At 38.0% G+C, this 57,671-nt stretch carries 37 protein-coding genes (2 of these 37 cut by a window edge); 18 read left to right on the plus strand and 19 right to left on the minus strand.

From position 1 onward, the window contains the following. From JL102_RS07015 to JL102_RS07025, 3 genes are all read left to right on the plus strand, one after another. Positions 1-1,422, plus strand: partial view of a GH92 family glycosyl hydrolase gene (locus tag JL102_RS07015; RefSeq protein ID WP_202243550.1) — the 3' portion only. It extends 867 nt beyond the left edge of the window; the window shows 1,422 of its 2,289 coding nt (coding positions 868-2,289); its start codon lies beyond the left edge, outside the window; it ends in the stop codon at positions 1,420-1,422. Positions 1,423-1,483: 61 nt separating this feature from the next. Next, positions 1,484-2,746, plus strand: coding sequence for a sugar MFS transporter (locus JL102_RS07020; RefSeq protein ID WP_202243551.1), 1,263 nt, complete (start codon positions 1,484-1,486; stop codon positions 2,744-2,746). A gap of 156 nt (positions 2,747-2,902) precedes the next feature. Further along, positions 2,903-3,793 carry an ROK family protein gene (locus JL102_RS07025; RefSeq protein ID WP_202243552.1) on the plus strand — a complete coding sequence of 297 codons (891 nt, stop codon included), beginning with the start codon at positions 2,903-2,905 and terminating at the stop codon, positions 3,791-3,793. 272 nt (positions 3,794-4,065) lie between these two features. Here the strand turns inward: JL102_RS07025 and JL102_RS07030 are convergent, their stop codons facing one another. The 4 genes from JL102_RS07030 to JL102_RS07045 all read right to left on the minus strand — a co-directional run bounded on the left by JL102_RS07030 (position 4,066) and on the right by JL102_RS07045 (position 10,553). Further along, a complete protein-coding gene (locus tag JL102_RS07030; RefSeq protein ID WP_202243553.1) occupies positions 4,066-5,019 on the minus strand; it encodes a hypothetical protein in 954 nt (317 codons plus the stop codon). A gap of 231 nt (positions 5,020-5,250) precedes the next feature. After that, positions 5,251-7,167 (minus strand): glucosamine-6-phosphate deaminase, encoded by a 1,917-nt coding sequence (gene nagB, locus JL102_RS07035; protein WP_202243554.1) that lies wholly within the window; start codon positions 7,165-7,167, stop codon positions 5,251-5,253. Between the two features lie 151 nt (positions 7,168-7,318). Further along, on the minus strand, positions 7,319-9,475 hold the full coding sequence (locus tag JL102_RS07040) for a glycoside hydrolase family 3 N-terminal domain-containing protein (protein WP_202243555.1): 2,157 nt from the start codon (positions 9,473-9,475) through the stop codon (positions 7,319-7,321). A 10-nt stretch (positions 9,476-9,485) separates the two neighbouring features. Further along, a complete protein-coding gene (locus tag JL102_RS07045; protein ID WP_202243556.1) occupies positions 9,486-10,553 on the minus strand; it encodes a LacI family DNA-binding transcriptional regulator in 1,068 nt (355 codons plus the stop codon). 368 nt (positions 10,554-10,921) lie between these two features. Here JL102_RS07045 and JL102_RS07050 point away from each other — a divergent pair, with 368 nt between their 5' ends. From JL102_RS07050 to JL102_RS07065, 4 genes are all read left to right on the plus strand, one after another. Further along, positions 10,922-14,092, plus strand: a complete 3,171-nt coding sequence (locus JL102_RS07050) for a SusC/RagA family TonB-linked outer membrane protein (RefSeq protein WP_202243557.1) — start codon at positions 10,922-10,924, stop codon at positions 14,090-14,092. A 10-nt stretch (positions 14,093-14,102) separates the two neighbouring features. After that, positions 14,103-15,674, plus strand: a complete 1,572-nt coding sequence (locus JL102_RS07055) for a SusD/RagB family nutrient-binding outer membrane lipoprotein (RefSeq protein WP_202243558.1) — start codon at positions 14,103-14,105, stop codon at positions 15,672-15,674. A 393-nt stretch (positions 15,675-16,067) separates the two neighbouring features. Then, positions 16,068-19,157 carry a SusC/RagA family TonB-linked outer membrane protein gene (locus JL102_RS07060; protein ID WP_202243559.1) on the plus strand — a complete coding sequence of 1,030 codons (3,090 nt, stop codon included), beginning with the start codon at positions 16,068-16,070 and terminating at the stop codon, positions 19,155-19,157. Positions 19,158-19,168: 11 nt separating this feature from the next. Then, a complete protein-coding gene (locus tag JL102_RS07065; RefSeq protein WP_202243560.1) occupies positions 19,169-20,752 on the plus strand; it encodes a RagB/SusD family nutrient uptake outer membrane protein in 1,584 nt (527 codons plus the stop codon). A 502-nt stretch (positions 20,753-21,254) separates the two neighbouring features. Here the strand turns inward: JL102_RS07065 and JL102_RS07070 are convergent. Genes JL102_RS07070 through JL102_RS07080 form a run of 3 tightly spaced genes read right to left on the minus strand, consistent with a single transcriptional unit; the run spans position 21,255 to position 26,048 of the window. Continuing rightward, complete coding sequence (locus tag JL102_RS07070) at positions 21,255-23,117, minus strand: glycoside hydrolase family 35 protein (protein WP_202243561.1); 1,863 nt, start codon at positions 23,115-23,117, stop codon at positions 21,255-21,257. Positions 23,118-23,173: 56 nt separating this feature from the next. Beyond that, positions 23,174-24,631, minus strand: coding sequence for an alpha-L-fucosidase (locus JL102_RS07075; protein WP_202243562.1), 1,458 nt, complete (start codon positions 24,629-24,631; stop codon positions 23,174-23,176). A 7-nt stretch (positions 24,632-24,638) separates the two neighbouring features. Continuing rightward, positions 24,639-26,048, minus strand: coding sequence for an alpha-L-fucosidase (locus JL102_RS07080; RefSeq protein ID WP_202243563.1), 1,410 nt, complete (start codon positions 26,046-26,048; stop codon positions 24,639-24,641). A 188-nt stretch (positions 26,049-26,236) separates the two neighbouring features. On the opposite strand from JL102_RS07080, the gene JL102_RS07085 reads away from it, so the two are divergent. Further along, positions 26,237-28,132: a beta-N-acetylhexosaminidase gene (locus tag JL102_RS07085; RefSeq protein WP_202243564.1), complete on the plus strand. Its 1,896-nt coding sequence runs from the start codon at positions 26,237-26,239 to the stop codon at positions 28,130-28,132. Between the two features lie 90 nt (positions 28,133-28,222). After that, entirely contained in the window at positions 28,223-29,242 is a 1,020-nt protein-coding gene (locus tag JL102_RS07090) for an isoaspartyl peptidase/L-asparaginase family protein (protein WP_237390465.1), read from the plus strand. Positions 29,243-29,305: 63 nt separating this feature from the next. Here the strand turns inward: JL102_RS07090 and JL102_RS07095 are convergent, their stop codons facing one another. Together JL102_RS07095 and JL102_RS07100 are read right to left on the minus strand one after the other, a co-directional pair. Continuing rightward, the gene (locus tag JL102_RS07095) at positions 29,306-30,670 is read right to left on the minus strand and encodes a hypothetical protein (protein WP_202243565.1); all 1,365 of its coding nucleotides are present in this window, start codon (positions 30,668-30,670) and stop codon (positions 29,306-29,308) included. Between the two features lie 179 nt (positions 30,671-30,849). Continuing rightward, positions 30,850-34,080, minus strand: coding sequence for a PAS domain S-box protein (locus JL102_RS07100; protein WP_202243566.1), 3,231 nt, complete (start codon positions 34,078-34,080; stop codon positions 30,850-30,852). A gap of 700 nt (positions 34,081-34,780) precedes the next feature. Here JL102_RS07100 and JL102_RS07105 point away from each other — a divergent pair. The 5 genes from JL102_RS07105 to JL102_RS07125 all read left to right on the plus strand — a co-directional run bounded on the left by JL102_RS07105 (position 34,781) and on the right by JL102_RS07125 (position 41,336). Continuing rightward, positions 34,781-35,458, plus strand: coding sequence for a TetR/AcrR family transcriptional regulator (locus JL102_RS07105; RefSeq protein ID WP_202243567.1), 678 nt, complete (start codon positions 34,781-34,783; stop codon positions 35,456-35,458). After that, the gene (locus JL102_RS07110) at positions 35,455-37,185 is read left to right on the plus strand and encodes a peptidase domain-containing ABC transporter (protein WP_202243568.1); all 1,731 of its coding nucleotides are present in this window, start codon (positions 35,455-35,457) and stop codon (positions 37,183-37,185) included. The genes JL102_RS07105 and JL102_RS07110 overlap by 4 nt, the downstream gene beginning before the upstream one ends. Then, on the plus strand, positions 37,178-38,539 hold the full coding sequence (locus JL102_RS07115) for an HlyD family secretion protein (RefSeq protein ID WP_202243569.1): 1,362 nt from the start codon (positions 37,178-37,180) through the stop codon (positions 38,537-38,539). The genes JL102_RS07110 and JL102_RS07115 overlap by 8 nt, the downstream gene beginning before the upstream one ends. A gap of 31 nt (positions 38,540-38,570) precedes the next feature. Continuing rightward, positions 38,571-40,007, plus strand: coding sequence for a TolC family protein (locus JL102_RS07120; protein WP_202243570.1), 1,437 nt, complete (start codon positions 38,571-38,573; stop codon positions 40,005-40,007). A gap of 258 nt (positions 40,008-40,265) precedes the next feature. Next, positions 40,266-41,336, plus strand: coding sequence for an RHS repeat domain-containing protein (locus tag JL102_RS07125; protein ID WP_202243571.1), 1,071 nt, complete (start codon positions 40,266-40,268; stop codon positions 41,334-41,336). A gap of 1,118 nt (positions 41,337-42,454) precedes the next feature. On the opposite strand, the gene JL102_RS07130 is transcribed toward JL102_RS07125, so the two are convergent. The 3 genes from JL102_RS07130 to JL102_RS07140 form a co-directional block, all read right to left on the minus strand. Next, positions 42,455-43,396, minus strand: a complete 942-nt coding sequence (locus tag JL102_RS07130; protein WP_202243572.1) for a hypothetical protein — start codon at positions 43,394-43,396, stop codon at positions 42,455-42,457. Continuing rightward, on the minus strand, positions 43,393-43,932 hold the full coding sequence (locus JL102_RS07135; protein WP_202243573.1) for an SdpA family antimicrobial peptide system protein: 540 nt from the start codon (positions 43,930-43,932) through the stop codon (positions 43,393-43,395). Before JL102_RS07135 ends, JL102_RS07130 begins: the two co-directional genes overlap by 4 nt. 179 nt (positions 43,933-44,111) lie before the next feature. Beyond that, positions 44,112-44,876 carry a hypothetical protein gene (locus JL102_RS07140; protein WP_202243574.1) on the minus strand — a complete coding sequence of 255 codons (765 nt, stop codon included), beginning with the start codon at positions 44,874-44,876 and terminating at the stop codon, positions 44,112-44,114. Positions 44,877-44,984: 108 nt separating this feature from the next. On the opposite strand from JL102_RS07140, the gene JL102_RS07145 reads away from it, so the two are divergent. After that, positions 44,985-45,176: a hypothetical protein gene (locus JL102_RS07145; RefSeq protein ID WP_202243575.1), complete on the plus strand. Its 192-nt coding sequence runs from the start codon at positions 44,985-44,987 to the stop codon at positions 45,174-45,176. Positions 45,177-45,319: 143 nt separating this feature from the next. Here JL102_RS07145 and JL102_RS07150 read toward each other — a convergent pair whose 3' ends face one another. From JL102_RS07150 to JL102_RS07170, 5 genes are all read right to left on the minus strand, one after another. Then, positions 45,320-47,542: a S9 family peptidase gene (locus tag JL102_RS07150; RefSeq protein WP_202243576.1), complete on the minus strand. Its 2,223-nt coding sequence runs from the start codon at positions 47,540-47,542 to the stop codon at positions 45,320-45,322. A gap of 29 nt (positions 47,543-47,571) precedes the next feature. Continuing rightward, positions 47,572-48,822 (minus strand): NAD(P)/FAD-dependent oxidoreductase, encoded by a 1,251-nt coding sequence (locus tag JL102_RS07155; protein WP_202243577.1) that lies wholly within the window; start codon positions 48,820-48,822, stop codon positions 47,572-47,574. A 10-nt stretch (positions 48,823-48,832) separates the two neighbouring features. Beyond that, complete coding sequence (locus tag JL102_RS07160; RefSeq protein ID WP_202243578.1) at positions 48,833-49,834, minus strand: 4-hydroxyproline epimerase; 1,002 nt, start codon at positions 49,832-49,834, stop codon at positions 48,833-48,835. Between the two features lie 116 nt (positions 49,835-49,950). Next, on the minus strand, positions 49,951-51,531 hold the full coding sequence (locus tag JL102_RS07165; RefSeq protein ID WP_202243579.1) for an aldehyde dehydrogenase (NADP(+)): 1,581 nt from the start codon (positions 51,529-51,531) through the stop codon (positions 49,951-49,953). Between the two features lie 14 nt (positions 51,532-51,545). Continuing rightward, on the minus strand, positions 51,546-52,472 hold the full coding sequence (locus tag JL102_RS07170; protein ID WP_202243580.1) for a dihydrodipicolinate synthase family protein: 927 nt from the start codon (positions 52,470-52,472) through the stop codon (positions 51,546-51,548). A gap of 152 nt (positions 52,473-52,624) precedes the next feature. On the opposite strand from JL102_RS07170, the gene JL102_RS07175 reads away from it, so the two are divergent. The 3 genes from JL102_RS07175 (at position 52,625) to JL102_RS07185 (ending at position 55,416) form a co-directional block, all read left to right on the plus strand. Beyond that, positions 52,625-53,494: an AraC family transcriptional regulator gene (locus JL102_RS07175; protein WP_202243581.1), complete on the plus strand. Its 870-nt coding sequence runs from the start codon at positions 52,625-52,627 to the stop codon at positions 53,492-53,494. A 146-nt stretch (positions 53,495-53,640) separates the two neighbouring features. Beyond that, positions 53,641-54,666, plus strand: a complete 1,026-nt coding sequence (locus JL102_RS07180) for a matrixin family metalloprotease (protein WP_202243582.1) — start codon at positions 53,641-53,643, stop codon at positions 54,664-54,666. A 396-nt stretch (positions 54,667-55,062) separates the two neighbouring features. Next, positions 55,063-55,416 (plus strand): hypothetical protein, encoded by a 354-nt coding sequence (locus JL102_RS07185; RefSeq protein ID WP_202243583.1) that lies wholly within the window; start codon positions 55,063-55,065, stop codon positions 55,414-55,416. A 44-nt stretch (positions 55,417-55,460) separates the two neighbouring features. Here JL102_RS07185 and JL102_RS07190 read toward each other — a convergent pair whose 3' ends face one another. Both JL102_RS07190 and JL102_RS07195 read right to left on the minus strand, forming a co-directional pair. Continuing rightward, positions 55,461-57,095: a M1 family metallopeptidase gene (locus tag JL102_RS07190; RefSeq protein ID WP_202243584.1), complete on the minus strand. Its 1,635-nt coding sequence runs from the start codon at positions 57,093-57,095 to the stop codon at positions 55,461-55,463. 10 nt (positions 57,096-57,105) lie between these two features. After that, positions 57,106-57,671: the 3' portion of a sodium-dependent transporter gene (locus tag JL102_RS07195; RefSeq protein ID WP_202243585.1), read on the minus strand. 916 nt of this gene lie beyond the right edge of the window; the window shows 566 of its 1,482 coding nt (coding positions 917-1,482); its start codon lies beyond the right edge, outside the window; it ends in the stop codon at positions 57,106-57,108.

The following is a 57,671-nucleotide window of genomic DNA, read 5'->3' on the forward strand; positions in this document are numbered from 1 at the left end:
CCTAACTGGGATTTTACTGAGATAGCCGCTGCTGCAGATCACGCTTGGAATAAGGAGCTGTCTAAAGTTAAAGTGAAACTACCTACCGAAGACCAGATGAAAGTCTTTTATACTTCTTTATATCATACCATGGTGGCACCATCCATTTTTAGTGATGTAAATGGTGAATATAGAGGTGCGGATGCTAAAACCTATAAGGATACTACTTTTACTAACTATACCACTTATTCTTTGTGGGATACTTATCGTGCGGCACACCCACTTTTTACACTTACACAAAAGGATAAGGTAGAAGATTTCGTAAAAAGCTTTCTGAAAATCTATGAGCAGCAAGGTAAGTTACCCATATGGCATCTTGTAGGTAATGAAACGAATTGTATGGTAGGCTACCCCGGGATACCTGTAGTGGCCGATGCCTATTTTAAAGGCTTTGACGTGGATGGTGAACTTGCATTAGAAGCCATGAAAGCCTCTTCTACCAGAGATGATTTTGGTATGAAATTCATTAAAGAAAGAGGTTATATACCTGCCGATTCTGTAAAGGAATCAGTAGCTAAGGCTCTTGAATATTGTCTGGCAGATAGAAGTATAGCACAGCTGGCCAAGGCATTAGGTAAAGATGAAGATTACGAGTACTACAATAAGCGAGCCCATGCTTATGAGCGCTATTTTGATAAAAAAACCGGTTTTATGAGAGCTGTTATGGCTGATGGAAGCTTTCGAACTCCTTTTAGTCCTTTTAAATCTACTCATATGTGGGGAGATTATACAGAAGGTAATGGCTGGCAGTATACCTGGCTGGTTCCTCATGACGTAGAAGGTCTTATAAAATTATTTGGAAGTGAAGAGGCATTTGAACAAAAACTTGATAGCCTTTTCGTAGTGGAAGGAGATTTAGGAGATGAAGCTTCACCGGATATTTCAGGCCTTATTGGCCAGTATGCACACGGCAATGAACCTAGCCATCACGTCACCTACCTATATAACTACGTAGGTAAGCCTTGGAAAACAGCAGATAAAGTTCGTTACATTATGGATAGCCTTTATACGACTAAGCCTGACGGCATCTGTGGTAATGAAGATGTAGGGCAAATGTCTGCCTGGTATATAATGTCTGCACTTGGTTTTTATCAGGTGAGCCCCTCTAATGGTCAGCTGATATTAGGAAGTCCGCTAATAGAAGAGGCTACTTTAGATATGGATGGAACAATATTGCATATTGAAGTGAAAAATAACAGTACCGAGAATAAATATATTCAGAAAGTATCATTAAACGGTAAAGTATATTTAAACTCATTTATAGCCTATTCAGACTTGGCAAAGGGCGGAGAATTATTGATCGAAATGGGAAGTACACCTTCTAGTGATTGGGGTGTGGCACCGGAGAATAGGCCTGTTTCTATTCCTGCACAGTTTCAATAATATGTTAGGACTTTAGTCCCTGTTATCCATATTAAGAATAATGAAAGTTAAATAGTTAATTATGTCGAAGAGCAAAGGAAACTTTTTCATGTCCATGTGCATCATTGGGACCTTATTTTTTACCATAGGGTTTGCTACATGGGTAAACGGAACATTAATTCCTTATTTACAGATTGCCTGTCAGTTAGAGACAGAAATTCAAGCATATTTGGTGGCTACGGCCTTTTACATAGCTTATACCTTAATGGCTTTGCCTTCCTCTTATGTGCTGGGAAAGGTTGGGTATAAAAAAGGAATGTCTCTATCATTGTTTGTAATGGCTATAGGGGCCATTATATTTGTTCCCGCAGCTACAGTGAGGAGTTTTAACTTATTTTTGGTAGGGCTTTTTATCATTGGTACCGGGTTGGCATTACTTCAAACTGCCGTTAATCCTTATGTTTCAATCATAGGCCCATCGGAGAGTGCCGCCACCAGAATGAGTATCATGGGTATCTCTAATAAAATAGCAGGTATATTAGCCGGGCTCATTTTTGGATATATTACTTTAAGTGATGTAGATGCATTAGAGGCCTCTTTAGCTTCGATGAACGCCCTAGAGAAAGCAGCTACTCTAGATGAATTGGCTTCTAGAGTGATAATACCTTACTATATTATTGCAGCTGTTTTAGCGGTGCTGGCAGTAGTAATTTGGATGTCATCATTACCTGAAATACAAGGAGAAGAAGATGAGGAGGTGCCAGATAATTCAGGCGATACTTCCAGAAGCAGCATATTACAGTTTCCTCATTTATTACTGGGTGTGCTGGCATTGTTTTTATATGTTGGGGTGGAGGTAGTAGCCGGAGATACTATAATAGGCTATGGTAAGTCATTAGATATATCACTCTCAGTGGCACGTTATTTTACGCAAATTACACTAGCTTGTATGCTACTCGGCTATGTCATAGGGATATTCGCTATTCCGAAGTATATTTCTCAAGCTAAGGCTTTAGCTGTTTGTGCTATACTCGGTTTAATATTTTCTGTGGGTGCATTAGTAACTACGGGGTATGTTTCAGTGGCATGCATTGCATTGTTAGGCTTAGCAAACTCATTAATGTGGCCTGCAATATTTCCTTTAGCTATACATAATTTAGGAAAGTTTACTGCACGTGGTTCAGCACTATTAGTGATGGCCATTTCTGGAGGTGCAATTTTGCCTTTAATCTACGGTACCTTGTCTGATATGTATAATGGGCAGCTAGCTTATCTTGTGTTACTGCCATGCTATGCTTATATCTGCTTTTTTGCAGTTAAAGGTCACAAGATAGGATTAAAATAATTCGGTCGATATTTAGCTTATTTTTGAAAATTTCGGTGTGTGCGCACACAAAAAATATTTGCTTTTTAGAGAATTGAAATATATCTTCAAAACACAATTTAAAGAGAATTCAGCAGTATATTAGTTTTTTGAATTTTACTGGTAAAAAATAAAAATATGTCAAATAGGACAATTGTAGGGGTTGATATAGGGGGGACTAGCATCAATATTGGTTTGGTAGAAGCCGGACAATTAGTTAAGAAATTAAAAGTTGCCACGCCAGCGCAAGAAGCTAAGGATGTGGTGATTAAGGCTCTGCTAGATGGAATTGAAAGCATAAAGTCCGGACATGAGGTGCAGGGGATAGGAATTGGGGTTCCTGGCTTATTAGACACTGAAAGAGGTATTGTATATGATTTGGTAAATATTCCTTCTTGGAAAGAATTACATTTGGCAAAAGAGGTGAGTAAATACTTTAATACAGAAGTTTTTATTGGGAATGATGCTAACTGCTTTGTTGTAGGTGAAAAGATGTATGGCAGAGGAGATAGATACAACAGCATAGCAGGAGTGACATTAGGTACGGGCCTAGGAATGGGCTTTGTTTTTAATGAACAACTACATAGTGGGATTATGTCTGCAGCGGGTGAGGTAGGTGCCATTCCTTATATGTTGCACAATTACGAGCATTACTGTAGTGGAAAGTTTTTTTCCAGAGAATTTGGTCTTGATGGCGATGTGGTGTTTCAGGAAGCTCTGGCTGGACATGCTGTTTCTAAAGGAATTTTCAGGCAATTTGGTCTTCATTTAGGCCATTTGTTTAAACATTTGCTGCACATAGTTGCTCCGGAGGCTATTTTTATAGGAGGCTCTATTAAAGATGCTTATCCGTTTTTCTCAGATGCTATGTGGGAGGTGCTTCATACTTTCCCTTACAAAAGAGTGATTGATAACCTGATAGTGGAAAAGTCTGAAATGAATGATGTGGCCATTATGGGAGCAGCAGCGGTTTGTGATATGAATCTTAATTTAAAAGAGAAATCCGATGTTTCCGGAATTGTAATTTAATTAGCGTGATCTATTAAGATCAAAATTGATAGGTGAAAGGCCGTTCTGTACAAGGACGGCTTTTTTTATAGATTTTGAAATGAGGAATTGTATGGTTGTAATTTGTACTCATCTTATATGATTTACAGCCTAGACGGGTATTTAGATATAGGCAAAACTATAATGTCAACGAAGCTGAGTAAAGAAGGAGGAAGCCTATGAAAGGAAGATTTGATTTCTTCTTAGGTGTGATTAAACTTTTTCACGGTACTGTAATAAGGTTTTGAGTAATATTAGGGTTCTATTCGATCAATCATGTCCTGAATATTAGAAGAATTTAGGTTATTAGCTAATGCCTTAACTTCTGAAATCCATTTTTTATCAAAATTTGCTCTTGCTTTTGCTCTCGTAATAGAGTAACAATAAGGCCGAGTGTCAAATGCGGAGATAAGTAGTTTATTAATTTCATCTACGGTCATTTTTGATTTAGTTTGACGTTTTTGCCGCTGTTGAATACCAAATAAAATGTTTTGCTGCACTTTAGGATCTTTGTTTATTTGCTCCTCTCTTATGGAACTCAGTACTAAGAATTTAGTTGGACTGGATTCACTCTGAAAAGCTTTTAATCTGTCATGGCCATCAATAATAATGTAAGCACTAAGACAGGTTAAATACCATACTAATACCGGAGGGCAACAGTTTTCTCGTATTAGCTTACGATACCATTTCACTCTACCACTCTCAGTATAGGGTTCATTTTTTAGTGCTATAATATTACCGCTTTCACCCTCCCAACCTATCCACCGTGGGTTTTCTGAAGAATAGGCATTATCAATATCATAGATGATAACAGAAGTGTTTAAGGATCTGCTTTTATAAGAAGAACCAATAGTAATGGTCCAAAGGCCTTTTGATAGATAAGGGGCCTTTTTATTTCCTAATTGTTTAGCGAAGAATCTGGACCAAAATCTATAATAATCTTCATTCCTGGATTTTTCAATAGTAGCAGAGTTGATGGGGGCTACAGGCATATCTGTTGATTCCCAACGCACAGGGTTTATTAATACCCAAACACCCCAATATTGTTTTCCTAATGTGCCCCATAAGACCGGATGAGACTTGATGCATAATTTGAATCGGCAGTTATGACCTGATTCTAGTAGAGAATTTGAATTACTGTTTTCATTCAGTTCTAGTTTTAACCCCATCCATACTTCAGAGTTGTTGGTAATATCTTTCCAGATCATGGTCCCCTATTAGAGTCTATGTTAAAAGTTTGGTTAGTAACTTCATACAAGGCTACACAATGAACCAATTATTCGCAAGACATAATCGGGTATTGGCAGGCATACCACAAAGCGTAGGTTTGAAGGGGAGGGGCTTAAATGAGAAAAGTTAGGAGGGGTAAAAAACAAAGGCTGCTTCATTTCTCACCCTGAAGCAGCCTAAGACTAACATAACATTACCACTTAACAAAACTAAAAATGGTATCTTACAAAGGCCTCCATGGCCTCATACTCAGTTAAGCCGAGCTTGTCATATAACTGAGCTGTGGTTCTATTGCGATCTTCTGCGCGTTGCCAGAATTCTCGTTTATCATTACCTGGAAATACAGGTGAATCTTTTTGTGATTGGTGTTTGAAAATGGCCTTCCTTTTTCTCATCAATTGCTCAGGGCTAATAGGTATTGCCATTTCAATATCCTCGATATCCCATTCTTGCCATGCACCTCTGTAGAGCCACACATAGCAGTCTTCTAGCCATGCTTCCCCTTGTTCTTTTAATTGAGCGAGTGCCTTAAATATGGCATCAAGACAAACAGCATGCGTGCCATGCGGATCTTGCAAGTCACCTGCTGCAAAAATTTGATGAGGTTTAACCTCTTGTAATAGGTCTACGATTATTTTGATATCAGCCTCGCCAATAGGCTTCTTTTTAACCTGACCAGTTTCATAAAAAGGAAGGTTCAAGAAATGCACATTTTGTTCTTTTACTCCACAGAATCTGCAACCTGCTTCTGCTTCTCCTTTTCTGATAAGGCCTTTAATACTTTTCACTAATGGCTGATCTTGCTCTCCTAGTTTCTTTTCAGCTAGGAATTGCTTTAAGTCTTCAAACTTTTCAGGAAAATCTGATTTAATACCCATAGAATCCATGAATTCTTTGGCAAAAGAAGCGAATCTATAGGCGTCGTCATCAAAAACAGCGATGTTACCTGAGGTTTGATAGGCCACATGTACATCATGTCCCTGATCTACTAAGCGAAGTAGTGTGCCTCCCATAGAGATTACATCATCATCTGGGTGTGGGCTAAATATAATTGATCTCTTTATGGCTGGTGTACTTCTTTCAGGTCTGTTTTTATCATCAGATTCTGGCTTGCCTCCAGGCCATCCGGTAATAGTTTTCTGAATTTCTGCGAATACTTGAATGTTCAAATCATAAGCACTGCCAGACTGTACCAAAAGATCCATAAGCCCAGCTTCTTTGTAATCTTCATCAGTAAGCTTTAAAATAGGCTTATTTATTTTTTGGCTCAACCATGTTACTGCTCTGCGAGTCATTTTCTTATCCCAGTCTACCAAGCTTACTACCCATGGTGTTTTGTACCTGGCTAAGTTGGCAGCTGCCCTTTCGTCTAATACTACGCTAGCATTAGGGTGAGTTTGTAGGAAGGAGGCAGGTACTTCATCTGTGATTTTACCCTCTACCATTTCTTGTACAATTGGGGCCTTTCCTTGTCCCCAGGCTACAAGAATAATCTTTTTAGCTTGCATAATAGTGCCTACACCCATGGTGATAGCACGCAGTGGAACAAACTCTTCTTTAATAAAATCTTTAGCAGCATCAGATACAGTCAGCGGATCTAGTTTCACCATACGGGTAGGAGAGGACAGTGATGAACCAGGTTCGTTAAAACCAATGTGGCCTGTACGTCCTATTCCAAGAAGCTGTAGGTCAAGCCCTCCTAACTTCTCTATTTGTTCGTCATATTCTCTACAATAAGTCTTTACAGCATCTAAAGATAAAGTGCCATCAGGAATATGGATATTCTCTTTTTTAATATCGATATGGTTAAACAGGTTCTCATACATGAAGCGTACATAGCTTTGAAGAGAATCTGGTTCCATCGGGTAATACTCATCTAGGTTGAAAGTAATTACATTACTAAAACTAAGACCTTCTTCCTTATGCATGCGGATTAGCTCTTTGTATATGTTCAAAGGCGAGGCACCGGTAGCTAAACCCAGAACGGCAGGTTTGCCTTCTTGCTGCTTTTCTTTTATGATATCCGCAATTTCTGTAGCTACCACCTGAGAACCTGTAGTATCATCAGGAAATACGGTTACCGGTATTTTTTCTAAGCTCGTTTCGGAATAATTGAGTGCTGACATATTAAAGATTTTAATTAAAGAACCTGTCTTGTTATACAAATATAATGTGTGCGCACACAAATTAAAAATTTAATTGCGTGTGCGCACACAATTTTATTCAATATTTTTTGATTTCGGTCTGATACAAATACAATAAATCTGTTGATTTCGTTTATTTAACACTAAACGAAGCAACAAGTTTTTCATCTTTTGAATCACTACCTAAAATCACTTTATAAGTACCTGAATATACTTTCCATTTACCTTTTTTCAAATCCCATTTACGCAATTCACTTGCAGGAATACTTAATGATACTGTTTCTTCACCATTAGCATTTATTTTAATCTTTTTAAAGGCCCTTAATTCTTTTATTGGCATACGATCCATTTCAGGGTACTGAATATAAGCTTGCACTACTTCTTTAGCTTCATGTTCTGAGCTGTTGCTTACCTTTAAAGAGAATTCTATGGTTTCATCAGCTTTATATTTTTTGGCAGGTTGTTTTTTCCACTCATAGGTAAACTTACCGTAAGTGAGTCCGTAGCCGAAAGGATATTGAACATCACCCTCAAAATAACGATACGTTCTTCCTTTCATGTCATAGCTGGCATAGGGAGGGAGATCGTCAAATGATTTATAAAATGTAATAGGTAATTTTCCAGAAGGAGAGGTCTCACCAAAAATAATATCAGCAAGCGCATTTCCACCTTGCTCACCTGAGTACCATGCGAAAATGATAGCATCAGAGTAAGTCTCTATGGCAGAAATATCCACAGCACTTCCTGCTGTTACTACAGTAATAATAGGTTTATTATGCTTTGCCCTAAGCGCCTTTAGATAGGCAATGTGTGCAGCAGGAATGCTTAAATCTTTTTTATCACCACCATTGGCTGCTAAAAAAGCATCACCTTCTTCACCTTCTAAAACGGGAGTAAGGCCAATAACAGCAATAGTTAGATCACTATTTTCAGCTGCCCATTCGCCTCCAAAATGCGTGGTATCAGTGTAGTTAGAGCCAAGGTCGTACTGTACTGCTGTTTCAGGACCTGCCGCGGCGGTAATACCTTCAGCGTACGTAACTATGTTGCTAGATATTCCATGATAGTTGCCCAGCATGGCATCTAGTGAGCCGGAATTAGAACCAACTACTACCATACTACCATATTCTTCTTTATTTAGAGGCAATAGGTTATCAGCATTTTTTAATAAAACCATACTTTCTTCTGCTGCTTGCTTGCTGAGCGTTATGTTTTGAGTATTGTGAACATCGTCTCTGCCTAATTTTGAAAAAGGTACTAGGCTAGCATCGTCAAAAAATCCAAGTTTGAATAATGTGATAAGATTAGGAGCTAAGGCTTTATCTAAGTCTTCTTCAGTAAGTAAACCTTGCTCTATGGCAGGCATAAGCTCTGCTTGCATCAGGTTAGAACAGTCTAGGTTAACGCCAGCTTTTACCGCGGCTACGGCCACTTCTGTAGCAGTGCCCATTACTTTATGGCGGGCATAAATGTCTTCTAGTGCCCAGCAATCTGTAACGATGTGCCCCTGGAAGTTCCATTCGCCTTTTAATATATCTTCAAGCAAGGTTTCACTGGTGCAGCAAGGCTCACCATTCACTCTGTTATAAGCACACATGATGGATTCTACGCCACCATCTACTAATTTTTCAAAAGCATATAAATAGGTCTCTCTTAAGTCTTTTTCATCAACTATGGCATTGAACTTATGCCTATCAGCTTCAGGTCCACTGTGTACGGCCAAGTGCTTGGCGGCAGATGATACTTTTAAATAATTGGGATCATCTCCTTGCAGGCCATTCATAAAAGCCAGGCCCATTTGAGATGTTAGAAAGGGATCTTCTCCGTAGGTTTCTTGTCCTCGGCCCCACCTAGGGTCTCTGAATAAGTTAATATTAGGAGACCAGAAAGACAGTCCCATGTATTGAAGGTGTCTGTTTTTAGCCACAGCCAGATTATATTTTGCTCTGGCCTCCGTAGAAATGACATCAGCTACTTCATGGACGAGCTCATCATTAAATGTGGCAGCCATAGCTATAGCCTGAGGAAAAACAGTAGCATTACCAGCTCTTGCTACACCATGTAAGCCTTCATTCCACCAATTGTATTTAGGTATTCCCAAGCGTTCTACACCGTTATTGTTATATCCCATGAGGGATATTTTCTCTTCTACAGTAAGCTCAGTGAGTAGTTTAGTAACCCTGGTCTGAGTAGAGAGATTGGGGTTTCGGAAGTCCTCCTGAGCAATGCAAAAGGAGGAGGAAAAGAAAAGAAAGATTAAGAAACATTTTTTGATTGTGTTTAAAGTCATTTTAAAAAGTTTAATGAATTTTAGATCTTACATAAGAGTCCAGATTCTGTCTGGTTATTATCTCTAAAGGAAAAAGCTCCTCATGTGGAGGCTCCTTCTTAAATAATAAAAGGTTGGCCAAGTAGGAAATTCCCACGCTAGCCTGTCGGTTAGGGCTTTGATTGATTAAAAAGTCGATTGTACCTTTTCTCAAATATTCTATATTTTCATTAAGTAAATCATAACCTACTAATCTGATGTCATCCTTTTTTAATTCTTCGAGAAGAGATGCTGTTTTATAAGTACCTTTTGAGGTAGTTATAAATATACCATGAATGTCATCATCTTTAATCAGGTGCTTCAGTTCTATTTTGAAAGCAGGGTGTTCAGGGTCACTTAAACCAAAACGAATAATTTCATAAGGATTATCCAGTTCATTGAAATAATCTCTCATCCCTGCCTCTTTATCCTTTAGGTGTATGGAGTTTTCCACATCTTCATAAAGGTGCAGAATAGCTATTTTGTTTTTATCGCTTTTTCCTAAATCTAGTAGTTCGGCTGCTACTCGTCCGCTTTGATAAAGATCCTGACCAATGAAACACATAGATGATGAATTAGCAATCTTAGTATTGAATAGCACATAAGGGACCCCTTGCTTTTTAAGTGCTTTAAATAACTCTTCAGATTCTCTGAAGAAAATTGGAGCAATTAGTACACCATCAGGTTCAAGTGTCATTACTTCAGCTATGGTTTTTGAAAAATCATTGCTGTTATAAAGGTCAAAATGCTTTGCTATTATTTCTACACTGTATTGAGACCACTCATCAACCGCCTGTTCTATGCCAGAATTAGATAGTGCCCAGTAGTCATCCTGATCAGGGTCAGGAGTAAGAGCTACCAGTCTTAGGGTTTTATTAGACCCCAGGGTACGTGCTAGCAAATTAGGTTGGTAGCCAGTTTGGTTGAGAATCTTTTCCACTTTTTTACGAGCTTCTTCAGATACTCTGCCTCTTCTATGGATAACACGATCTACCGTTCCTACTGATACACCTGCCATCTTAGCAATGTCTTTTATCCTGATGTTTCTTTGGTTCTTCATTAGTGAGATATTAAGCCAACCAAAATTAATTAATAAATTTTATCATTTGATGCTAAAAATCTTCTTCTTCCCTTGAATAACAATAAAATTAATAAATCTTTTGTCTTACTGGTGTTTTCGCAAACAAATAAATTGTGTGCGGACACTAAATAAATAAAAAATTTTGATATTATTGGAGATGTAATTAATTTGAGAGAAATTTAAAGTAGTTGTCTATCTTATCTATTTATTTAGAATTTCCTTTAATGATCACAGCGGTATGAGATTTTTAAAAGAATGGATAGAAGCGTTGGCATTATCTTAGTTTTGTAATGCTTTTAATATTTTTTTCTTTAGTAGGTGTTTTTTTTATTTAAACTATATTCTTTATGAAGCAAAACTACAGCAAAAGACAGGAGCGTCTTTTTCATTGCGGAGGTAATGAAGGCAGATGCAGAGGGTCAAAATGGATTTTTTTACAATCTCTTGTTCTGTTGTTTTTCATAGGCATCAGTAGTGCTTATGCTCAACAAACAGTAACAGGTACAGTGACCGAGGAGGACACCGGAGATACACTTCCGGGTGTTACAGTAATCATAAAAGGTAGCGGTTCCGGAACAATTACAGATGGGAACGGTTCTTTTTCAATTTCTGCTAATGCGGAAGACATATTAGTTTTTTCTTTTGTGGGCTTTGCTCAGGAAGAAGTGCTTGTAGGTACACAAACTAATATTACGGTATCATTAAAGCAAGACACGCAAGAGTTGCAAGAGGTGGTAATCACTGCGTTTGGTGTAAAGCGTGAAAAGAAGGAGATTACTTACTCTGCTCAGAATGTTTCAACAGAAGAGCTTTCTGAAGCACGATCTCTTAACGTAGCGAATTCCCTTTCAGGAAAAGTAGCAGGACTTAACTTTTCAACCACTGGTGCAGGTGTAGGGAGTTCATCCAGGATCACTCTTAGAGGTAATAGATCCCTAACAGGGAATAACCAGCCTTTATATGTAGTGGATGGTGTTCCTATCGATAATTCCATACAAAATACAGCTAGGGCAGATATAGGCGGGACTACTACTTTTGATGGTATATCTAACCTTAATCCGGAAGATATAGAGTCTATGTCTGTGCTCAAGGGACCATCAGCGGCAGCGCTATATGGAACCAGAGCTAGTAATGGTGTTATTATAATCACCACTAAAAGTGGAAAGAAAACAAGAGGTGCCAAAGTTACAGTATCTTCTAACCTGATGATTTCTAAGGCGTACGATATGATGAATCTTCAAGATGAGTATGGTCAAGGTGCTGAGGGTACTTATGATCCTACTTCGCAGACTAGTTGGGGGCCGAAGATGCAAGGTCAGTCTGTAGAGTCATGGCAGCTTTCTTTAAATCCTAACTACAATGGTCCGAAAACCTATAGTTTTACTCCACAACCCGATAATGTTATGGATTTTTTCAAAACAGGTTATAACTGGGCAAAAACGATTAGCGTTAATACTGGTAATGATAAATTTCAGGGATATTTTTCTTATACCAATACAGAGGCAGAGGGTATTGTGACAGGCAATGAATTGGATAGGCATAATGCCACTGTAAGATTGACTGGAGATCTTTCTGATAAATTTAAATTGGATGTTAAAGCTAATTACATTCAGCAAAAAGTTGAAAATGTCCTTAATACAGGTGAAAATTCTGTAGGAGAAGCTGTTTATGCTTTGCCTAGAAGTATGCCTTACGACCAATATAAAAATTACTCTTATTACGATGAATTAGGAGAAATAAGACAATATTTTCCTAAAGCAGAAGAAACAGGGGCTACCAATAACCCATTTTGGATGGCTAGAATGAGACCTAGAACAGATGAAAGAAATCGTTTTATTGGAATGGCATCATTGAGCTATAACATAATAGACAATTTAAATATTCAAGGTAGGGTTGGTATAGATCAAAGCACTGATAATACTAGACAAGCTAGATATGCTTCAAAGTCAGCTATGGGTGATGATCATGGAAGTATCTCTGAAACACAAGGATTGAAAAAGGAGCTTAATACAGATGTGTTAATCACTTATGATAAATCTTTTGGTAACTTCTCTGTGAATATAAGCGCAGGAGCCAATGCACTTTACCAAGATAGAACATATACAACAGTTGAAGGTTCTCTTTCAAAAAGGAACTATTTCTCATTACGTAACCTAAGAACTAACACGGTTACTCCTAATGTTTTTGAAAAGAAGATAAACTCAGTCTATGGATCGGCTAGGATAGGGTTTATGAATTATCTTTTCTTAGATGTTACAGGGAGAAATGACTGGTCGTCAGCATTGCCTGCAGATAATAGATCATTTTTCTACCCTTCTGTAGGGTTAACAGGTGTATTTACTGACATGTTCGATATTCAGTCAGATGTTTTGACTTTCCTTAAAGCAAGAGCATCATATGCTCAGGTAGGTAATGATACAGATCCATATAGAATATATCAATCATATATTTATAATGGAGCTAATGCCGGGCTTATAGCAGCTAATCCACTCAAGTTGAACCCAAATCTGAAGCCTGAAATATCTTCTTCGTTAGAATTTGGCTTAGATGCAAGATTTTTCAATAATCGTATTGGAGTCGATATTACGTACTTCAAAACAAACACTAAGGATCAGATCTTTACGGTGAATCTACCTGAATCATCTGGATATTCTGAAGAGGTAGTAAACGGGGGAGAAGTTGAGAATAAGGGAGTTGAAGTGGTGCTTAATGGATCAGTTATTGAAAATAGAGCAGTTACTTGGGATATGACTGCCAATTTTTCAACATATACTACTGAAATCGTGAATATTAGAGAAGGGCAAGATGAGTTGATTCTGCGAGCAGGAGGAGAAAGGTTTGTTATAACAAAACTAACTAAAGGTGGAGAATATGGAGATCTGTATATTAAAGGATTTCAAAAGACTGAAAATGGAAAAGTGCTAGTTGGGGAAGATGGATTACCTATGTCGACACCAGGTTTTGATATTAAAGCTGGGAATTTTACGCCAGATTGGACTGCTGGTCTTCAGAATAGATTGTCTTATAAGAACTTTTCACTAAGCTTTTTAGTGGATTTCAGGATTGGTGGTGAAGTGCTTTCATATACACAAGCTAGAACCGCTGGCTTAGGTGTAAGTGATAGAACCTTGGCAGGTAGAGATGGCTTTATTGTAGATGGAGTTATTGTCAACGATGACGGCACTACGTCAAAAAATTCTACAAAGGTAACAGCTGAGGAGTATTGGACAAAGGTAGGGCAAAGGGATCCTATTGGTGAAGAGTTTATTTATGATGCTACCAATATTAGGTTAAGAGAGGTTATTCTAGGTTATTCACTTCCTAGCTCTATTTTGCAATCTACTCCGTTTTCTGCAGCAACAATTTCTCTGGTAGGAAGAAATTTATTTTTCATCGTAAATAAAGCGGAATATTTTGATCCTGAACAAGGAGTTGGAGTAGGTAATTTGCAAGGTATTGAGTCTTTTAATTTGCCTGCAGTTAGAAACTATGGATTTAATGTAAAGTTGAATTTCTAAAAAAATCGAAATGAAATTAAAGAAACTATATTATATTTTATCATTTGTACTTGTGCTATGCATATCGTGTACAGATGACTTTGATGAAATGAATCAGGATCCTAATACATTAACCGAAGAGCAAATAGATGCTACCATGGCAGGTCCTGCATTTGCCAATGTTCTTTATAAAGGTATTCATCAGGGGTCTAATACAGGTGTGTATGATGATCAGGGTACTTATGGTCTCATTACTATGTTGCAGTCTATGACCTTTGTGCATTATCTGTCAACTACGAGTAGTACTTTTGCCACAGAAAGGAATGGCATAAATGATGGATGGGTGAATAGAGGTTGGTTAAGGTTCTATACTCAAGCATTACCTTCTTTGAATATTGCTTATGAGAGTGCTGAGGGTAATGCAGAAGCGATAGCAGTATTGGATATTTGGAAGGTGTTTATTTTTCATCAAATGACAGATGAGTGGGGGCCAGTACCTTATTCTGAGGCTGGTAATGGAAAGTCTTCAGTGGCTTATGACTCACAGCAGAAGATGTATGATGATTTCTTCAATTTATTAGCTTCTGCTGAGAAAACACTTAGCTCAACTAGTGAAAGTACAGTGGGTATTTTTGCATCTTATGATCGTATTTATGACGGAGATATAGCTAAGTGGAGAAAATTTGGCAATTCATTGAGGCTGAGATTGGCTTTAAGGATCTCTGATGTAGATCCTGCCAAAGCGAAAGTTGAGGCTGAAGCGGCTATAAATGCAGGTGTTATGCAATCAAATGGTGATGCTGCTTTTTTTAAAGTAAGTCAGTATACAGATAATAACTTTGTAAAAATAGCTCCAGCATGGGGTTTTGTAATGACGAGCTCAATGGAGAGTTTGTTGAAAGGCTATAATGATCCGAGGATGGAGATCTGGTTTGCGCCCTCTCTTAAGGAAACTTACACTGGTCAGCCTAATGGAAGAGGTGTGACTAGAGCATGGAATGATTCAACGTTGAGTTTCGTTAATAATGCTACTTTTGGAGATCAATTATTTGCTACTAAACCTATCGAAGTTATGCTTACTTCTGAAACTTATTTTAACTTGGCAGAGGCAGCGCTTAATGGTTGGAATGTAACCAATACAGCCCAAAACTACTATGAGCAAGGAATTAGCTTGTCACTCGAACAGTGGCAGGTGAAAGATCAAACTACAATAGATAACTATATTACAGGAAGTTCTGTACCTGTGAAACCTGATTTGGTAGATGCCTATGCTCAGAATGGATTAGATACCAATCCTCCAGTCAAAGTAGCGGTGAGCTGGGCTGCTAGTGAGCAAGATCAGAGAACTCAAATTGCGGTTCAGAAATACTTGGCATTATTCCCAGAGTCTTGGGAGACTTGGGCTGATCTTAGAAGAACTGATGCTAATATTTTGTATCCATTGTTAAATACTGATAACCCAGATGTGGGCAGAGGATTAATGAAAAGATTAACCTATTTAGATAGTGAAACTACTTCTAATGCTGAAGAGGTGAAAGCCGCCATCAATCTTTTAGGTGGCCCGGATAATGGAGCTACGAGAGTATGGTGGGATGTGAAGTAATTCTAAATTAACATTCATATTAAACTAAAAAGGCTGCCTTATGGCAGCCTTTTTTTTATGCCCATGCACTAACCTAACTAGTAGATTTTGTGGTGTTTACCTTTAATGATATTGTTAATTATCAAGACTTAATATAAATTACATTTTTATGTGCGCGCAAACAAATTTATTGTGCGCGCACACAAATAATAGAATTAATTTTGTTTTTAGAAAATATCGTGTTTAGTTTGATGGCCAGTTAGGTGTTCTTCAAATATTATTCATACAAGATCAGATATAGTTTGATCATTTTTTAGAATAAAAGGGGGTAATACTATAGTTGGTGGCTTTATTTCCCCTTAGGAGTGAAGCAGACTTTTATGTCTATCATTTTTTAAAATTTATTAACATGTTATGAAGCACGATTACAGCAATCAGCTCAATTCGTTAAATGTTTTGAGTTTAACAAAGACTGCTTTAAAGGCAACTTTAAAAGCAGAGAAATTAATCATGCAGTTCCTGTTAATGGTACTTTTAGTAGTGTTTAATCAGGCGCAGGCTCAAAGTCCAATAAGTGGAACTGTATTAGAAGAAACTACTGGGGACCCTCTTCCAGGGGTTACCGTTATGTTAAAAGGCACCTCAACAGGAACCATTACAGATGGTACAGGTCGTTTTGCATTAGAGGCATCTCCTGATGACATCCTCGTATTTTCTTTTGTAGGGTTCACCAGGAGAGAAATTAGCGTAGGAAATCAAACGGATTTTTCTGTGACTCTTGAAGAAGATATTACAGAACTGCTAGAAATTGTAGTGGTAGGGTACGGAGAGCAAAAAAAGGAAAACCTGACAGGTGCAGTAGCATCTATTGAGGCTAAAACTATTGTTACACGTCCTGTCGGTCAGGTTTCTACGGCGCTACAAGGTGTCTCTCCAGGTGTCACAGTGACACAGAGTAGCGGCCAACCTGGTGCTGACCAAGGAACTATCCGTATAAGAGGTATTGGTACATTTAATGACAATGCACCATTAGTTTTGGTTGATGGTGTTCAATACGATATCAATGATATTGATCCTAACGACATTGAGTCAGTATCAGTTTTGAAAGATGCTGCTGCTTCATCGATATACGGAGTTAGAGCTGCAAATGGTGTTATATTAATTACTACCAGGAGAGGAGAAAAAGGCGCTCCAAAAATATCTTATAACAACTATTTTGGGTGGCAAAGACCTACAAAATTACCTGATTATGTAGGTGCGCAAAAGTATATGGAGTTAATCAATCTCAGAAATAATAATTCTGGAGGTAGTGATTTTTATTCCCAAGCTCAAATAAATGCCTATAATGATCCAAATAGAAATGTTTATGAAAATCCTGATGTAAATTGGTTTGAAGAGGTCTTGAGTGGTAGCGGTTTTCAACAAAGCCATAGTTTAGGTATTGCGGGTGGTGCAGAAAACATTAAATATCGTTTCTCTACTAATTATTTTGATCAAAAGGGTTTAGTAGAAAATATGGATTTTGATAGAATTACCGTTAGATTAAACACTGATATTAATTTAACTGATAAGCTGAAATTCAATGCTGATATTTCAGCCAAAATTTCGGATCGTAGTGAGCCTCAAGGTCAAGAAGGTTCTGCTTGGTATCAATTTGGACAAGCAGCAATTACTAACCCTTTAAGTCCAATCAAAAATTCTGATGGTGAATGGGTACTTGTAAGAGGGCAACATAACGCATTGCGTCTTCAAGAAGAAGGAGGATTATATGAATATAAGGAAAATCTTTATATGGGTAATTTTCGAGCTGATTATGAAATTATAGAAGGTTTAACAGTTAGTGGTTTGGCATCTATTAATAATAGCTCACAATATAATAGTCAACATAACAAAAAATTATGGTATGGCACTAGTAGCTATGGAATGAATGAGGTATATAAAACTTCTGTTGATTTTTGGTTTACTAATATTCAGGGTTTGTTGAATTACAAAAAGACTTTTGGAGAACATTCAATTCAGGTACTTGGCGGTATTTCAAGATTAACTAGAAGAACAGATAACTTAGTTGGTTATCGTAGAAATATACCTAGTACTGATTTAGAACAATTAAATGCCGGTGAAGCGGAAGGTCAAAGTGCTACAGGTACAGCATACAGATATGCTTTACAGTCGTATTTTGGAAGAATAAACTATTCATATAAAGATAGATATTTACTTGAAGCAAATATAAGAAGAGATGGTTCTTCAAGGTTTGCAGATGGACAAAAGTGGGGCACATTCCCTTCATTTTCTGCAGGATGGCTTATTTCTAGAGAAGCATTCATGAAGGATGTGACTTTTATTGATGAGTTGAAACTTCGTGGTTCATGGGGTAAATTAGGAAATGATAATACTTTAGATGGTAGTGGAAGTTTGGATTATTACCCATATCAATCAACAATTGCATTAAGTAGTTATCCTTTTGGTGGTTCACTAACTCAGACAGCATCGTTATCAAATTATCCTAATCAATTCCTTACATGGGAAACTACTCAAATGACTGATTTTGGTATCGACCTAGTTGTTTTAAATGGAAAAATTGATGCTACTTTTGATTATTATGTAAAAACTACTGATGATATCTTATTGCAATTGCCTTTAACTAATTCCTTAGGGTTTACTGAACCTTTTCAGAATGCAGGTAGCATTAGAAATGAAGGATGGGAATTCGCTGTGAATTATCATGGCACTGTTGGAAGTGACTTTACTTATACTGTAGGTGGTAATATTGCTGATGTGAAAAATGAAGTAACTGATATGAGAGGTACTGATTATTTAGCTACTGATGGTAACGGAATCGTAACTTCATATCAAGTCGGAGATCCTATTGGTGCTTACTATGGATATATCTCTGATGGTATATTTCAATCACAGGCTGAAGTTGATGCTCACGCTTCGCAGCCAGGTGGCACTATTGGAGCAGGAGATTTAATTTATAGAGACGTAGAAGAAGATGGAGTAATTAACTCCGAAGATAGAGTTTATTTAGGTAGTAATATTCCGCGATATACTTATGGTATAAATTTGGGAGCAGAATATAAAAACTTCTCTTTCTCCGCGTTTTTACAAGGGGTTGCAAAGGTAGATATAAATACAATGCCTATTTTAGAAGCTCCTGTTAATAGTGATGGAAACTTTAGAGGTATCCATGAAGATAGCTGGACTCCTGAAAATACAGGTGCAGAATATCCAAGATTAGTTACAAGTGATCAAAACTATCAATCATCTTCTTATTGGGTGAAAAGCGGAGCCTATTTAAGATTAAAAAATGTTAGACTTAACTATAGGTTACCATCTACCTGGTTGGAGAGAGTAAATATTTCTCATGTTAGTTTATTTGTTAGTGGTCAAAACTTATTGACATTCACAGGACTAGAAGATGGAATAGATCCAGAAGCTCCTAATGACACTCGTTATTATCCACAAGTTAAGGTTTATACTTTTGGAGTGAATGTAAACTTTTAAGAACCAGAAATATGAAAAATAAAGTAAATATATTAATAACATTTTTATTTGTATCAGTACTGTTCGGTTCCTGCGATACTGATGATTTCTTAGATGAACAACCTACTGATGAACTTTTTGAGGAAATCTACTGGACAAACGAAGATGAAGTACAGGCTGCAGTTAACGGAGCTTACAGATTTTTAAGGGATGATTATTATAGAACTTTTATTTCTGGCGCTACTGATGATAGCTATGCTTGGAGTACATGGCCAGCAGATGTTTTATATGTAGGAAATGGTGCGGCAACAACCACTACCGGATATTTTGCCCATTTTTGGGAGCAGAATTACAAGATTATTGGAGCGGCTAATTTGGTATTAGATAATATTGATCAAGTAGAGGGCTCTGATAGCACTTTGAATGTGTCAAGAGGTGAAGCTATGTCATTGAGAGCTTATGCGTATCAGCAATTGATAGGGCTTTATGGAGATGTTCCGTTAGTTGATCATGTTCAAAGTTGGGAAGAATTAAAGCCTGAATTGAGTACAAGAGAGACAATAGCTACATGGATTGTAGATGAATTGACTCAAGCAGCAGAATACCTTCCTGTTTCATATCCTAGTGGTCATACTGGTAGGATAACTAAAGGAGCGGCGTTGGCTATTAAAGCGAGAGTTCTTTTATATGAAGGTGATTGGCCTTCTGCAGCAGCTGCTGCTGAGGAGGTGATCGAACTGGGAAGTTATTCGATTGACTCAGATTATTTGTCATTATTTGATGGAACAAATAAACAAAGTCCAGAGATTTTATTAGCAGCCCAATATTTAACTAATAGTAGAAATGCTATAGCAACTTGGGTTGGTGGTCCTGCTGTGGGAGGTTGGAGCCAAATAGTGCCATTACAAAGCTTGATTGATGCTTATGAGATGACTGATGGTATGACAAAAGATACATCTCCTTTATATGATGAAAATAATCCTTTTGAGAATAGAGACCCAAGGCTGGCGATGACAGTTATACTTCCTGGAGGTACTGTAAATGGCGTTGTAGTTGATGTAACTGACACGGTCAGTGAAAATATTAATGCTTTAGGTAAGAATAATGCATCATATACAGGATACTATTATAGGAAATATGTGGCGCAGGATATTGCGGGTGATTGGGGATCTAGATCATATAACGATGAAGTTTTAATTAGATATGCTGAAGTTCTACTTACTTATGCTGAAGCTAAAATTGAAGCAGGTCAGATTGATGGTACTGTTTTGGATGCAATTAATCAGGTAAGACAGAGGTCAGGTGTTGAAATGCCGGCTGTTACGACTACATCAGCGGCAGAATTAAGGGAGATTATAAGAAGGGAACGCAGAGTAGAGTTCGCCTTAGAAGAGCATAGACTATTTGATATTCGTAGATGGCGTATAGCAGAAAATGTTATGCCTGGAACAGTATATGGAATATTTAATGACTTTAATCAGGAAAGAGGAGACTACGGTCAAAACATATTGGTAGAAACAAGAATTTTCGATCCTTCTAAAGATTATTTATGGCCTATTCCTCAGCAGGAAATGGACTTAAATGAGAATCTAAAGCCAACGAGTGGTTGGTATTAAATGAGGCTATAATTCAATATAGTATAGGTTAATTTTTCAACTTTTGAAAGGCCGTGTTCTCGTAGGGACACGGCTTTTTTTATTTGTAATTGGGCTCTACTTTTGAAGTACTTTTATGCTCGTGATGATTGAGGGGGTGTATCTTGTATCAACTAATGAGATACTTATGCTCAGTCATACGCTAAGCCTTTGAGAGGAAAGCATCTTTGTGTAATACGCTTCATTGATGATATTGATCAATCATATTGCGTGTATGTGCATTAGATTAGTTTATAGAAGATAATGAAAAAATGTGATTGTGTTTGAAACCATACTGCTGTATTGTATGAGACTAACAGGGGAGTTGTTGGGATGTAAGTGAAGTAATTATTGTTTACACATCTGAGTCAACTAACGATCGAAAGAACTCTATGTAGATAAGTGGATAGGTGTGGCGTGTATGGAATGTATTGAAGAAAATAACAAGCCTGCAAGTGATCACAGGCCTGTTCTAGGTGGTGGACTAATCTGCTTTTAAATCCATTAATATGGGTTCTTTTACGCTTGAAATAGCGCTTTGTTGAGTGTCATTAAGCTGCTCGAAAACGACTATTGTATTGTCTCCTTCATTGAGCCAGCAACCTGGTACATATAGTGTTTGCTGAGGACCTACCTTCCAGTACCTTCCAAGGTTATGGCCATTAACAAAGACTATTCCTTTACCCCAATTGGTCATATCGAGGAAGGTATCTCCTGCTGTTTTTAGATTGAAGGTGGCTTCATAGATGACAGGTAAACCAGTTTTGGCTTCTTTCAAATTATCTAATGAAGGTGCCTCATCAAATGGGGCCTGGTACATTTCCCAGTTTCCGGTGATTTCATAATCATTAATAGTTACGGGGCTTATTATTCCCTTCTTATTATGCACTATTTCAGCTCCGTAATTAATTCTTCCCATGTTTTCAACTAGAATTTCTAGAGTGCCATTAAAGGGTATTGTGATATCCATTTCATAATTATTGAATACCCTGTTTAATACGCCTTGCCTCTTTCCATTCACATATACTGTGGCATAATCTCTAAGGCCTTCTATTTTCAATTTGCCATTAATGGGCTGAGTAAACCTCTTTTTATAAAGTACATAGCCAGATTGCTGCATTAGCTCTTCATAAGTAAGAGGAGTTTCTGATTTTACTGGTTTCTGCTTTTTAATATAGCTAAGTGCATCAGCTGATTTTGAAATTTCAATAGAAGGAATGGCTATAACTGGTATCTGGTCAGGAATAGTTGGCACCTCATATGAAACGTGTTTCTTCATCAATTCTCTGATGGCTTTGTATTTTGGAGTTGCCCAGCCTGCTTCGCTTATAGGAGCGTTATAGTCATAACTAGTTAGGTCTGGCTGTATATCATGTTCATCATTATAATTAGCGCCACTGGTGAAACCAAAATTAGTACCACCATGAACCATATAGAAATTGAAATCCACACCATTCTCTAAATAGGTTTTAGCCTGATTGGTAAGGCTTTCAGTTCCTATGGTGATGAAGTCCTCAGCCCAATGGTCTAGCCATCCGGAATAAAACTCGGCTACCATATACGGACCTTCATCATTATGATACTTGTTTACAGCCTTTTTTAGATTATTAACATTTCCTTCTCCGTTGGCAGTTGGCAATACACCATCAATGGCGCCACCCTCAAATAGCCAGCTTCCATCAGAAGTGAAGAATGGTCCGTCAAATCCTACTTCTTGAAGCATCTCATAGATTTTTGTTCTATAGGCAAGGTGATCTTCCGCACTTACGTCTTGTCTTTGAGAAACGTAAGATCCAAACTCATTTTCTACCTGAGTCATAATAATATTGCCTCCTTTACTCACTTGTAGATCCGCTACTTGCTCTGCAAGTTTGCCTAGATATACTTTGCATGAATCTAAAAAGGCCTGATTGTTAGCTCTAATCTCCAATTCTGGATTATTTTGCAGCCAGAAAGGGTATCCCCCAAATTCCCATTCAGCACAAACGTAAGGGCCTGGTCGTAAGATTACATATAGCCCTTCCTCTTTAGCCGTTTTTATGTATTCTGCCAGGTTTTTGTTTCCAGTGCTAAAATCCCATTTTCCGGGCTCTACTTCATGGTAATTCCAAAATACATAAGTTGCCACCGTGTTTAATCCCATGGCTTTAATCATTCTTAACCTATGCCTCCAGTATTCTTTAGGGATACGGCTATAATGCATTTCACCACTATAGATATGAATAGGCTTTTTATTTACTTGAAAGCTTCCATCTTCTATTCTGAAAGACTTTTTTCCTTGAGCATTGGTCTGGGCTATAGCCACACCAACGAGCATTAAAAAAATAAACGTCCTTAATTTCCTCATATATAACTAATTGGGTATATAACAAAGTGTAATTCCATTATATACACAGCTCTTTCTTAGTGAATTTCGATATTATTAATAACGGGACATGCTTTACTATCTGTTATATTAATTTTGATTTTATCTGTATTCACAGGTTCTTCAAGTCTTAATATTCTCTTATAACCAATAGTGGTGGCTTCAGTAATAGCCTCCCATTTTCCATTTGACCATGCTTCTACGTTAAAAGACTTAACACGCTGACCTAAAGGAATATACTCTTGAATAGTAATGTACTTTACTTGTTTTGCTTCTCCTAAATCAATTTCTAAAGAACCTGTATTTACGGCATCATCAGTAGCCCAGTAAGTATCATAGTTATCATCAATAACTAGGCTCGCAGCGTATGATTCCTCGTCTCCGCGAACAGATGAGGCTGCGATAGAAGCTCCTTCTGTAAGGTCATTAGCAAATTCTTTCTTAAGAAGTGCATTCCATCCTTTTAGTGAAGCAATGTCATTTTCATGAAAAAGACCTCTTTTATCAGGAGGAATATTGAGCAGTAGGGTCGAGCCTCTACCAACAGAGGTAAGGTAAATATCCAGTAATTGCTCTGGAGTTTTTACCAAAGAATCTTCTTTAGCATGATAAAACCAACCTGGTCTTATGGAAGTGTTAGCCTCTAAAGGCACCCATTGGTCACCATTTTCAGATCCTCTATTCAATAGGTCTTGTATGCCAGACATACCCGCGTAAATGGTATCAGGAGAAATGGTATTCCAGTTGGTTGATCCGGCCCTGGCCAGTTCATTGCCTCCCCATCTTAAATCGGGGCCTCCATCACTAAAGAACAAAACCTTAGGCTCCATTTCACGCACTATTTCTAATGTTTTTGGCCAATGGTAATAGGTCTTACGGTCTATTTTTCTTTCTTCATTAGCTCCTCCATAGTATCCATCACCACCGTTGGCGCCGTCAAACCACATCTCAAATACATCTCCATAAGAGGTGAAGAGTTCTTTTAGCTGATTTCTGTAATAGGTGATATAGGTAGAGTCTCCATAATCTGCCCTGTTACGATCCCAAGGTGATACATATACACCAAACTTAAGTCCGTATTTTTTACATGCATCAGACACTTCTCTTACAATGTCGCCCTCTCCATTTTTGTATGGACTGCTTGCTATGTCGTGCTCAGTATATTCAGAAGGCCATAAGCAGAAGCCATCATGATGCTTGCAGGTAAGAATCACACCTTTAAACCCCGTCTCTTTAAGTACCTTTACCCATTGATCGGCATCAAGGTCAGTAGGGTTGAAAAGCTCAGGAGATTCATCGCCAAACCCCCATTCCTTATCCGTAAAAGTGTTTATTGTAAAGTGAATAAAAGCATTTTTCTCCATTTTGTGCCAAGCCATCTGTTCAGCTGTAGGAACAGGGCCTACAGCTTCTGGTGCTGGAGTATCCTTTTTGTTTTTGCAGCCTACTATTGATAGTGCCAATAGAGCTATAACTACAAACTTATTTCTTTTCATGGGATAATTAGTTTCCTGTAATGAATTCAAATGCTAAGGCTGGATAGGTGTCATTATTGCTAATGAACTTTTCAGGTATACTGATTTCAACTTTTCCTTTGTTAAGTTTCCAGTTTACTTTTTTACCGTTGCTAAGCATTTTTATTTTACTACCTTTTTTAGGTGTATTTCCTTTCCAAATTACCGTGCTGGGCACTTTTTCACTTTCTGGTATATTTACGATAGCATATTTTTCGCCTTCTTTTCCTTCTGTGAAAAATACGTTTTCATAATTGTATTCAGGAGTTATTCTAGTATTGTATATTGCCTTTCCATTTTGGTCTAACCAAGCACCAATCTGTTTCATACGGGTCACATCCTCTTCTCGAAGCGTACCATCTGGCTTAGGGCCTATTCCTAATAACAGGCTACCACCTTTCGCTACAATTTCTACTAGTGAATGAATGATCTTGGTAGAAGACTTTAGTTCATCATTGGGCACATAGCCCCAGTTATTAGCTAAAGGTATACAGCTTTCCCATGGGTTACTGATCTGGTGATCAGGAATGCTTCTTTCAGGAGTCTGGTAGTTTTCATAAGGACCATGAACGGTTCTATCTACCACTAATAGACCTGGCTGGTGTTCTCTGGCCATAGCCGCTATTTTGGGCAAGTCTATACTTTGTTCTCCATTTCTTACCATTCTTCCAGGTCTTACCCAGCCTCCATCTAGCCATAGTATATCGATGCTGCCATAGTCAGAAGTAAGCTCTTCTACTTGATTATAAGCAAATTGTTTAAATTTATTCCAACGCTCAGGGTGAGCAGCCAGGTTGTAATTTACATTACGATCCCAAGAGCCATATTTATCCCACCAGAAGTATTGAGAATGCCAGTCTGGCTTGGAATAGTAGGCGCCAATCATCATGCCTTCATTGCGGAAAGCTTCAAATACATACTTCGCTACATTAGCTTTTGGGTGGTTAGCGAAAGGGCCATTAGTTATTTTAAAATCTGTTTGCTGAGTATCAAACATATTGAAACCATCATGATGTTTAGTGGTGAATACCACGTACTTCATGCCTGCCGCTTTAGCGGTTTCTGCCCATTTTTCAGGAGCAAAGTTTACAGGATTAAATTCATTGCTCAGTCCCCAATACCACTCTTTGAATTCGCAGTAGGTCATAGAATCTTTTCGATTGATCCAGTCTTCTGAAGTAAGTTCCCATGATTCAACCATTCCGGCTTGCGCATAGAGACCCCAGTGTATGATCATACCGAACTTCTGATCTTGCCATTTCTCTAGCTTGGCAAGCACCTTTGGATCCTTCGGCCAGTCGTATTCTGTAGACATACCGTGTAAATTATTTTCCTGTGCTCTTACGAATAAGGGGGCAGTCAGAATAAGGAGTAGCATCACCGCTATATTCTTGCTCATATAGTATTACCTTTAGTTTGAATGTATGATTAGACTCTTAATTACAATCTTAAATAAAAATCTTTAATTTTGGAAAATGTGTGCGCAAACATTTGTAAATTGGTCACAAGATAATTAACATATTTTCAGGAAATGTTATTTTTAACATTTATACCTGATGTTTTAGTCAACCCTTTAAGAAGAAAGAAATGAGAAATCACTTTTTACAACTTTTAATTTGGGCGGTGTTATTCACGAGTATCAGTTGTTCTACTTCTGTAATGAAACAAGAAGAGTATAACTCCCCCATCAGTATTATTCCTGAGCCTGTTAGTTTAGAACAGGGAAAGGGCGCTCTTATTATCAACGAAAATACAAAGCTTTTATTTGCCAATGAAGATGAAGAGGCTAAGAAGATAGCTAAGTCTTTTTCTGATCAATTTAGCTTGGCATCTGGAATTACACTTTCAATAGAAGAGAGTGCAGAAGGCAATGTAGAAGGTGGAATTCTTTTTAGTGTTAATGAAAACCTTGACGTACCGGCAGAAGGTTATGAGCTTATTGTGGATGATAAGGGAATTTCAATTGTAGGAAAAGATAATGCTGGTCTTTTTTATGGTATGCAAACATTAAAACAATTGCTACCTCCGGCTATAGAAAGCACAGAAAAAGTAGAGGGAGAAAAGTGGTTGGTGCCATTAGTCTCTATTCAGGATTATCCTAGGTATAAATGGAGAGGACTACATTTAGATGTATCAAGGCATTTCAGCTCAGTAGATTTTGTGAAAGAGTATATTGACAATATGGCTATGCATAAGTTAAATACTTTTCATTGGCATTTAACTGACGATCAGGGCTGGAGAATAGAAATTAAAAAATACCCCAAACTTACTGAGATTGGAGCTTATAGAGATGAGACATTGGTAGGTCATGCAGGTTCAACGGAGTTTGATGGTAAAAGATATGGCGGTTTTTATACTCAAGAAGAAATTAAGGAAGTAGTAGCTTATGCAAAGGAGAGGCATATAACTGTGGTGCCAGAAATAGAACTACCTGGTCATGCTACAGCAGCAGTAGCTTCTTATCCTGAAGTCGGAGTAACTGGTAATAGACCTAAGGTAGTTACTGAGTGGGGAGTTTTTCTTGATATTTATGGTGTTGAGGATGAAACCTTTGAGTTTTTGCAAAATGTACTGGTAGAGGTGATGGAACTGTTCCCTAGTAAATACATTCACATTGGTGGCGATGAGGCCTGGAAGGATCAGTGGAAAGCATCTTCTAAAGTTCAGGAAAAGATAAAAGAGCTTGGACTTAAAGATGAGCACGAACTGCAAAGCTGGTTTATTACCAGAATTGAAAAATTTGTAAATTCAAAAGGTCGTCAGATCATTGGTTGGGACGAGATTTTAGAAGGTGGCTTGGCTCCCAATGCAGCTGTTATGTCATGGAGAGGTGAAGAAGGAGGAATTGCTGCTGCTAAAGAAAAACATTATGTAGTGATGACTCCAGGAGGATATGTTTATTTCGATCACTATCAAGGAGATCCTAAGTTTGAGCCATTACAAATTTCTGGTTATACCACTCTTGAAAAAGTATATTCTTATGATCCTACCCCAGAGGTATTATCAGAAGAGGAGAAGAAGTATATTTTGGGAGCACAGGCTAATGTGTGGTCAGAGTATCTGCCTACCTCTGAAATGATCGAGTATGTTGTTTTTCCAAGAGTAGCTGCTTTGTCAGAGGTGTTATGGACTCCATTGGACAATAAAGATTGGGAGGCATTCAGGAAAAAGATCCCTAATCAGTTGAAGAGGTATGAATATAGAGGTATTAATTACGCCAAGAGTATTTACTATGTTACCTATGATATAGAAGATAAAGATGGCACAGAGAAATTGGTGGTGACGTTGAAAAATCAATTTGGCCTTTCTAACATGTATTATACTACAGATGGTTCTGAGCCTACGAAAGAGTCTTCGTTATATGAAGGGCCTTTGTATCTGGATGAAGGGACTACTTTAAAAGCAGTGGTTATTCAAGACGAAGAGCCAATGGCTAAAGTAACAGAGATTACTGTAGAGAAACCCAAGGAAGAGGAGAAGTAATAGTTTTGTAAAATGAATTAATAAAGAACAGGGCTTTAAGCCCTGTTCTTTAAATATTATTGATACTCCAAAATTAACCTAAAACAAAGCATGAAGAATAATAGAAGAGACTTTATAAAGAAGTCTTCGCTAGGAATAGGTCTGGCAGGTGCAGGGTTTATGCCTTTAGCCTGTAGTTCAGAAAAAAAAGATAGTACTGAAGCCACAGCCGCCGCAGCTGGTAATGACTCGCAAGTAAAGAAGCCCGTAGTTATTTCTACATGGAATCACGGAATGGCGGCTAATGCAGCGGCCTGGAAGCTTCTGAAAGATGGAGGAAGTGCGCTTGATGCAGTGGAAGCGGGAGTGAGAGTGCCAGAGAGTGACCCGGAAGTACGCACAGTAGGTCTGGGAGGGTATCCTGACAGGGAAGGTAAAGTGACGCTTGATGCCTGCATTATGGATCAGAATAGTAACTGTGGATCAGTGGCCTTTTTAGAGGAAATAGTTAATCCTATTTCTGTGGCAAGAAAAGTCATGGAAGATACTCCACATGTAATGCTGGTAGGAGAGGGAGCTCTTCAGTTTGCCGTAGAGAAAGGTTTTGAAAGGACAAACCTGCTTACAGAAGCATCAAAAAAGGACTATGAAAATTGGCTAAAGGAATCTAAGTATCAGCCAGTAATTAATATTGAAAATCATGATACCATAGGTATGCTGGCTTTGGATGAAAAAGGTGATATTTCTGGTGCTTGCACTACTAGCGGAGCCTCATACAAAATGCACGGAAGGGTGGGGGATTCGCCTATTATAGGTGCGGGTCTTTTTGTTGATAATGAAGTAGGAGGAGCTTGTGCTACCGGACTAGGTGAAGCTATCATTAGAGTTTCGGGCAGTGCTATGGTGGTAGAAGTGATGAGGCAGGGCGCCACCCCTCAAGAGGCATGTAAAATAATAGTAGAACGTATTTATAACAAGCTAAAAGATGTAGAGAATCTGCAAGTAGGCTTCCTGGCTTTGGATAAAAAGGGGAATTATGGTGGCTATGCCATTCATAAAGGCTTCAACTATGCTATCTATTCAAATGCCGTTAATAATGAATTGATCGATGCGACAAGTATGTTTAATTGATCGTTTTTGATGTTTAATTGAACTTTATAAAAAAAACAGGCTTAGGTACTAAGCCTGTTTTTTTTATAATATCTGAGATGGTGGAATAAATCGGCCCGCCATGATATATTCCTGTAAAGCATGCTCTATTTCTTTTTTAGGAAGGTAGTTTGAAGCTACTTTAAGAAAATCCTTAGGGGTTAGGTCTCTATTTTTTTTAATACTTCTATTCATAAGGCTTCTCATAAAACTTTGATAGGTCTTGCCTTCTTCATTTAAAGATGAGATTTGCTTATTTATATAAGCAGCAAACAATGCTCCTCTTTGGTAAGGCAATTTTTCATCCTCATGGTTATTCCAAGAGTGGTTTAGTATTTCACTTTTCGGAATGGTACTCGCTGGGTTTTTTAGCAGATTACGATAGGTGTCAGAGAGTGTATTCTTTAAATCCATTTCTGAGATAAGGCCACTGTATTTAAGTAAAAGCCAGGTGTTGTAATCTGTGAATCCTTTGTTAAACCATTGGTTATCAGAGTTCATAGCCAAATTATCTGATCCGATAAACTTCTGCATCATTTCGCGTGAGACAGAAATAATTGCCTCTTGGTTAGTGAGGATTTTGTCTCCTGAATATTTTATATGACAACCTGCTTTAAAAGCGATGCTTGATATATGATTATGGTTTTGATCAAAAAATGGAGAAGCAATTATGGTATAGACTTTCTCCTGTGTTTTGCCCCAAAATTCAGATAGAGTAGGTATAAATGTGTCAATGTAGTTCATGAAGCTAGGGAGGTTCTGTGATGCTTCCGATTGCTCACATAACACAATGTAATTTTTAGTTCCACCTGTTATCCTCTCTTCCATATGCAAATTAGAGGCGCCACAAACTACGCCGTTTATACCTTCGTGCAAGTTAATAGTTACTTCTTCTTTAGGTTGGAGAGTAGGGGCAAAACTAAAAAAAAGAGGAAATGCTTTTGCAGCAGTATATTGAACAGACATTTTCATTTTATGATACTGTCTGTTATTTAATATCGGTTTAAGAAATAAAGCGTTAGAAAAAGAGAAAATGTATGAGTCGGTGATAATTGGTTTATATGCATCACCTAATGATTTTTGCGCATTAATATGTGTATTTATGATATCATATTGAACAAGAACGATGTCGTTTGCAGGGTGAAAAAAGGTGATGGAGTTATTCGCAGAGTCTGTTTTGAAGGTTACATTACTTTGGAGGTTTACTAGGTCTTTAAGGCTACTACTTACGCCATGGGAATGTTTATGACCATATTCAAAAACGGTACTGTTTTTTTCTATGGGGTTATATCTTAATGATACATGGATGACACTGGCTTCAAAATTAAAAGTGTATACCATGCCTGGTTTAGCAATAGCAATAGATACAGAAAAGGCTAAAAAAAATAAGGTACTCTTAATGAGCTTCATAGCTTTAAAAAGGTAAAAGTGGTTTTGGTTTAATTTTCAAAGATAAGTTATTTTGGTCGGTTAGAGAAACTATATTATCAACTACCCAGGTAGAAAAATAGTGTTTTACTAGAGCAGAAGAAATAAAAAAATCCACTTCCAAAGGCTGGAAGTGGATTAATAATCAATTGAATATTTTACTATTTCTTTTTAGCCATTACTAATTCTGTAATGTCTCTTGAGTAATTGGCTACGCCAACAATGTTATCTTTGATATCCCTAATAGGACAGTAAAAATTATATATGTGAATCTCTCCTTGTTTCGTATTGTATTTAATGGTGAAATCAAGTGTTTCTCCTTTAAACACCTTATTGATGATGTCTCTTATATCTTTTTTCTGATCATCAGTATGTTGCATATCTATAAAGCTCTTTCCGGCTTCTACCTTATTGCCATTTTGAGCTAGAATTTCTTTGAAAGGTTCGTTGAATAGAACTATTTTTCCCTCTTTATCCATGGTAAATAGAGGATCAGGAATTACGTTCATTACTTCTTTTAGATATTTCTCATTTTTCTGAACCTCAGCCATAATCCGTTCCATTTCTTCCTGAGTGGCAGAGAGTTCTTCCATGTTTTGCCTTAACTCCTCCTCCTGAGCTCTCATTTCTTCAGCCTGCTCTTGAGTTTCTGCTAGAAGTTCATTCTGTTGTATTCTGGCTTCTTCAGTTTCTGTAATGTCTTTTGCAAATATGGCTGCAGCAATTACTTCATCATCCACATTTTTGATAGGACTGTAGATTACATTGAAATAGTGTGTCTTGTTAAAGATGATTTTTTCAACTTTAACTTCCATCATTTCACCACTGAGTGCCTTTTTCATTAGACTTAGATGGCCTTCTACTTCCTTCTCGTCAAAAATGTCAGAAATAGGAGTGCCTTTTTCTATATGCACGCCTTGATCGTTCCAAAGATTTTTGAAGACCTTGTTGAATATCACTACTTTAAGGTTTTGGTCTACTGTAAATACATTATCTGTAGTGGAATCTATAACGTCAGCAATGAATTGTCTGTTGTCTTCCACCTCTTTCAGTATTCTCTCTACTTCTTCCTGTGTAGCAGACAGTTCCTCCATGTTTTGTCGCATCTCTTCTTCTTGAGCTCGCATCTGTTCTGCCTGTTCCTGAGTTTCTGCCAGTAGCTCATTTTGTTTTATGTTGGCAAGCTCTTCTTCAGTTACATCTTTAGCAAATACAGCTGCCGCCACTACCTCACCTTCCTGATTTTTAATGGCATTATAGATAATATGGAAATAGTAAGTTTTATCCCCAATTATTTTGCTAGATCTTATTTCAGTACCAACACCTTCAAGCGCTTTTTTAATTAATGCCATGTGCTTCTCGCGTTCTTCCTCTTCAAAAAACTGACTAATAGGTATACCTTTTTTCAGTTCTATGCCCTGACTTTCCCATGCATTTCGAAAGACACTGTTATATATAAGAAGGTTTAATTGTTTGTCAACAGTAAAAATGGTGTCTGCAGAGGCATTAATCAAGTCGTTCATAAATTGTTGGTTATCCTGAACTTCTTTTAGAATACGTTCTATTTCTTCTTGCGTAGCAGACAGTTCTTCCATGTTTTGTCGCATCTCTTCTTCCTGCGCTTTCATTTCTTCAGCTTGTTGCTGAAGCTCTTCATTGGCAAGCTTCGAGTCCGTTATGTTGATGGCAAGCTTTAGTACGCTCTGAGGCTCTCCTTTATTATCTTTTATAACGGAGTAGCTGCCCCGTATATACACTTTATTACCATTTTTGTCATACCTAATATATTCTCCATTATGAATCTTTCCTTTTCCGAGATCCTTCCAGAATTGAAGGTATTCAGGTGAATCACCGTATTCCCTTTCTACGAAAATTCTGTGGTGCTTGCCTTCAATTTCCTCCATGGTATAGTCCATCATTTTCAGGAAATTTTCATTGGCATTACGTATGATTCCATCCAGGTCGAATTCTATAGAAGCGATACCGCTTTCATCCACTGCAGCCATACGACTTTCTACTTCGCTGCTCTTTCTAGATATTTCTTCTTGAGTAGCCTGAAGTTCTTCCATGTTTTGCCTCATTTCTTCTTCCTGAGACTTGAGTTGTTCTGCTTGCTGCTGGGTCTCCTCGAGAAGTGTTTTGGTAGTTTGGTTTATTTGAGCTGCAGAAATTACGGAAGCAATGCTTTCAGCCAACTTCTCTACAAATTCTATCTGATAATCTTTAATGGTATGGAAGGAAGCTAGTTCTATTACACCATATATATCCTCCTGCACTTTTAAAGGTACTATTAGTATGCAAGTAGGTGGGGCCTCTCCTAAGCCTGACGTGATTTTTACATATGATTTAGGAACCTCTTTCATAAATATCGTATTCCCCTCAATCCAACACTGGCCTACAAGTCCTTCTCCTTTGGAAATCTGCTTCTCCATAAATTTTTTGCGCTCGTATGCGTAAGCAGATTTTAATTCTAGGTATTGGTTTCCATCAGTACCTTCTATCACAAACAAAAAGCCTTGATTGACATTTAGATAGCTTACCAATTTGCTGACAATTCTTTCAGATAAACTATTCAGGTTATTATCGGTTCTTAGTATCTCGCCAAACTCAGCAATACCGGTATTGACCCAATTTCTCCTTTCATTATCTTCTAAGTTTGATAATATTTGATCCTTCATTTGAGAAAGCGTGTAGGCCAATTTATCTTCTTGAATATCAAGGCCTATTTCGTGATTGAAATTTCCAGATGAGATGGCTTCTACATAAGAAGTTAATTTTTCAATTCTGTTTTCTTCTGAAGTTAGCTTTTTGTTGCTCAAGGATGCGGCTTTCTTATTTTCTTTATACACGATGTAAACTAAAACACCCATAATAATGAACAAAAGTAATTCTGCTACAATCAAAATTACGGTCCATGTTACAATAGCAGATTCAAGTTCTTCGGCCGTTTGAGTTAAAGAAGCGCTAAGACTGTTTAGGGTTCCTGTCAGTTTTTCGGCTTTGTCATCTATTTGAGTCTTATTGAAAGCTACCTCTTCAGAAAATTGCGCGTTTAATTCTTTTGATTCTATCCAAGCCCTTTTTAATAGGCGGGAGCTAGCGTTATCTTTGAAGTAAAAATCATCTTTTTTCTCGTAAGCAGAATTTAGTATTTCGTAAGCTTCAGCAAACAGTTCGGCTTGCTTGAAAGCCTGTGTTTCATCCTGAAGTTTTTCAAGCCCCAGTCTTCCTTTTGAGGTCTTAGTCCTGGCGACATCTACCACCTCAGCTAATGATAAGTTAGACTGCTGCTTTCTGATATTGCCGAGTTGATATTGAAAACCTAAAAAGCCAATAATTAACCCTAATATCAGAATCCCTCCTAGGCCCTTGAAGTAATTATTCATATTCATAAAAAAGATAGTGTTTGGTATATATTAAATACGAAAAAAAATGCCAGAAATGAAAGCTTTGATACAGAGCTATTTGCATCTTCTAATCAGGGGAATTAGTCTCATTTTAGGAAATTATTCCAATAGCTGAATAGAAATAATAACTTATATGTGTTAATGTAATTAGTAACGCTTTATTGCTTTATGAACTATATTATATAATGAAATAAGTAAAGTGTGATTATTTGGTATTTTAACATGTATACATACTCAGAAAGATGATAGTTATTGAAATGCAGAGCTTGAGAATTGATCCGTTTATGTATACTCTATGCCTGTTTGAAATGAGAGGTTTAATTGCCATACCCTTTCTAATATTACAATTTACATTTCAAAAATTGACATCAGTAAATATTATTGCTTTCCCGATTATGCGGTTACAGAAGATTCCAATATACAATAAGTTTTAAAATGAGCAATTTCCCTGTGGTATCAATGTTTGCATCAGAATTCAACTTCTATCAATCTACTGCAGATTGTATGAAGGCAGCTACTTATTGTAATGGTTAATATACCTCGCTAATACAAGATTAAGAGAGCAGTTACTTTTGATTTCAAGTGTGAATAGAGTGAGGTTGGTACTATCTTCTTTAGTTTAGTACAATATTTTTAAAATTCGATTGTTTTACTTACTATTGTAATAGTATTACTATCGTAAAATGTGAAAAACCTATTAATTGAAATTCAGGCCAATTCTAGTACTTATTTGAAAGATCCATTGTCTAGTACTTTAGGGCGGAAAATTATATCTGGAAGTATAGATTTGATCAATAATTTAGGCTTTGAAGGATTTACTTTTAAAAAGCTCGCATTAAAGATTGGTTCTACCGAGGCATCAATTTACAGATATTTTGAAAGTAAACATAAGCTACTTCTATACCTAACATCTTGGCACTGGGCTTGGATGGAGTACAGACTGGTATTTCTCCTGGCTAATATTTCATCTCCTTTAAAGAAGTTAGAACTTGCGCTTCAAGCCCTAACAGAAGAGGTGAAAGAAGACAAAAATATATCGCATATTGATGAACGAAAGTTGTATCAGATAGTGATTAATGAATCAGCTAAAGCTTATTACACTAAAGATGTAGATAAAGAGAATAAAGATGGTGTATTTGTTAGTTTAAAGAACCTGGTGGATAGAGTTAGTAATATTATATTGGAGATAGATCCTCATTATCAATTTCCTCACATGCTGGTATCCACAGTGATAGAAGGAGGACATCATCAGCGCTATTTTGCCGAGCATATGCCCCGTCTTACAGATTCGGTAACTAAAGGAGACGCTGTTACTCAGTTTTATAAAGATTTGGTCTTTGGAGCATTGAAAATTAATTTATGAAAGAAAATACATCAAAACTTACACCTACTCAGCGGTTTTGGAGGTTACTAAAACCTGATAGAAAAGAGATTAGGAACGTTTATCTTTATTCTATATTTAATGGACTAGTCAGCTTGTCTCTTCCCTTAGGAATTCAGGCTATTGTTAACTTTATCCAGGGAGGTCAGATGAGTACTTCTTGGGTAGTCCTAGTGTTTTTGGTGGTGCTGGGGGTTGCTATTTCTGGTGTTCTTCAGATCTATCAACTTAGGATAACAGAGAACCTGCAGCAGAAAATATTTGCTAGAGCAGCCTTCGAATTTGCTTATAGGATGCCCAGGACAAAGATGGAAAGCCTATATAAGCACTATGCTCCTGAGCTAATGAACCGATTTTTTGATATTATATCCGTTCAAAAAGGGCTTTCAAAAATATTAATAGACTTTTCAGTTGCACTGTTAAATGTAGTTTTTGGTCTCTTGTTATTGTCCTTGTATCATTCTTTTTTCATCCTGTTTAGTGTTATTCTGGTGCTTATGGTAGTGGTTATCATACGCTTTACAGGGCAGAAAGGTATGACCACGAGCTTGAAAGAATCTAAATATAAGTACAAGGTTGCTTATTGGTTAGAAGAGCTGGCCAGAACTAACACCACATTTAAACTAGTAGGCAATACTGATTTGCCGCTAGAAAGGGTAGATACTGATGTAAATAATTATTTACAAGCGCGCGAGAGTCATTTTAAGATATTGGTACAGCAGTATTCATTAATGGTAGTTTTTAAAGTGCTGGTAGCTACTGGTTTATTGGCTATTGGAGGTGTTTTAGTAATGGAGCAACAGATGAATATTGGTCAGTTTATAGCGGCAGAGATCATTATTCTTACTGTAATGGTTGCTGTAGAAAAACTGATCAGAAGTCTGGAGACTATTTATGATGTACTGACCTCACTAGAGAAAATAGCGCAGGTTACAGATATGGAGTTGGAAGAAACCGAGGGTGTAGATTTTACAAAAGAGACCAATGGCGGTGGCTTGTCATTAGATCTGGATCATGTTACTTTTTCTTACCCTGATCAGAGAAATCCGGTATTAAAAGATGTTAGTTTTAGCGTTGCTCCCGGGGAAAGGGTAGTAATAAGTGGAAATAACAATTCTGGAAAAAGAACTTTGTTATACGTAATTGCCGGACTCTATGAGGTGCAAAAGGGCACAATAGCTTATCAAGGGTTGCCTTTAGGAAATGTGAATATAAGCTCTTTACGTTCTGTTTTTGGTGATTATTTGTCACAAGAGGAGTTATTTGAAGGTACTGTGATGGAAAATATTACCATGGGCAGAAGTAATGTTACTTTTGATGAGGTTAAATGGGCTATAAAGAGTTTGCACTTGGAAGAATTTGTAAAGAGTCTATCTAAGGGGTATGATACTGAGCTGGATGCTCAAGGGAATAAATTGCCAGGAAGTATCGCTCAAAAACTATTGCTGGCCAGAAGTATTGTAGGTAAGCCTAGATTATTGATTTTGGAAGATCTTTATATGCATCTCGATGAGGTGGATTACAGAAGAGTAATAGATTTTCTGATTGATAAAAGTCATCCTTGGACTCTGGTGGCTATTTCTTCCGAATATTATTTTGCAAGTAAGTCTGATAAGGTAATAGTAATGAATGATGGTCAGGTGAGTAAAAGTGGAAGTTACTCTGAGTTGAAATCATTTTTAAATTTGAAAAACAACGGCCATGCTTAATATTTCAATTAACAGTATAAGAGGTAAAATTGACCAGACTAAATATAGTGCTCTTAATCTGGTAGAGAATAAGGTTTCTGGTAGAGTGTTTTTAAGGATAATTAGCTACACATTGATCGCTGTAGTAATCATCATGTTCCTTCCATGGACACAGAATATTAACTCAGGAGGTAATGTTACTGCACTAAGGCCAGATCAAAGACCGCAGACCATTCACTCAATAATAGCAGGTAGAATAGAAAAGTGGTATGTGCAGGAAGGTGATTTTGTGGAGAAAGGAGATACTATTCTTTACATATCAGAAATCAAGGATGACTATTTTGACCCTCAACTACTCTCCAGAACTCAAGAACAGCTTAAGGCCAAGGAAATGTCTGTGAAATCATATATGGAAAAGGTTAAAGCATTGGATAACCAGATAGATGCTTTGGCTACTACTAGTGATTTGAAAATGGAGCAGGCTAGAAATAAGTTAAAGCAGGCTCATCTTAAGGTGCAAAGTGACAGTATAGGGTATGAGGCTTCGATTACTAATTACAATATTGCTAAGGAGCAGTACGCAAGACAGGAGCAACTTTATAATGACGGATTAAAATCTTTAACCGATCTTGAAAAGAGAAAACTGACCTTGCAAAAGGCTCAGGCTGACATGATCTCTTATGAGAATAAATTGCTTTCTAGTAAAAATGACGTGATTAACGCTAAAGTAGAGCTGACATCAATAAGGACTAAGTATAAAGAAAGCATAGCAAAAGCCGAATCGGATAAATACTCAGCCATGTCCAGCATGTATGATGCCGAGACTACAGTTTCAAAATTGCAGAATCAGTATATGAACTACTCTGTAAGAACGGGCTTGTATTATATTACTGCTCCTCAAAATGGCTACGTAACCCAAGCAATACAAACAGGTTTGGGAGAGACTATTAAGGAGGGGGCCAGTATCGTAAGTATTATGCCTTCAGACTATACACTGGCAGTGGAAATGTATGTTAGACCTATTGATTTGCCGTTGCTGGAAAAAGGGCAACCAGTTCGTATTCAGTTCGATGGCTGGCCTGCAGTGGTTTTCTCCGGATGGCCTAATACCAGTTATGGTACTTACGGAGGTAAGGTGTACGCCATTGATAATTTCATCAGCCCAAATGGAAAATACAGAGTGTTGGTAGAACCAGATCCTGAAGATCATGATTGGCCTGATGCCATAAGGGTGGGAGCAGGAACCAGAAATATGGTCCTGTTAAAAGATGTGCCTATTTGGTATGAACTGTGGCGACAGATCAATGGCTTTCCGCCAGATTATTATAAGGCAAACCAGTCAGGAGCAGGGACAAGTGATAAGTCGAAAAAATAGAATAGAGTCATTTATATATAGGCATTTGCTAATGAGCATAGTTAAGAAAGTTGTATGTGCGTCTTTTGGGCTGATGGTATTATTAGTTACCACGGTTCAGGGACAGCAGCAAGGCATAGATTCAGCGATACTTACGCTTGACGATTTTTTGGATATTGTTAAAACGAACCATCCGATAGCTATTCAAGCCAATTTACAGCCACAAAAAGGAGAGGCAACAGTGCGCCAGGCTCGAGGAGGCTTTGACCCAAAGGCTATGGCTGACGTCTCTGAAAAGTACTTTAAGGATTACACCTATTATAGTAAAAATAATGTAGGACTTAAGGTGCCTACCTGGTTTGGTATTGAGGCTAAGGCTGGCTATGAAGAGAACAACGGTTATTATCTTAACCCTGAAAATAGTACTTCTGGAGCAGGATTATGGTATGCCGGAGTTTCTGTACCAGTAGGGAAAGGACTTTTTATAGACAGTAGGAGGGCGGAGCTAAGGCAAGCGCAGATTTACCAGCAAAGCTCTGAGGCTGAAAGAAGAGTCATGCTCAATGACTTACAATATGAAGCAGGAAAAGCTTATTGGGAGTGGTTTAAATTTTACCATAATCTAAAAGTATATGAAGAAGGTTTGAAGCTGGCTACGGAGAGGTTGAATGCGGTGAAGCAAAGTGTAAAGTTTGGAGATAAGCCCGCTATAGATACTTTAGAAGCCTCTATACAAGTTCAGAATAGGCAGATCTCATTACAGCAAGCCCGTCTTGATTTTGTTAATTCCACAGCCTTGCTTTCAATTTACCTATGGGCTGAAGGGGTAGTGCCTTTAGAAGTAGATAACTACACTATACCTTCTGATTTATCCGAAATAAAAGCAGTAGATGTGGACCTTAACTATAGAGATCAATTAAATGATATGGTAGTTGCTCATCCAAAATTACAATTGTATGAATACAAGATTGCTGATTTAGGGATACAACAAAGGCTCAAACGAGAAAGCCTTAAGCCAGAGCTTAATTTGAGCTACAATGCCTTAAATAAGGCGGTAGGATCTGACCCCACCGGAGGTTACAGCATGAACAATTATAAATGGGGACTTGAATTCAGTTTTCCTATTTTTTTGAGAAAAGAAAGAGGAGCATTACAACTGGCTGATTTAAAGATTAAAGAAGCTCAGCTTTCCTTCACCCAGCAAAATGCGCAGCTTGTATACAAGGCTAGTGCAGCACTAAATACTTGGGACAACACCTTTGACCAGGCCAATACCTACGAGCAAACCGTAGAGAACTATAACCAACTGCTGACAGGAGAAAGGAGAAAATACCAGGCAGGAGAGAGCTCATTATTTTTAGTAAACTATAGAGAAATGAGCTACATCAATGCCAAAATTAAATGGGTGGAGCTTATCAGTAAAAACAGAAAAGCCAAGGTGGAGGCACAGTATTCTTTGGGTATTTTGGATGTGTCTGGCAATGAATAGAATTAGCCAAGCTTATTTTGATATTCTTTCTAACAATGATCAAAAATCGTTTTCATTTACTGAATTATTTAGGGACAATTAGATAATACCTCGATTCTCGAACTCTTTACGGCTGAGATTCCGAGAGTGGTTTTTATTAACACTTTTTCTTTAATGTTAAAGAAACTGTCAATTTGTAGAAAGGGAGGGGCTATTTATTAGTTTGGCTTAGACTTTTCAAACACCCGTTAGCTTTTAAATACCCGCGGTTTGCATTCCATGGCCCATCACTACGGTACAGAAAGATTACAAGTTAGCTATTTGAGAGCATCTGGATTTATCTATATTTACATCTCTAACGAAGACCAGCAAGATATGGATGTTTATTTTGATGACCTTAAAGTAAACCCAACCCTTGGTAACGTAGTTGCCGGTTCAGATTTCTATCCCTTTGGTTTAACCATGGAAGAAAGAGATATTACTCGCGAGGAATTTAGATACGGCTACCAGGGTAATTTTGCAGAAGAAGATGAAGAGACGGAGTGGAATAGTTTTGAGCTCAGGATGTATGATCCTGTTATTGGTAGGTGGATGGCTACTGATCCGGCTGGACAGTACGCTAGCCCTTACGTAGGGATGGGGAATAACGCGATCAACGGGATAGATCCTGATGGGGCATATTCTAAATTTGGTGCGTGGTGGAGGAGTTTATTTCATCCTGGTAGTAAAGTAGTTCCTATAGGTGATGAGTATGGGGTAATGTTCTCTAGTTGGGTGCCGGATGGAAATGGGGGTTACTTACAAAGAATGAATACCTTTTATGAGGGTAATATTGTTTTTGATTTTGATCCTGAGCATTTTAAGGGTCAAGGATTTGAGGTGGGTGGAAATTTTAAAATTACTATGGGGATGCAATTACTTAATGATAATATTTTCGCTGGGTATACACTCAATGCTGGTTCTGTAACATTATTGGAATGGAGTCCTAAACTTGCATGGGAATATGGAAAGGGATTTAGTCAATCTACATTGGGACTTCATTATGCAGGTCAAAATGGAATAGTAAAATTTAGTCAAGGCGCTAGTTATGAGGGAGGAGGAGATTTAAAATACAGTGTAGATTATATTTATAATCAAAAGACTGCTTTTATGACAAAAGTTAATACTCATGTTGGAATTGGGGCTCCATTTGTAGAAGCGAAATATTCTCATGATAATGTTCATGGTGGAGGAGTTTTGAAAGTTGGGTTACAAGAGGATGCATCCCGGAGCTTGAATACCGGAACAGGTTTATCTTTCGGAGTTTCAGGTAGTTTAAATGCTCAGATGACATATAGGTTAAATAATTAAATGGATTTTCAACTTTTATTTACAGGGGTTACTGTATTGCATTTGCTGATAATATTTGGTTGCTATGGTAATTACACATATACTAGAAATATATGTACTCAAAAAGTTCTGTTTCTGAATGGTAAATTTTCAAGGATGAAACATGAACAAATAAGCAAATATAAAATAAGTGATTTAAGAAATTTTGAATTTTCTTCGAAAGCGCAACAGTCGTATCCTCCATTAATCAATCCAAGGTATTTTATAAATGTGGAGTATAAATCATTAGCTAAAGAACTGATAGATAGGAGAAAGATGTTTGAAAATATTGTAAGAAAAGGGATTTTGTCCTTTGCTATACTATCAATACTTATTGGTTTAGTTTATATGTATTTGAGACCCAAACTGGCGCAAGTGTCCACTTGTGCCTATTTTGTTTTCAGTAATCTAGTTGTATGTAGTCTGCAACTATGAACTTTCCAATGATTACGAGTGTCTCCGGCACGGTATTAAAACCGCTTCACTGCTCATTCAGTAGTACTGATCAGTGAGATCCCTGCTCTTCACTCCGTTACGGCCGGGATGACGGTTTGATGTTGATTTATTCTTCCAACAACTGGTTATTGCAAATACAGCGAAGTGGAATGAAGCAATCTCTAACTTAATTCTACAGTCCATCGTAGCCTGTATTCCATAGTCCCGAGATTACTTCGTCATACCTTCCTCGCAATCACCAGATAGGGTAAGACGTCATTCCTGAATCATGCAGCATAGCGGAATGATATCAGGAATCTCACTTTTCTGTTAGCACTATCTGATCAGCGAGATCCCGGCTCTTCACTCCGTTACGGCCGGGATGACGATAATGATTGTGTTATGTATAATTATACTGGTTATTGCAAATACAGCGAAGCGGAATGAAGCAATCTAGAAGCTGATTCTACAGTCCATCGTAGCCTGTATTCCATAGTCCCGAGATTACTTCGTCATACCTTCCTCGTAATCACCAGATAGAATATGACGTCATTCCTGAATCATGCAGCATGGCGGAATGATATCAGGAATCTCACTGTTCCGTTAGCATTATCTGATCAGTGAGATCCCTGCTCTTCACTTCGTTGTTGGTATCTACTTTTAACTCACTGATTACTCCTGCTGAGTAGTCGGGATAGCTTATTGGTCATAAGCAATGTTGGTCTTTTTGCTCTAAGGCCTTTAATGGAGTCAACAATGGCAGACCAAGAATACTCATGATCAATAGGGTGGAGGTATAGAATGAGCCCTGCCGCCATGGCGAAGAAGAAAGAGCCTAGTCCATGTACCAGAATGATGGCAAAGTGAAAGATTATGGCCGCATACAGCATTCGCTTTTTCTTTTTTTGCTCCATAAAAATGGCTGCAAACAGTGCTGCTTCTAATGCCAATACGCCCCAGTCTAATACTCTACCTAAAAACGGATCGGCTACGACCCAACCGAAGAGGCTTTTAAGCCAGTCATCAGCTCCAAATGGCGTATGATTAAACCAATAATAAAAGGCAGTTCCATTTCTCCATTCGTCTACACCAAACTTGTCTACAAAAGCAAAGAAGTACAGCAAGCTCATTTGCAATTGTATAATCAGAGCGCTGGAGTAAGCAAAGTAGCGCAGAAAGAAGCCAGGCCTTTTGAAAAATGTTTGGTCTGGTGCATACCAGTGATTGAGCCTTGGATCGGTAATGGCAATAGGAATGATGAATATGCTTAAAATCTGAGCTATCTGATCTCCGCCTTCAATGACCAGGGCCACGTTGAAGTAGCTGATGGCTATCCAGGCGTGTAGAAAGCAGCTGAGCTGTGGTAAATATCCGGAAATAACCCATAATAATATAACGCAGGCAATAACCACTGACAGAGTAAGGTTATTATGCCCCATGATAGCGAAGAAGTTCCATGAGAGGGTATCGTGAGACGGCGAGAATAGTTCATTGGGAAAGCTTCTGCCGTTGTCTGAAAACAAAAAGGTGATCAGTAGGCTTAAGGCCATGAGAGCTCTGGCCAATCCGTAGATATTGGTATGAACGTTTTTTGCGTAGGTATTCATGAAGAGTGAGGTTTAGTATATTTAAGTGCTATACGCATAACTTTATAGGGCCTGTAATGCTCCTGATTTTTGCCTGCCCACAAAAATGAAATGGGCTCATAGCGATAAATAAGGTATTCACCATCAGGAAAATGTTGGATAGACCGATCCACCTCAATTTTTACAGTTTCTTTAGGTAGGTGATCTTTAAAATCTCCCTTGCCGGAAGTCCATTTATCTTCAGGTAGGTATTCAAGCAAAATAGCTACATCTATACTTACAAAACGGGCGTTTCTGGAGAAACCAAATAGATTTTTGGCAGACGCATTTTTTATGGTGATGTTTTTAAGTGTATTATTTTCTATAGCGTAGGCTTCTGTAATTCCTTCTTGTGGGTTTCTGGTGAAGAAGCCCCAACCTTGAGGAAACATGGACATTGAAAGCTTTTTAACGGGATAGGGTAGCTTGTAGTCTGGTGTATTATATATTCGGGTGAGCATTAATGCCATAAATATCCAGAAGCTCCATATCAGAATAATCGAGATATTTTTCTTCATAGTATAGTGACATTGGCTAAATGATAAAAGAATTTTATAAAGGGGTAGGAGGTAGGTTTAGGAATAGGTTTCATGATGATTGATTTTTTAAGTTTGAAAAAAGTGGAAAGGAATTAATGCCGACAGACATAATTCCAAACCACAATATATGATTCATTGCTTAACCCAAATCAATCAGCTCAGACTTTTTCTGATAACTGAGCCACTAGGGCATCATTGAAATCATCTGCAGGAGAAATAGGTATTTTCCAATTTACTGACCAGTTCACGTTACCAGCATATACGGCATTTACTACTACAGCCACATTACCAGCAACTACAGCTGTTACCGCTAAGGCGCCAAAGGCAAATACACACTGTCCTCTGCCTACGGTAGAGTCAAAATTAGCAAAATCAATATCATAGTCTTCTTTGAATATTTGAGCCAGCTTTTCTACATCATCAGCATCGTTAAAGTTTAGGCTTTTTAAACGAGCATCATTTAGATTTACTTTTTTAGAGTCTATCTCTTCCATAATTTTGAAATAGTCTCCATACTCAGAAGCCAAACCTGCAGCCTTAAACATTTTTCTAGCATTGTTAAGCCCTAACTCTACTTCATACAGGTTATCTGACTTCATGCTCTCAGCAAATTTATTGAAAAACTGAGGTTCTAATTCGTGTATAGTACCCATGATTTCAGTTTTGAAATATTGATAATCTACTTCTACGTCTTTATCCTGAGTAGCTGCTTGTAGCTGATCTGCTCCAGGTTTGAGCACATCTATGGAGTTTGCCAGTTCTCCTTCCATGAAAAATATAGCACTGAAAATTTCTTCTCCGCTATAATCTTTTACCGAATCTGATGTTACAGATTGGTCACTGTCGTTACAACTTGTTGATAGTAATAAGATGGAAAATATTGCAAATGAACTTTTTGCAAAGTTTTTTAATGAGTTTATCATAATGTTGGTTTTAGGTAATTAAAGATTTTGAAATTAGGTATTTCAAATGATTTCTTGGGTTTTGGGTTGAACAAGTAATCTTTTATAAGTTAAAAAGATGATTTTGTTATGTCAATTTTTTCAGAGATTATTTCAAAATTTCAGGAATTGATGGTATTTAAAGAAAGATTTATTCATGTGGTGGATGGACGCTTAAAAGCTGCTAATGTGCTAGCCAAGCTTTCATGGGTTAAGTGGCAAAAGCTTTTAGAATCACTCTTAGCTTTTAGAATTGCACTAGCGCGCGTAGCGAAGCAATAGACGTGCTATCTTCGACCCAATGTATCGTCGTATCTTTTTCTTAATCATCATAAGTAATATGACTTCATTTCTGAACGACGCAGGGATAAGAGAAGGGTATAAAGAATATGACTACTCATTCAGTAGTCATATTCTGGCATCTTTTAGAGGTTGTTCTTTATGAAACTAAACATGGTTTCATAGAGATGTCTGGAAGTATTGTAGCCTTCATAAATGCCATGAGAGCGGTTGGGGTATGACATAAATGAAAATACTTTGTTTTGCTTAATGAGTTCATTAATAAGAACTTCTGAATTTTGGTAATGAACATTGTCATCTCCAGTGCCGTGAACCAGTAACAGCTTTCCTTCAAGATTTTTAGCGAAGTTAACAGGAGAACTTTGGATATACTCTTCTGCTTTTTCGGTTAATAATCCACAATATCTTTCCTGATAAATATTGTCATAAAGATGAATATCAGCTACCGGTGCTACGCTGATGCCTGTGGTATAAATTTTCGGGTAACGGAAAAGTGCATTGAGCGTCATAGAGCCGCCGCCGCTCCAGCCCCAAATACCTATACGATCTTTGTCAATAAAAGCGTATTTATCTATCAGCAATTTCGTAACGTCGGCCTGATCTTGAGAGGAAATTACACCGAGCTTAGCATAAATGCTCTTTCTCCATTCTCTACCTTTTGGAGCAGGAGTACCTCGGTTGTCGATGCTCATGATAATATAACCCTGTTGGGCTAGCATTTGATGATAAAGGTAGTTTCTGCCGCCCCAGGTATCTAATACCGTTTGGCCTGCTGGCTCTCCGTAAACATTAAATAGAACAGGGTACTTTTTGCTTTTATCAAAATTTGGAGGCGTGATCATATAATAATCAAAAGAGATACCTTCTTTTTCTATAGTGAAAAATTGTTGTTTTGAAATCTTGAGCTTGGCCAGCTTATCTTTTAACTCTTTGTTTTCTACTATCACGCGTACCTGCTTATGCTCAGGTAGTGATACCAGCTCTGTTATCGGAGGTATTCCCGCTTTAGAGTAAGTGTGAAACGCCCATTTGCCATTCGGACTAATGTCATAACTATGAGTTCCTGGCTGGTTTTCTGGGGTTAATCGTTCGAGTTTTTTGTTAGAAGAAATTTTATTTCTGTATAGATATTTTTGAGTAGCGTTATTAGGAGATGCTCTGTAGTATATCCATCCATTTTTGGTATCAATGAGTTCTATATTAATCACATCAAAGTTGCCAGGGGTCAGTAAGGCTTCATTTTTTCCATCCCTGCTGATTTTATATACATTATTCCATCCATTTTTTTCACTTACCCAAGTGAAGTCTTTTCCTTTATTAAAAAAAAGCAGATCGTCTACCACATTGAGCCATGTATTATCTTTATCGGTATATATGATTTTAGAAGTCCCACTGGCCGCATCGCAAATTATAACCGTATTAACATTTTGCTTTCTATTCAAGCGCTGTAGGAGTATTTCTTCAGAGTTGTCTGCCCAGTACATGCGTGGTATATAATGATTGCTTTCATCTTCACCAACTTTCAGCCAGGTGGTATTTTTTGAATCCATGCTGAGTACGCCTACTTTGCAGGTGGAGTTATCAGTGCCCACTTTGGGGTATTGGATAGGAATAGTGTAAGAGTATAAGGAATCTGTATTGTTGATCATTAAAAAGTCTTTGATAGGGCTGGCATCTAGCTGCCAATAGGCTATTTTTTTACTATCAGGGCTCCATCTGAAGCCATCTCTACAGCCAAATTCTTCTTCATACGCCCAGTCAAAAGTGCCGTTGATGATTTTCTCTGTTCCGTCAAAAGTAAGCTGTGTTACTTCGTTATCGGCTACAGTTTCTCTGTAAATGTTATGTTTACTGACATAGGCTACTTGGCTGTCATCAGGTGAGAATTTGGCAAACATTAGCGAAGAGGCAGGCAAATCTTTACCAAGCTGGTTTAGAGCACCAGTTTCCAAGTCTTTAACCCAGTAATCTCCTTTTGTATTTTGCCTCCATACCCTCTTTGAGTTAGTGTAGATAAGTAATTTAGATTTGTCATGAGACCATTCATAATTCTCAATGCGAAGAGGCTCACTGGCTCCTGAAGGCACCAAGGAGGAAGCACTGATCAATACAGACTTTTCTCCACTGGTGGTGTTGTACTTTACGATATCCAGGCCAGTGCCAGGTTCATTTTTTTGAAGCATAGTATAGCCATTACCTTCATCTATCCATCTTTTTTGTCCTGAATAATCAGACCGAAATTCGGCTGTTGAAAATATTTTTTCCAGGGTGATAATGTCATCCTGAGCATGAGCTTGCCCCACAAGAAAGCAGCAGGCAATAATGAAAGTGATGGCTCTATAAATCATTTATTATTCCGTTTAGTTGATTGTATAATTTAGTTATATCTGTCTACTGCCAGTAAGGATAAATCCATATCGTTTGGCTCTTCATTAATGATTTTAGCCACAATATCACCGGTAACTGGCCCTAGTGTAATGCCAAGCATGGCATGCCCTGCAGCTATAGTGAGGTTGCTAAACTTGTTTGATTTACCCACATAGGGGAGTCCGTCTGGTGAACAAGGCCTAAAACCAGCCCAAGGTTTTATATCCGTAAAATGACTCTTTTTGAATTGAGGTAGAAACGATGTCGCAGTGTTAACTATACCTTCTACTCGTTTCAGGTTGATGGCACTGTTCAAGTCGTTGATTTCCATGGTGCCAGAAAAACGAAGTCCATCCATCATGGGTGACATAGACACTTTCCCATCGGAGAGAATAGACGGGACTTGGGGTATAGCTGGCGGGTTGTTTACAGTAAAGCTATAACCTTTACCACCTACCATGGGTAATCGTAGGCCTAATAGTCGCAATAAGGGAGAGGTTGCACTACCGGCAGCTATCAAGTAATCATCTGCTTTTATGGTAGTAGAAGAGGTGACAAGTCCTGTGATTTCCCCTTTTTCTCTCTCAAAAGAATTTATGCTGGTATTGAACATAAACTCCACGCCGTTGGCCTTAAGTACCTTCTGAAATTCTCTCAGAAATATATGCGGAGTGATCATGGTATCGTTAGGAAAATATACTGCTCCACAGATGTTAAGGTCGAGGCCCGGATTCAATTTAGCTACTTCCTCAGGAGTAAGCACTTCTGCACTTTGTCCGAAGCCTCTGGCTATATCGGCGGCTTCTTTTTCATGATGAAGCTCTTTTTCTGACTGACACAGCATGAGCAACCCATTTTTATTATAACCAGCGTTAATTTTTTCATCTTGCAGTAGCTGCTCTGCTAATTTTTGACTGGCAGTAGTAATCTGGTGAAGAAAAGGAGCTGCTATTTTTACCTTTTCGGCAGTGGCTGCCTTTTTAAATTTCAGTCCCCAAGAGATCAACTCTTTATTAAGTCTGGGCTTAATGTAGAAAGGGCTTTTTTCATTGAGCATCCATTTTATACCCTGAGTTATAATACCCGGAGAGGCCAGGGGAACCACGTGGCTGGGACATAAGAAGCCTGCATTACCTACAGAAGCTCCTCCATAGCCATCGTGGTCATCTATTACTATTACATCATGACCTTTTTTACGCAGGTAATAAGCGCTGCAGAGCCCGATCATGCCGGCCCCAACAATGGCAACTTTCTTTTTCATCTTTTATTTATCAAATAACTTGAAATCCAAAGGCGTATGGATCATCATCATCTATAAGTATGGTGTTAAAGCCTGTAACTCTGGCCCAACCCTGTATGCTTGGAATTATAGCTGGCTTACCATCTATTTCAGTCTCTTCTTCTATTCTTCCAATGAACTGAGAGCCTATGTAGCTTTCATGTATAAATTGTTCACCTTTCTTTAAGAGGCCTTTAGCATACCATTGAGCCATACGGGCAGAGGTGCCTGTACCACAAGGTGATCTGTCAATAGCTTTGTCTCCGTAAAACACAGCATTACGAGCAGTGCTTTTAGCATCTATTGGGGCACCCGTCCAGAGCATGTGAGATAAGCCTCTTATGGTTTCGTTTTCAGGGTGCACAAAAGTGTATTTTTCATTGATCATTTTCCTGATCATCAAGCTCCAGCGTATAAGTTCTGCTGCTGCATAATTATGGACTCCTAAAAAATTCACCTGTTCATCTACAATAGCATAAAAATTACCACCATAGGCTACATCAAAAGTGAGTATGCCCAGCTCAGGAGTTTCTATAGTAAGGTCTCTGGCAGCCAGGTAAGATTTTACATTGGTAAGCCTTACCCAATCTACCTTTTTTCCGGTCTGTTGGTATTCTACCAGAACTAAGCCTGCGGGCGTTTCAAGGCGCAACCTACCTGGTGTTTTAGGTATTATAAGACCCTGCTCTATGGCTATAGTTACGGTACCTATGGTGCCATGGCCACACATAGGCAGGCAACCGCTGGTTTCTATAAACAATACGCCTGAGTCATTTTTAGGATCTGAAGGAGGGTAGAGTATGCTGCCAGACATCATGTCGTGACCTCTTGGCTCAAACATAAGCCCCTTTCTTATCCAATCATACTCCTTAAGAAAATGCTGTCTTTTCTCGCTCATAGAAGAGCCCTCTAACTTGGGCCCACCTGTTTTTACCACCCTTACCGGGTTGCCGCAGGTGTGAGCATCAATGCAGATGAATTCACTTACTGCCATTTATTTTAACGGGTTGTTAATGTCAATAATTTATAAAAAAAGAGTGATAGCTACTATTGGCAGATGATCAATCAGCTTCAACTATTTATTACCCAGCTATCACTCATTATCAAAACCTATATTTTATCCTTATTCAAACTACCATTGACTAATCTCCAAATATTTAGAGGATTATCGTTGTGCAGCTCTTCTGGAAGAATGCTTTTAGGGGCATCCTGATAGCATACTGGCCTTACAAATCTTTTGATGGCTCCTGTACCTACAGAGGTAAAGCGAGAATCAGTAGCAGCAGGGTACGGACCTCCATGTTGCATACTATGGCATACTTCCACGCCAGTAGGAAAACTATTGAAAATTAGTCTTCCACATAACTCAGAGGCATTTTTTATAATTGTCTCAAAATCAGCTATATCTTTATCTGTAGCTAAAAAGGTAGCAGTAAGTTGTCCTGATAGAGAAGCTATTATTTTTTCTACTTCGTCACTATCAGCGCAGGTTACTATCAGCGAAAAAGGCCCGAAAACTTCATGCTGTAGTTCTGGGGTTTTGAGAAAATCAGTAGCCGAAACCGTGGCTACAGTAGATTGCCCTTCAAGACCTTCTTCTGCTTCCGCTCCTTTGGCGATTACTTGTACTCCACTTTGTTCTGCAGCATGGTCAGCTCCTGATTTGTAGGCTTTAGCTATGCCGCTGTTGAGCATGGTGGTAGCCTGTATGCTTTCAGTTTCTGTGGCCAATGTGCTGATGTAAGTGTTCAGTGCATCAGACTTAATGCCTATGATAAGCCCGGGGTTAGTGCAAAATTGTCCTACCCCTAGGTTGATAGATCCTGCAGTAGCTTTGGCCAGGCTTTCTGGGTCGGTTGCTACTTTGTCGGGCAATACAAATACTGGGTTGATACTGCCCATTTCTGCAAATACAGGGATTGGATTTTCTCTTTCATTAGCCAGGTCATATAGGGCTTTTCCTCCTTTAAATGATCCTGTGAAGGCTACTGATTTGGTTTTTGGATGTTGTACTAAATGCTTTCCTATTTCATACCCCTTTCCTGTGAGGCTACAGAAAACACCATCAGGCATTTCTGTTTTCTCGGCTGCTCTGGCTATAGCATCAGAAACTAGTTCATTGGTGCCTAAATGAGATTCATGCGCTTTTACTATTACCGGATTTCCTGCTGCCAGAGCTGAAGCGGTGTCGCCACCGGCAGTAGAGAAGGCTAATGGAAAGTTACTAGCAGTAAAAACTACTACAGGGCCTACAGGCCTGAGCATTTTTCTCAAGTCGGCACGGGGTAAAGGTTCCCTATCTGGCATAGCCGGCTCTATGCTGGCTTCTACCCAAGAGCCATCTCTTAGTAATGAGGCAAACATTTTAAGCTGCCCCATGGTTCTACCTCTTTCTCCTCTTATCCGTCCTTCTGGTAAAGCAGATTCCAGGCAGGCTCTTTCTATAAGTTCATCGCCCAGGGCTAATATTTCATCAGCTATAGCATCAAGAAAATCAGCTTTCTTAGTGGCACTGATATATTTATAAGCACTAAAAGCCTTTTCTGCTTGGTCAAGTGCCGTGTTAACTTCATCTTGTCCGGCTACATCGAATTTTTCAGGCAAGGATTCTTTAGTGATAGGACTATAGGCTTTAACAGTTCCGTGTTCGGTTTCTAAAAGGCTATATCCTATTCTGTTTTTTCCGTGCATATTTGATTTATTTTTTAAGATAAAATTTCTATTTCTTTATACTCAGGTAGAGTAGGTCTGGTCGCCAGGCTGTCTTCGATCACTTTGATTACTTCCTCTCTACGTTTACCTCTTAGTTTAAGGCGAGGAGCTCTTACATTTTCAGAGCCGATGCCGGTGTATACTTCAGCTAATTTAATGTTTTGTACCAGCTGCGGGTCTATGTCTAATTCAGAGAGAGGCATAAACCATCTATATATTTTTAAAGCCTCTTCTATACGACCAGCTTTTGCTAGTTTGTATATGGCTACCGTTTCTTCAGGGAAAGCACAAACAAGGCCAGCCACTAATCCGTCGGCTCCCATAAGTAGTGCCTCCAGAGCAAGTGTATCTACTCCGCCCAGTATTTTAAATCTGTCACCAAATTTATTTTTCACGCGAGTGATATTGGTGATGTCTCTGGTTGATTCTTTAATTGCTTGAATGTTGCTGCATTCTTTTAGCTCATCAAGCATATCTATAGTGATTAATATTTTATAATCAACAGGGTTGTTATAAAGCATAATTGGCAATGAGGTAGCATTGGCTACAGCTTTGAAATATTCTACTGTTTCGTAATCAGTAGCTTTATATCTCATAGGAGGTAGCAGCATAAGTCCATGTGCCCCGTGTTCTTCAGCCATTTGAGCCTGGCGGATGGCCTCTTTGGTGGTTTGTTCTGCTATGTTCAAAAGGACAGGTATGGTATGTCCTACAGTTTCTAAAGAAGATTTTATCAGCGTTTTCTTCTCTTCATCAGTAAGCGCAGTGGCTTCTCCAAGTGTTCCGCCTATGATCAAACCTTCGATACCAGCCTCTAGTTGAAATTTAAGATTCTTTTCAAATAAAGGTAAGTCTAGTTCGTCGTTGTCAGTAAACTTGGTAGTGATTGCAGGATAAACCCCGGTCCATGTAACTTTCATCTATTATCGGATTAGTTATTAATTTTTCACAAATGTAGTTTTATATCCCTCTGGAATGTTTCAGTATTTTGACTAAATACGATACTATATTAGCTTTGGTGTGGCTTTTATGAGTTAAAATAGGTATATATTACAACTAAATTCCATTTGCTATGAAAGTCCTACCTTTTAAGATACCTAGGAATAACTCAGATATGATTATGGTGCAGCATGATCAGGAGAGTCATATCTACCATATTTTGCATCAGCACCCTGAATTACAGCTTACACTCATAAGGAAGAGTTTTGGTACCGCAGTGATAGGTGGGCATATTGGAGAGTTTGAAGAAGGCGATGTTTTTATAATAGGCTCTAATGTGCCACATGTGTTTAGAAATGATGAATCATTCTATGAGAACACAGATCTTATAGAGGCAGATGTAATTTATGTTTTTCTTGATGAGTTGATGCCAGAAAATACTTTGTTGAATCATGAGCTGGTGCAAAATATTTTTGTGGCAGCCAAACAAGGTATTAAGCTTAAAGGAGAATTGAGAGAAAAAGTAGGAAAAGGCATAGAAAGGCTGCTAAAGGTAAAAGGTCTGGAGCGTCTGATACAGGTGCTAAGTATAATAGATCTGCTTGCAGATGAAGACAATATGCTTCTCCTTAATCAAGAGATGATAAAGCAATCAATTGATGAGAACGATGGTAAAAGACTTAATGATGTAATCCAATTTACATTTGAGAATTATGCCGAAAAGATAACACTGGAGCAAGTGGCCGAAATAGCGAATATGGTGCCTTCCGCGTTTTGTAGATTTTTCAAGCAAAGAACACGAAAAACTTATTTTGATTTTCTTAACGAAATTAGGATAAGGCATGCTTGTAGGTTATTGCTTAATAAGGATATGACTATCGTGAAAATATGCTTTTTATCAGGGTTTAATAACCTTTCTTATTTTAATAGGAAATTTAAACAGATGACGGGATACTCTCCGTTAAAATATCATAATGCCTTAAAAGGAGTCAGGGATAGGTGAAAGATTGTAAGGTAATATTTATGTGTTTGTGTTAAATTAAATGGCTTATTAATAATAATATTTCAATAATTTATTTTAAATATAAAAAATGTAGGTTATATTAAGTGAAATATTCTTTAAGCATTTAGCGATTTAAACCTACACAAATGAGAACCAGAAACAATTTAATTTTATCCGCCCTCTTTTTTGGTGCCTTGGCCTCATGCCAAGAGCCAGAACCTTTAAAACAAACTGACCAGCAAATAGTAAAAGGCGAGGATCAGTTGAGCATTACAATACCTCAGGCATTACTAGATTATCGAGCGGCTCATCCTAAAAATGCTCGTACCAGTGGAATTTCTGATGAGGAAGAAATAAAAATAATGATGAACGAAACTCTTTTCAAAGAAGGAAAGCTGAAAGTGGAAGAAGTGAAGTTATATAAATATGTAGATCGTTATGATTCAGTAAATACGCTGGATAGTCAATTTGAAAGTACTATCTCTTCCCGTTGGGTACCAGGAGATACGCGTAGAAACTGGAATGGAGACGGAGATCTGGATGATATCGACTGGTCATCATTTACTCCTTTTTCCTCAGCCAACGGAACAATAGATGCAGAGCCGATTTATGCTGCGATGTTCGATAAATGGGAAAATGATGGTTATTGTACTACAGTAGCTATCGATGAAATGCCCTATACTTTAGATATGGGTAATCCAAGTCAAATTATTGATGTAGGGTTACCAAATTACGGGCCTTATACTGATATTTCTGTAGTGGGGTATTTGCCAGCATCTATTTTTGAGTCAGTATTAGGCTCTGAAAATACTTTAGGTGTGACTTTTTCATTTGTTTTTCAAGACGAAAATGGAACGGCAACCAGTACTACCAGAGGTAAAACAGATAAGGCATTTTCTGAAATTTGGTTTAACGATGGCTATAGATGGTCTAAAGGAGGAACTAGCAATTCTATAGATATTGAATCAGTGGTATTGCATGAATTTGGACATGCGTTGAATCTTGGTCACTTTGGTATTTTACAGGCTAAGTATGAAAATGGTGTGCGAGAATTGGTGTATCAACCTGTAAACACTATGAATGCCCTTTATATAGGAGAAAAGAGAAGCTTCTTAGGCGAGAATGACAAGGGCAACTACTGTGAAGCGTGGGGCAGCTGGCCTTGGAACTAAAAACTTGATTTTAATTAAATACTTGAGCAATTGATTGAAAGCCACTCTGGAAACGGAGTGGCTTTTTTGATGTCAGTCAATTTATCAGCTATGCGCAGCTTCGAGGTTTCACCTGAATATGTTTCTTGTTATCACCATCTTTTGATTGTATCCGAAATGGTACTTTATTAATGTATAATTAGTTTTAGTGATTATATAAATTGAAGATGATTTTTAATGTATTTTATTTTTACTGGTGACTTTGTACAGATGAAGAGTATTGATTAATTTTCAGCGCTAAAAATTAAAAGGATGCTGCCTGACTATTAAATCACTTCTTTTGATCTTGCATCAATAGAGCGATTTATAACGGGCACGTCAAAATGAGTAGAGAAATAAAAAACTTGAGAATTTTTTATGGTAGGAAGTACAATTATTAAGGTGGATGATGCCAGTGCTGTTTCAGATATGACGTTTGATGATATCATGGAATCGGCTTTACTTCCAAAAGTAGAACTGGATGTTTTACTTACATTGGATTTTGAGATAATGGCAAGTGATGTGGAAGAACGGTGGAGCGGAGGGCAACCTTTACTCTTTGATGCAGATGGCGGTTTTGTTATACTCCCTATTAAAGAAACAGGTCTTAAGGCTATAATTAGTAACAAAGACGAGGAGATGGAGGCAGAACGAAGAGATGATCTTGAAAAACTGGCTGAATTTGTTAGTAATCATGGCTTTAAAAATCTATACGAAGCCTCTACTTTTTAAATGAAATATAATTAGGCCGATTGACATGCAATCGGCCTCTTTTTTTAATAGTTTGTAGTTTCTAAAATCCCAGCATAAATATTAGGATCCATCTCCAGATTTTGAAAAGGTGAGCTTATCGATATGCTGTCCCATTCTTCCTTAGGCTGAATCCATATTTCTTGATTGTCTAGCAGCACTCTGGCAGCTAAACCGAAGTCCTTAACGGTATTGGACCATCTAAAAAATAATTTGCCCTCTTTTTGATAATATTCTAAAATTGGAATCTTGGTATCTCTCAGGTATTGATCGAAGAAAGGTTTTAGATCTATTCCGCTTTTTTGACTTATGTAGCTTTCTATTTGGCTTGTTTCCACTGTTTGATGATAAAACGTTTCATTCAGTCCTCTTAGGATCGCGCGCCATATTTCATCATCATTAATCACAGTTCTTAGTGTGTTCAGCATATTACCTCCTTTAGGGTACATATCACCGCTACCTTTGGCATTTACACCATAATCGGCTATAATGGGTTTGTTATTAGCTATATCTCTTCTTGTTCCTCTTACATAAGCCTGGGCAGCTTCTTTTCCATAGAAGTATTCTATAAATAAACTTTCTGAGTAATTGGTGAAACTCTCATGTATCCACATATCAGCCATGTCTTTGTAAGTAATGCTGTTGGCAAACCATTCATGACCTGACTCGTGTATGATGATAAAGTCGAACTTCATTCCATAGCCTGTTCCACTGGCGTCTCTTCCTCGGTATCCGTTAGTATATCGGTTGCCATAGGTTACTGCACTCTGATGTTCCATACCCGTGCTGGGTACTTCTACCAGTTTGTAGCCATCTTCATAAAAAGGGTAGGGGCCATACCAATATTCAAATGCCTCCATCATTCTAGCGGCATCTTTAAACTGCTTTTTAGCTTTTTTGAGATTATAAGGAAGTACGTAATAATCCATATCTAGATTGCCTTTTTCTCCTGCATATACTTCAGAAAAATGCTTATAATTGGCTATGTTGAGGCTTACCGCATAGTTATTGATTGGGTTACTAACAAACCAATGATAAGTGGTAGTACCATCTTTTAGCTTATCAGTTTTAATCAATCGACCATTAGATACATCCATAAGGCCTTTGGGTACATTTACACTCATTAGCACGCTATCTGGCTCATCATACATATGATCTTTATTAGGCCACCAAATGCTGGCTCCTATGCCTTGGCAGTTGGTATGAATAATGTCATTACCTTCCTCATCTTTATCCCATGAAATACCACCATCCCAGGGAGGTCGCACGGCTATTTTAGGTCGGCCGCCGTAGTAGACTACCACACGGTTCAAATCACCTTTTTTCTGTTCTTCTTTCAAGGAAACAAAGTGAGCATTGCCATCATGCTCTATAACCAATTCATTACCTGAGTCATCTATTACCTTCTTTATTTTAAGTGGGGCCTGCAAATCTATTTGGATGATTTGATAAGGTTGAAGGACTTCATAGGCAATGGTAACACTACCATTGATGCTGCTATCGGATGGTGTTACCTTGATGTCAAGATGATAATATTTTAGATCCCACCAGGCTCTCTCAGGGGTAATAGTGCCTCTCAAGGAGTCTTGATGGGTGTAGTTTTGTGAAAATGCAGATATACTGATAAATGAAAAGAGAAGGAATAAGAGTATGTTCTTCATGTAAAATACTTTAGGCAACTTTCTTATTGATTTTTTTATTTAATAAAACTAATGCTGAGATGATGAATACCCACTGCACAATGCAAGTCATGAGGCTATAAGACTCCAATGGATCGTACCACTGATCGACCTGCGCGGCATCTGCCAGGAACCAGATAATCAGAATAATCCCGGCTACGGGTATGAAAATTTTCAAAATATACTTCCAAAATACATTGATGCTCCAATCAGCATTATTGAATTGATTTTCTTCATTTCTGATAGTATCAAGGCCATAAATAATAAGCACAATGGCGAAAAACACGCCCGATACGAGCAGGGCTACACCCCAGACAAAGTCCTGATTAGTTAAAATATCCAGGTTAATAGCAGAAGGTATGCCTAACACATAGCTGATGGCCCCCACTATAAATAGAGCTTTAGGACGAGTGACGCCAAAGTCGATTACTATACGCGTAGGAAGTTCTAACTGGGCTATTAAGGATGAAAAGCCAGCAAACGTAAGGCCTATGAAGAACAGCACGGCCAGTACTGGGCCTCCGAACATTTTGGCAAAGAGTTGAGGCATCCAAATAA

This window comes from Fulvivirga sediminis (genome assembly GCF_016757215.1).
GTDB lineage: Bacteria > Bacteroidota > Bacteroidia > Cytophagales > Cyclobacteriaceae > Fulvivirga > Fulvivirga sediminis.

What these genes read in the sequence shown, in the direction of transcription:
- JL102_RS07175 (WP_202243581.1), top strand. Translation starts at nt 52,625, where the DNA reads ATGAAAGTCCTACCTTTTAAGATACCTAGGAATAACTCAGATATGATT.
- JL102_RS07095 (WP_202243565.1), bottom strand. Translation starts at nt 30,670, where the DNA reads ATGAAGCTCATTAAGAGTACCTTATTTTTTTTAGCCTTTTCTGTATCT.
- JL102_RS07125 (WP_202243571.1), top strand. Translation starts at nt 40,266, where the DNA reads ATGGCCCATCACTACGGTACAGAAAGATTACAAGTTAGCTATTTGAGA.
- JL102_RS07160 (WP_202243578.1), bottom strand. Translation starts at nt 49,834, where the DNA reads ATGGCAGTAAGTGAATTCATCTGCATTGATGCTCACACCTGCGGCAAC.
- JL102_RS07090 (WP_237390465.1), top strand. Translation starts at nt 28,223, where the DNA reads ATGAAGAATAATAGAAGAGACTTTATAAAGAAGTCTTCGCTAGGAATA.
- JL102_RS07120 (WP_202243570.1), top strand. Translation starts at nt 38,571, where the DNA reads ATGAGCATAGTTAAGAAAGTTGTATGTGCGTCTTTTGGGCTGATGGTA.
- JL102_RS07180 (WP_202243582.1), top strand. Translation starts at nt 53,641, where the DNA reads ATGAGAACCAGAAACAATTTAATTTTATCCGCCCTCTTTTTTGGTGCC.
- JL102_RS07185 (WP_202243583.1), top strand. Translation starts at nt 55,063, where the DNA reads ATGGTAGGAAGTACAATTATTAAGGTGGATGATGCCAGTGCTGTTTCA.
- JL102_RS07165 (WP_202243579.1), bottom strand. Translation starts at nt 51,531, where the DNA reads ATGCACGGAAAAAACAGAATAGGATATAGCCTTTTAGAAACCGAACAC.
- JL102_RS07030 (WP_202243553.1), bottom strand. Translation starts at nt 5,019, where the DNA reads ATGATCTGGAAAGATATTACCAACAACTCTGAAGTATGGATGGGGTTA.
- JL102_RS07100 (WP_202243566.1), bottom strand. Translation starts at nt 34,080, where the DNA reads ATGAATATGAATAATTACTTCAAGGGCCTAGGAGGGATTCTGATATTA.
- JL102_RS07025 (WP_202243552.1), top strand. Translation starts at nt 2,903, where the DNA reads ATGTCAAATAGGACAATTGTAGGGGTTGATATAGGGGGGACTAGCATC.
- JL102_RS07145 (WP_202243575.1), top strand. Translation starts at nt 44,985, where the DNA reads ATGTCAATTTTTTCAGAGATTATTTCAAAATTTCAGGAATTGATGGTA.
- JL102_RS07075 (WP_202243562.1), bottom strand. Translation starts at nt 24,631, where the DNA reads ATGAAAAGAAATAAGTTTGTAGTTATAGCTCTATTGGCACTATCAATA.
- JL102_RS07150 (WP_202243576.1), bottom strand. Translation starts at nt 47,542, where the DNA reads ATGATTTATAGAGCCATCACTTTCATTATTGCCTGCTGCTTTCTTGTG.
- JL102_RS07190 (WP_202243584.1), bottom strand. Translation starts at nt 57,095, where the DNA reads ATGAAGAACATACTCTTATTCCTTCTCTTTTCATTTATCAGTATATCT.
- JL102_RS07115 (WP_202243569.1), top strand. Translation starts at nt 37,178, where the DNA reads ATGCTTAATATTTCAATTAACAGTATAAGAGGTAAAATTGACCAGACT.
- nagB (WP_202243554.1), bottom strand. Translation starts at nt 7,167, where the DNA reads ATGTCAGCACTCAATTATTCCGAAACGAGCTTAGAAAAAATACCGGTA.
- JL102_RS07080 (WP_202243563.1), bottom strand. Translation starts at nt 26,048, where the DNA reads ATGAGCAAGAATATAGCGGTGATGCTACTCCTTATTCTGACTGCCCCC.
- JL102_RS07110 (WP_202243568.1), top strand. Translation starts at nt 35,455, where the DNA reads ATGAAAGAAAATACATCAAAACTTACACCTACTCAGCGGTTTTGGAGG.
- JL102_RS07060 (WP_202243559.1), top strand. Translation starts at nt 16,068, where the DNA reads ATGAAGCACGATTACAGCAATCAGCTCAATTCGTTAAATGTTTTGAGT.
- JL102_RS07070 (WP_202243561.1), bottom strand. Translation starts at nt 23,117, where the DNA reads ATGAGGAAATTAAGGACGTTTATTTTTTTAATGCTCGTTGGTGTGGCT.
- JL102_RS07040 (WP_202243555.1), bottom strand. Translation starts at nt 9,475, where the DNA reads ATGACTTTAAACACAATCAAAAAATGTTTCTTAATCTTTCTTTTCTTT.
- JL102_RS07065 (WP_202243560.1), top strand. Translation starts at nt 19,169, where the DNA reads ATGAAAAATAAAGTAAATATATTAATAACATTTTTATTTGTATCAGTA.
- JL102_RS07130 (WP_202243572.1), bottom strand. Translation starts at nt 43,396, where the DNA reads ATGAATACCTACGCAAAAAACGTTCATACCAATATCTACGGATTGGCC.
- JL102_RS07155 (WP_202243577.1), bottom strand. Translation starts at nt 48,822, where the DNA reads ATGAAAAAGAAAGTTGCCATTGTTGGGGCCGGCATGATCGGGCTCTGC.
- JL102_RS07020 (WP_202243551.1), top strand. Translation starts at nt 1,484, where the DNA reads ATGTCGAAGAGCAAAGGAAACTTTTTCATGTCCATGTGCATCATTGGG.
- JL102_RS07055 (WP_202243558.1), top strand. Translation starts at nt 14,103, where the DNA reads ATGAAATTAAAGAAACTATATTATATTTTATCATTTGTACTTGTGCTA.
- JL102_RS07085 (WP_202243564.1), top strand. Translation starts at nt 26,237, where the DNA reads ATGAGAAATCACTTTTTACAACTTTTAATTTGGGCGGTGTTATTCACG.
- JL102_RS07170 (WP_202243580.1), bottom strand. Translation starts at nt 52,472, where the DNA reads ATGAAAGTTACATGGACCGGGGTTTATCCTGCAATCACTACCAAGTTT.
- JL102_RS07135 (WP_202243573.1), bottom strand. Translation starts at nt 43,932, where the DNA reads ATGAAGAAAAATATCTCGATTATTCTGATATGGAGCTTCTGGATATTT.
- JL102_RS07140 (WP_202243574.1), bottom strand. Translation starts at nt 44,876, where the DNA reads ATGATAAACTCATTAAAAAACTTTGCAAAAAGTTCATTTGCAATATTT.
- JL102_RS07050 (WP_202243557.1), top strand. Translation starts at nt 10,922, where the DNA reads ATGAAGCAAAACTACAGCAAAAGACAGGAGCGTCTTTTTCATTGCGGA.
- JL102_RS07045 (WP_202243556.1), bottom strand. Translation starts at nt 10,553, where the DNA reads ATGAAGAACCAAAGAAACATCAGGATAAAAGACATTGCTAAGATGGCA.